Raw genomic sequence first — 53,997 nt, 5'->3', positions numbered from 1 at the left:
CCCGCAGGTTTACGAAGTTTCTGAAACTTAGCCAGACTTGGCTTAGTTTCAGAAATTTGGGTGAAGCGTAGCGGAGCCGTAAACCTTGCTGTTATGTGATGTGCTAGCTGGCTTTCAAATTAAGCAATCTACCTAATATTTTCTATTATATAATCGACCATTAGCTTATGAATATCTTCTTCATATTTATAAAATTCCATATCAAGTTCATTCCAAATTGGATTAGCTTTTTCTTCAATTTGTTCTAATACTTCTCTTCTTAATTCCATTTCTTCGGGAATATCTCTAGCCGGAAATACATCAATTGCTTTCTCTAAAATTCCTGAAAATTTTAAAGACCCAATTTCATTTAATGCTTTTAGTATTTCAAAAGTATAATCGCCAGCTGTATTAAAGAAAAATTGATTAAATCCACCATTGTTAACTTCATTTTCTAATTCCTCAATAAAGACTATATTCTTCTCATAACGAGATAAATTATTAGGATTAGTATAAAATACTGGACTTAATATCTGATAAATTTCAAATATTGCTCGCTCTCCAGACTTGTTATTTAAAATTTTTTTTATTTTTTCTCTTCTTGCTATCATAGAATACGCCTCCTTAAGCTAGCATTTCACATAACGTCTTGTAGTTCTGCTGTTTCAGCCGCTTAGGGCGACTGCCCTTTGCGGGTGGAATTGCCAGAACTATATTGTTGTACGAAGTCAGATGACCCTAGTCTCAGAGGGGCACACGGATGTGCCCTCCTTAAAAATATCATATCATATATCAATTCCTATGTTAACAGGCATATGGTCACTAAGAGATATCCAATCTTCATATTTTCCAATCGACACATCATTAATTTTATCTTTATCATAAAAACAATAGTCAATATGATATGATCTATCTTCTCTTTTATATAAATAAAAAGTAGGTTTTGATTCCATACCTTGAAACTCATCTTCTTTACAATGATAACAACTGTGCAAATTTAAACTTTCTAAATCTTTTACTACTGCTGAATGTGTTCTAATCTTATGATTTTTATCCCAACAACTATTACTGTTAAAATCTCCACATATCAATAGATTTTTCATTGCCTCCATTTTTTTGAAATGTATCTTTAAATACACATATATATCTTCTATATAGTTTCCACATCCCCATGTACCAATTAGGTTTAAATTGTCATTAATGGTACATGAAATAAACCATTCTAATCCATACGACTCCCATTCACAATTCTTTAAATTTATTCTATCTTTTGCAAACACACCCAATCCTTTGTTTTTGTGTCCAACCCATAAATAATTGCTCGCAAACTTACTATAACCTTCATCATTTACTGTTTCTGGGTTCTCGCATTCTTGAATAATAAATATATCAGCATTTAAATTTTTAACAGCACTGTACTTTTTTCTAAATGCACCATTGCAATTCCATGTTACTACTCGCAAACTGCTCATCACCTCAAATCTTAATAAACTCCAAAGACAATATTTAAAACCCGTGCATGGATGCACGGCAATCGTCTGATTTCGTACAACGTTTTGTATCTGCGGCGGCTTTTCGCCTTAGATAGCTCCTATCTTAGGCGAAAAACTGAGGGCAGGATGACCCTTGAGAATGCCCTTTACTCAGATATATGGATATATGAAGGCTGGGTGTCCCGCGAAGCCAGAGCCACACGGACGTGGCACCTTAAATATCTCCTTGCGTATTCTCTTTATACCATCCGTCATAATCAAAAAATAAATGATTTTTAAATAAATATCCATTTGCTATCTCATCAAGAGTCCATGCATGGGATGTATAATCATCAATAGCAACACCGTCAAATTTTGATAACAATGCCTTTAACAAGATTATTACTTCTTCAGTGCCAGAGTGTCTTCCAGAAATATCTATTTGTAAAATTAAGTCTAACTCTCTTTCTTGTAAGAGTGAAAGTAATAGTTGAGTTTCTTGTTCTTCTTCATTATATAAATCATTCATTAAGTACTTCTTATCATCAAATTCAATATATAAGACTACATCACCTTTTTTAAGATATACCCACTGTATGTTTTGGTTATTTGTACATATAGTATTAAGACATTCTACAATATTATTTCTATCTGCTTGATGAAAAAAAGCAAATACTGTTCTCATATTGCCCCCCTCTCTAAAAACCCTTCAAAGCAAAACCCTAGAAATCCGTGCCATGGATGGCACGGTTATTACATCCAGCTTTCATATATCGTTGAGTGTCTACAACGTGTCCGAAGCTTAGATAGCTCCTATCTTGCTGAGGACATGTGGTGCTTGACATTCTACATGTTCAATCTGCCGTGAAATACTACATGAATTTACTTACTGCACCCTTGTGAAGACACATTGATATATGATTCCAAGTGTCTTCAACGGCATACCCTCAAAAAATTATAGTTATTCTAAAATAATATTCAACAACTGTACACCAACATCCTATTTATAAATCAATACTCTGACTTTATAATAGACATTATTTTAATTGATTCATATTTTCCATTGGAATAGACAACTTCCCTTAAAATACCTTCTTCTTTAAACCCAGACAATTTATATATTTTCTGAGCCCTCTCATTATTTAATCTTACATCAAGCCAAAGTCTATTAAAATCATATTTTTCAAAAGCAAGCTTCTTTATTAAATACAAAGTCTCTTTGCCAAACCCTCTTCCTTTTTCTTCTATTGCTATTCTTTTTAATTCTAAAGCTTTATTTGGATTTCTAAGTCCAGCAATAATTAAATATCCAACTTCCTTTTTTCTCTGATAATCCTCAACAATTATATGTAAAATATCGTCATCATTCAATGCATCTTTATGTTCCGAACAAGTCCACTGTCCAACATATGGTTTATTATCTAAATTTGATTCTGTCTTTAATACATATTCTAAGTCTTCAACTTTTGTTTTTCTCAATCCAATTATATCATTATTTTGAATATAACAATTCAAGGTTATCCCCCTTTGCCTAAAAAACACCTATGCTTATTTATTCTCTTAGCTTAAGTATTTAAAAGAATTGCTCCAACGGCAATCTTTTAAACACTTGGTTTCATATATCGGTTTGCATTGCAGAAGCCTTTGAGCCCTAGTGCTCGCACTTGGCGAAAAGGTTTGGGACGAAGCGAAGCGTAGCCTGCAATGCGTTGATATATGATGTTTTCCTCCCCTACCTTTTTAATAGATTTTAAATTTCATTTTATTTGTGCAGTTAATTGCACTTTAATTACTTTAGATTTATGAATTCAGTTTGTTCAGTGCTTCCTCAATAATCAACTTAATATTTGGATCGCTATTAAGGGCAAGATTTCTTAAGCATGTTTCTAGATACTCTCCTGCTCTATAAAGAACAGAGCTTTCGGGAATTTCTATACCATGAACAGCATAATTTCGCAACCTACGTATTGAGTCTATCTCAAAGATTGTTGTATCATCAAATATCTTTAGTTCTACTAAGTCACGCTGGGAAAACATAAGACGTGACCCCTTAAAATCAGGTCTAATTTCCTTTACAATGTGTCTAATTGTAGATTCAAAAATTACCCACCTTGTAAGAAAGTAACCTAAAGCTGTATGATTTCGACTCATACTGTATGTATTATCTGTCTTAACACTATATGGATTCAATAATCCAACTTCATGTCTAGCTTGGTTATATTTATTATAAAGGTTTGAATCCCCAGCTAAAATCCGGTCAACAATCTGCTCTGTTACTGGTCTTTTCTCAGTATCAGGATCTAAATTTTCCAAATATTGTTCTATGCATTCTGGTCTATCCATATTAATTATCTGTAAAAATCTATAAAGTACATCTGCTCTTCCCATGGTTGGTTCCATGTTCTTCTTAAAAAGCTGTTTCATCGAATCATACAAATAAGCTGCTAATTCAAAATGGTTGTTAAACCTTTCACCTTGCTCTCCCACTCTTGCTTTAACAGCTTTCTGTAATCGTTCCAAAGCAATTTCCCCTGAGAGTACTAGTCCGTTAAGTTCATCTAAAATTGCATACTCTTCATCTGATAAGTTCCCACTTAATGGTTTATATATTAGATCATGTTCAACTTCAGCCCATGCATGCATTAAAACCGATGCAACCTGGATTTCTATAACTGCTTCTCTATACCTTTTATTTGATTCGTTTAAAGTATCATCTTTTAAACAGATTCTATAGTGCTTTGCCCAATAACCAGAAAATCTTTTATTATAAGGTTGATTAGATTGTTTTGATTGTTCAGGAAATAATTTCTTTTTCTTAACCTCAAAATTTTCTTCAATAAATTTATTTACTTCTTCACAATCACCTGGAAAATAGATTGCAATTCTAATACCTGCGAGATCAATAATATCGGTATATATATCTTCTACTCTTCTGTACTTTTTCTCATCATTACGTTTCTTTAATTTATAATATAATCTATCTGGTCTTTTTGCTCTATGAGTTACAATTGCTCTAATACCAATTCTCTGTAAGCCTGTTTCACATTGTTGCGCACAAATCCGCGCAGCTTCCTGAAAAAAGTCATATTCTTTAGTGTATCTTTCAATAAATTTATCAATTACTGACATACTGACCTCCTAAATCTACCACATTTTTATTATGTATAAATTGTAAACTAGTAAACTATCTAAATGAAATCTAACGCAAGCCCTTCCTGTGGTTTAAATAAAAAGGGGAGAAAAATTTCATATATCGTATTGTATCTGAGGTGGATTTCCGTCTTAGATAGCTCCTATCTTAGACGGGAATCTGCGGGCAGTACGACCCGTAAGAATGCCCTTTACTCAGATATATGGTTATAGGACGTATGACCCCTCAAGCAAGACTCAATAGCTTTTTGCACACTTTCCTTAAAGCTAATTTTCTGTCATATATTCTTTTATAGTCATAGTTCCCAGCATGAATGAATTTACTTCTCAATTCATAGCATTCTTCAAAAAACTGTAATGCCGTCTCTCCATTGTAGAAATCACTATCATCAAAATTTTCTTTCACTAGTGATTTACATTTTTCTAACACCGAAAGCTTTCCCAACATGCCGACAGAATTCTTTACGTATTCAATCACCTCTTCAGCCTCATTACTTTGTTCTGAAATTAGATCTATTATGTAATTCTTCTTTAAAACTTTCTTATTTATCTGCTTAATGAGTTGTCGATACTTATCCGGTTTATATACTACTTCTCCAACAAGAACTTCAATAGATGTAATTGCTAAGACAAACGCAACTCTAATATCAAGATTAGAGTTGCTAAGATTATAAATTTCCAATGCTAATAATTCTTTATCTGATTTTGGAGCACATTCTTCAACAACATCTTTATTGAACTCTTGTCCCAATTCTATATTTACTTCATGAGTAATAAATCTAAAATCATCTATAGGTGTTATAAGCTGGTATACATTATATCCTATAACCTCGTCATCAAAGCACTTTCCAATTAAATCTCGTGATAGGCAATGTATATTCTTTTTGCCATAATCGGTAGTTATAGCTGGATAATAACTCATTTCGTTGACATACGAACCGAATCCTTTATTATTGTAATAAATAGGAATATCCTTAGATATAAGAAAATTCCTTAAGTCTCTATATAATTGGGAAGCTAATTTTAGCGCATCTTCTTTCTCTTTTACAAACCTAATTTCAAAAACATATCTCATGCGATCAGAAAACTTCTTTGATTTAACAAAAATGCAGTATTCATCACATCTATCATAAATTGAGTTATTTTCTATGTTTAATTTATAGCCTTTATCCAAATATAATACTACTGTACCCAAAAACATAAAATCTCCCCTTTCTAGAAACCGAATATGTCCTATAACTTCTCTAACTACGAACCTATGTTCGCAGTTACTTCTTTTTATACATGGTATCTACGAACATAGGTTCGTGAATACCCATTATATTTTAACCTTCTCACTCATAATCATTAATTAATTTTTTATTTAGTATACTCCATATTTTATCAGATTTTTTCCTGTAATGTCTACTAATTTGATTAATTTTTTCAATATTATTCTTATAAATTTTATCAATCTTATTATTTTTATCCCATGTAGTATTAGCAGCAGTTAATATCAATCCTTGAGTTCTAATATATGAATTTTGACTCAATGTTTAAAGTTGCTTTAAACAATTGAGGAGTTGTCATCATGTTTGATAACAACTCCTCTTTGATGGTTATATGATTTCAAGTACCATTCTGCTAAGAAGTACACAGTCTGATGAATCAATCACGCCATCTTGATTTATATCTGCAGCCTCAAGACCCTTTCCTGTAAGATGTGAAATTTCAAGTATGTGCCTTGTTAGTGCGGCATAATCTGACGAGTCTATAATACCATCTCCATTAATATCACCTAACAAAACTTCTGGCTCTGTTGGCTCATCTGAGCCATCTGGTTTCCAAATTCTAAAATTACCACTACAGTGTAACAATCCAAGCATATAAAGCGTTCCATCATAATATCTCCATTGCCCAGTTGGTATTTCAACATCCCATAGAGCGTCAACAAAGTCCCATGTTTTAGTTGTTGTTGATGCTAGACCAGATACTGCGTTCATAGCAACTAAACCAGGGGAATAATCATCTCCAAGTTTTTGTCCATCTAAAGTATACTGGTTTCCATACTCGCCAATACCTTCATTATAAAAGAAATCCTGTATTCTGTCTGCAAAAGTATTTTGCCAAGGATCTTTTGCCCACCAAGCATAATCTAATGCAATGTTCGAAGCTACACGCCATGCATCAAATCTAAAATCTGCATGATCTCCTCCACCGTAAGTGCTTGGAGTTCCATCAAATTCTGAATAATCTGGTGCTAGTCCTGTTGTAGGGTGTGTTGCTTTTTGGAAAAAATCTCTGCTGACACTTGCAGCTTCACTCCAAAAAGAATTATTATTGTCTGCCCAAAGAGCCCACAATTCATAAAAAGCTGGCATATGATATGAGGGGTCTGTAAATTCAGCGGCAGTTCCTATAGGGCAAAACACAATTTGCTTGTGTTCTTTGTTAAACATGTTTACCCCTTGACCATCATCCTCTTGATGTAGCATTGCATCTAAAATAGCTTGTGCTTCAGCGTTATAGTTGAAAGTACCTGTTCCATCTCCCCAGCGATGGGAAGCAAAAAACAATGACATTGCAAAATACACTTCACCATCAGGAGCGGGTGTGTCATCCATTATATCACCTGTCGTACTAACTCTCCATGCAAAATATCCATCATACTGACCGCTAGAGTGTTTCATATGTTCTTTTGTCCACTTCCATAGCATGTCAAACTCTTCTTGTTTATCCATTTGAACGCAAATCATCATTCCATAGGACATACCTTCACTTCTGATATCATTATTACCCACATCTAAGATATATGCCTTATCATCTCCTACAGGATAAAAAACTCTTTCATTATCATCATCGCCATAAAATAATTGTTCAAAAGCCTCTTCAATTTTAGCATCAATTTCAGCTTGGCTTTTACCTAATTCAGCAAAAAGGTTACGGTATGTATTGGTTTGGTATGCACCTGATGTAGGAACTACTGGAGGGTCTTGGGCATGCACAAAACTAATTGGTACAAACCCTGCCATTAAACAAAAACAAACCAACAAACTTAATAATTTTTTCATAATTTCCACTTCTCCCTTACATAATATGTTTTTTTATTAAAAATACTTTCTTTATATTAGTAGATTTTAACTAATATAAAGAATTATATTTTTTTACTATCTTCTCTATTTTTTTGAATGAGGTCAGGTCTTTTTTCTAAGGTTCTCTTTAAAGACTCTTTTTTTCGCCACTCTTCTATATTTTTATGATGACCTGAAAGCAAAATATCAGGTACTTTCCTGCCTTTGAATTCATAAGGCCTTGTATACTGTGGATGTTCAAGTAAACCATCATAATGAGATTCATTTTGATATGCAGTTTCATGTGGCAATACACCTGGAACTAGTCTGCTGACTGAATCTATAAGGGTCATTGCTGGAATCTCTCCTCCAGTTAATACGTAATCGCCTATAGATATTTCTTCATCTACAATTTCTTCAATTATTCTCTCATCAATTCCTTCATAATGTCCACAAAGAAGAATGAGATGATTTTCTTTTGACAAGTCCATTACTTTTTTTTGATTTAAAACTTTTCCCTGAGGGCTTAAATAAATTAATTTTGGTTTGTATTTAAGATTTTTAATAATAGATAAATAGGCATCGTAAATAGGCTGAGCCATCATTACCATGCCACCTCCACCTCCGTAAGGGTAGTCATCTGCTTTTTTATGTTTGTTTTTAGAAAAGTCCCGTATGTTTATAGCGTTGATTTCAAGTACATTCTTTTGTTGTGCTTTTCCAATTATACTCTCTTTCATTACACAATCAAAAATATCTGGAAAAAGAGTTAAAATATCAAATTTCATCTTCAATCAATCCTTGGGGTAAACTTACGACTATTTTATTTTTTTCAATTGAAATATTTTTAACAACTGACTTTAATGCAGGTATCAATATTTCATTTTCGTCTTCATCCTTTACAATATAAACATCATTACTTCCAGTTTTTAAAACATCCTTTAATTTTCCAAGAACTTTTTCTGATTGATCAATCACATTCATGCCAATCAAATCACACATAAAATATGAACCTTCTGGAAGATTTACAGAATCCTTTCTGTCAATTATTATATATAAATCTTTAAACTTTTCGGCATCATTTAAATTATCGATTTCTTTAAATTTTAAATATACAAAGTTTTTATGATATTTTACATGCTCAATATAATATTTTTCCATATTCTCTGATATATTCGAAGAAATATAGACCCACTGTAATTTGTCAAATCTCTTTGGATTGTCAGTTAAGGGAATAATTTTAAGCTCTCCTCTTATACCACGTGTATTAATGATCTTTCCTATTTCCATAAATTTTATCATAATAATAAAACACCGCCATAAAATGTATTCATTTTAAAGTACTAATTTTCTTAGAAATTTAATCTTATGTTAAGACTCCACCCGAAGCCTTGATGTTTAGGTTTAGCCAAGCGAGTTCACTTTCTTCTGATAACATATTAATTGCAAGTAGATTTTTTTACTAGCATTATATGATAGATTGTTACTTTTATATAAAGATGTGGACAAGAAAAGTTACTTGTCCACATCTTTTATAAAAGCAATCTTTTAATATCAAATCAAGTTATCAGAATTTAAAAAACCCGAACTCTATTGTAATATTTCTACAGATACTCTTTTGTTTTCTTTTACAGCTGCTGCTTTTATAACTGTTCTGATTGCTTTTGCTATTCTACCTTGCTTGCCTATAACTTTACCCATATCATCTTTTGCTACCTTTAATTCAAGTATAATGGACTTTTCTCCTTCTACCTCATTAACGGATACATCTTCTGGGTAATCTACTAAAGCCTTAGCAACTGCTTCGAGAAGTTCCTTCATTATTCCTGCCTCCCGTGTTTTTTTACCCTTTTATTTATTAAGCCTCTTTAACATTTTTCAATAGAGATTTTACCTTATCTGTAGGCTGTGCTCCATTTTTAATCCATTTTTGAGCTTTTTCAGCATCAATTTTGACATCAACTGGATCAACCATAGGATTGTAAGTTCCTATTTCTTCAATAAATCTTCCATCTCTTGGGGATCTTGAATCAGCAACAACAACTCTATAAAAAGGATTTCTTTTTGCACCCATTCTCTTTAATCTTATCTTAACTGCCATTTTTTTTCACCTCCCGATACTTATTTGTTATTTGAATGGCATTCGGAATTTACCCAATCCCTTTTTGCCATGTTTACCACCTTTATTCATGTCAGACATTGACTTGAACATTTTTTTCATACCTTCAAAATCTTTTAACAGTCTGTTAACCTGTTGAACTGTAGTACCACTTCCCTTAGCAATTCTCTTTCTTCTGCTTCCATTAATAATGGATGGATCGGTTCTTTCTTTTTTTGTCATTGACTGTATCATTGCTTCAATATGAACCATTTTCTTTTCATCAAAATCAACATTTTTTAATGCCTTTGCATTGAGACCTGGAACCATTCCTAAAATTTGATTTAAAGGCCCCATTTTTTTTATTTGCTGCATTTGATCCAAAAAGTCATCCAGTGTAAATTGCTGTGTACGCATCTTTTTTTCCATTTCAAGAGCTTTTTTATCATCAAATGCATCCTGAGCCTTTTCAATAAGACTTAAAACATCTCCCATTCCAAGAATTCTAGATGCCATCCTGTCAGGGAAAAATGGTTCTATTTCACTTAGTTTCTCACCTAACCCCATATACTTTATAGGCTTTCCTGTAACTGCCTTTACAGATAAAGCAGCACCACCTCTTGTATCACCATCTAATTTTGTAAGGATTATGCCGTCAACCCCTAATCTCTCATTAAAGGTTTCTGCTACATTTACAGCATCCTGACCAGTCATTGAATCCACAACAAGTAAAATTTCCTGAGGTTTAACTGCTTGTTTTATATTGTGAAGCTCATCCATCAATTCTTCATTGATATGAAGCCTTCCGGCAGTATCTATTATAACTAAATCATGCTGATTTGCATTAGCATGGTCAATAGCTGCCTTTGCTATATCAACAGGATTTTTTTTGTCTCCCATTGAAAATACATCAATATCAAGCTGACCTCCAACAACTTCAAGCTGCTTTATAGCTGCCGGCCTGTATATATCACAGGCTGCTAAAAGAGGTTTTTTGCCTTGCTTTCTCAAAAGGCTAGAAAGTTTTCCTGTAGTAGTGGTTTTACCAGAACCCTGAAGTCCCACCATCATATAAACAGTTGGGGGTTTTGAAGAAAAAGTTACCTTGCTCTGACTTGAGCCCATAAGGTTAATCATTTCTTCATGTACAATTTTAATAACCTGTTGACCAGGAGTTAAACTTTCTAAAACATCTTGCCCAACTGATCTTTCAGATACCTTTCCAATAAAGTCCTTTACCACTTTAAAGTTAACATCTGCCTCTAAAAGTGCAAGTTTAATCTCTCGCATCATTTGTTTTACATCTTTTTCAGTAACTCTTCCTTTTCCTTTAAACTTCTTCATTGTTTCTTGAAGTTTATTGGACAATCCTTCAAAAACCATAATTTAAGACACCTCATCTTTGATATCCTTAACTTTCAATTATCTTGCTAATTTCTTCTTCTACTATTTTTAGAATAGAAATATCTTCTTCGCTCATATTACTTTTGTTTATATTTTTCAAGTATGTCAATATTTTTTCTTCTTTGTCTTTTTGTATTGCAAATCTATTCAAAAGGCCAAGTTTTTTCTCCATTTCATTTAATAATGCCTTGCACCTTTTTACATTATCATATACACCCTGCCTGCTTATATTGAGCTGTTGTGCAATTTCTCCTAAAGAGTAATCACTGTTAAAATGAAGATCCATTATTTCAAATTGTCTTTTAGTAAGCATCTGCCCATAAAAATCTAAGAGCATTGCCATTTCATAAATATTATCCATAATTTTATATTCACCTGTAAAGTAAAACACTTTACACCCAATTTTAGTGTAAATTCAGGAATTAGTCAAGAGCTTTTTAAAAAAAATTTTAAATTTTAGAAAGGATAAAATCTAAATACAAGGATACAATGTTTATATCAGTTATTGAATACAACATTCTTGCACCTACAACATCCTCAATTTCATTAAAAACTATCTTGCCTTTATCAAAAACAAAATCTATGCCAACCAATCCAAAATCAAACATTTCAATTATTTTATATATAATGCTTTTTTCTTTCTGTCCTAAATTATAAACTCTTACAGAGCCTCCTAAGCTGTAATTGCTTCTAAAATCAGAATTTGAAACTCTTAAAATAGAGGCAATTATTTTGTCTCCAAGTACATAAACTCTTAAATCTTTTCCTAAATCACTAGCTGGTTTTTGGATTATAATATTATTTTCAGGAAATGATTTTATAGCTTTTTCAAATTCATTTTGATTTTTAACCATAAAAACATTTTTTCCACCACAGCCAAAAGAGGATTTTATAATAGATGGGTATTTTATAGAATTACAACAGCCTTTATAGGCGAAGCTTGTATCCATAATTTCAATATTTGTATTAGAAACATACTGATAAGTTTTCTGTTTGTCATTGCATATAGAACTTACAAAACTATCATTAAAAACAGGCACTCCCATAAGCTCAAAATGCTTGGTTAAAAGAGGGTTAATAGTTCTAACAATAACAAATTGAGGCATACTGCACCTCTTGTTTTTATAAAAAAGAGTACATTTATTATCTACTATTCCAAATTCAATGTCTTCAACTAACATTAATTTAAGTCTTACATTTCTTTTTTTGCATTCTTCAAAGTATATATTAATATAGTTTATATTTCGTTCCATTCTACACTTATCATATACTAACCAAGCTTCCATTATTTTTTCCTACATTTCCTTTAAATTATTTAATTCCAACTTATTTTTTCTTCAATATGCTTTATAATGTGTTCTGCCACATTAATACCTGTACAATCAAATATATTTTTAAAGTGTGCATTTGAATTGACTTCACATAAGATAGGTTCATTTTTCTCGCCGATTAAAATATCAACTCCTGCAAAATCAAGTTTAAGATTATTGCACACTTTAACTGCAAGTTCAACCTGAGCATTATCAGGAATATATTTTTTCATTTTTCCGCCATTTGTTATATTGGCTCTAAAATCATTTTCATTAAACCTATACATTGCCGCTACCATTTTTCCACCAACAATATGTATTCTAATATCTCTTCCTGTGCTTGAATTTATAAATTTCTGAAAAAGAATTGGTTTTGTATCTAAAATTTTAAGTAAATTTATTAGTTTATCTTTATTCTCTGCCATATAAACTTGTAGCCCAAAAGAGCCAAAACACTCTTTTACTATAAGGGGAAAGCCTAACTTTTTTATTATCCTGTCAATAAACTCCTCATTTTTATAATCAATACTTCTGAAAATTTTAGGTCCTATAATGGTTTGGGGCATTTTTATTCCACTTTTAAGTAAATTAATATATGTCAGTGATTTATCATCACACATTTCAATGGCTGAAGCTGAATTAAAAAGCCTAAATCCTTTTTCCTCAAGAAACCTTGCAAGTCTTATATCTTTATCCCAAAATAAAATAAAATCTGGTCTATAGGAGCAATCATAACTATCATAATTTTCATATAAACCACACATTAATTCAACATTTGTTTTTTTTATTAAATTAATATTTTTTTTCTTTGTTGCATTTTGAAGCCATTCAAATATTTCTAAAAACTTATCACTTTTAATAAAATGATTTACAACAAGCCATCCAGTCATATATATATATTCTCCAACCGATAAAATAATATTTTGCATAAATTATTTTATCAGAATATAGCTGTATTTAAAAGAGTTATTTAGTTAAAAGCATGTCATGGCTGCTCTATGACTAAAGTCGCAAGAATATGTGAAGAGCTACTCAATAATAACTTTAAGCTCAGTTCCCTCTCTAATTTCACTGTTATCTAAATTGTTTATTTCCATTAGCCTATGTATGTATTCTCTTATATCACCTCTTTCATTATACTGGATTGCAATTTCCCACAAAGTATCTCCACTGTTTACCTTAATAATTTCATAACTATCATTTTTGTATCCATAAGTATTGGTCATTGAGATTATAGTGAATATAGATACTAACACAAAAGCAATAAAACAAACAAATCTTTTTTTGTTTTTTAAAAAATATTTCTTTTTCATAAACCACCATCTCCTAAAACAATTTCCTGTTAGAACGTATGTTCTTATAGGAAAATTATATCGAACATTAGTTCTTTTGTCAATGCTTTTTTCGAAATACCATCGAACATTAGTTTGATTTTTTCAAATAATATGATATAATACCCTTAAACAAATATTTTTAGAGGTGAAAAAATGGAAAATAAACTTACTAAAAAACAAAATGATATTCTTGATTTTTTAAATAAAGAAATAGAAACTAAAGGTTATCCACCTTCAGTAAGAGAAATATGCAGAGCTGTCGGATTTAAATCCACCTCAACAGTGCACAGTTACTTAGAGAAATTAAAACGTGAAGGGTATATAGTAAAAGATCCTTCAAAACCACGTGCACTAAAAGTTATAAAAAATAGTAAAGAAGAGAAACTTAAAGAATCTGATGAGATATATTCTAGAAAAGAACTTGTTGATGTTCCTATAGTTGGAAAGGTTACAGCTGGTCAACCTATATTAGCTGTTGAAAATATAGAAGATACTTTCCCTCTTCCTGTAGATTTTGTTCAAAATTCTTCATCATTTATGTTGAAGGTAAGAGGAGACAGCATGATAGAAGCTGGTATTTTTGATAATGACTATATATTGATAAAGCAACAGTCTATTGCAACAAATGGAGATATTGTTGTTGCACTTATTGAAGATGAAGCAACTGTAAAAACTTTTTATCGGGAAAAAGAACATGTGAGACTTCAACCTGAAAACAAATATTTAGACCCTATTATTGTAAAGGATAATTTATCAATTTTAGGCAAGGTTATAGGTGTCTTTAGAAAAATGTAAATTAAGAAGAGACACAAAAAGAGACTTCCTCTTAAATGGAAGCCTCTTTTTATTTACATGTCATAATTTAAAGGAACTACAAGATTTTTTTAATAGATTACCTTTTTTAATCTAAGTTTAGTAGCATATAAATTTTAAAAATAAATATACTTGTAAGTATTTATTTTGATTATTTTAAATTATTGTTCTGCCCTGGGGTCATTAAAAATTAGATTAACCAATTTCATTGGACTAATTGTAGATATAGCATGCTTGTAAATTAGTTGCTGTCTCCCTTCGCTATCTAAAACAACGGTAAAATTGTCAAATCCCTTTACCATTCCCTTTAATTGAAATCCATTGGTAAGATAGATTGTAACAGCAATATGTTCTTTCCTTACCTGATTTAAAAAGACATCTTGTAAATTAATATTATTCTTATTCACAAATAATCCTCCTCTTTTTCTCTCTTTATTTTCTTTCTTTCATATAAAACGATTAATTCTTTAAATAAAAATACATGCTACAACTTACATTCTACAAGATAATTCCACACCTTGCAATATGATATTTCATTTTTTCTAGAATTTCTTTTTCTCCCTTTATCTCATCTACATTAATCCAGCAAATATCTTTAAGTTTCTTAAACCAGGTAATCTGTCTTTTTGCATATCGTCTTGTGTCCCTTTTTAAGATATATAAAGATTCTTCTTTAGAAAGTTCCCCCTTTATATATGACATTATTTCCTTATAACCTAATCCTTGCATAGCAATAGTATCTTTATCATACCCCATTTCAATTAAATTTTTCACTTCCTCAACAAGCCCCTCCTTTATCATTATATCTACTCTTTTTTCTATATCTTCATAAAGCCTTTTTCTTTCTTTAGTAAGACCTATAACAATATAGTTATACTTTGGAGGGTTTTTTAATGATTCCTCCTGGTGTAAAGAAATTGGCTTGTTGGTGCAACTATAAACTTCAATAGCCCGTATTACCCTTTTAACATTATTTTTATGTATTTTTTCAGTAGCTTTTGGGTCAATGGCTTTTAATTTGTTATATATATATTCATTTCCATACTCTTTTGCCTCTTTTTCAAGCTTTCTTCTCAATTCCCAATCACAAACAGTATCGGCAAATTCAATGTTGTAAATAAGGGAATTTATATAAAGCCCTGTGCCACCACATACTATTGGGACTTTATCTTTTTTTAAAATTTCATCAATATATTTGTATGCTAATTGCTGATATTTTGCAACACTAAACTCTGTGTCAGGTGTTATTTCATTTATAAGATGGTGTTTTATTCCATCCATTTCTTCATTAGAAGGTTTAGCAGTTCCAATGTCCATGTACTTATACACCTGCATTGAGTCTGCTGACACTATCTCTCCTTGTATTTCTTTAGCAAGCCCTATTGAAGCTTTTGTTTTTCCTGAAGCTGTAGGACCAACAACGACTATTACATTATTCATATCCTTAAACTATCCTTTTAAACATCTTTTCCAATTCATGTTTTGTAATTTTAATAATTGTCGGCCTGCCGTGAGGACAGGTATATGGGTTTTTTATGTAAGAAAGCTCTTTTAAAATATTTGAAATTTCAATGTCATCAAGTCTTACATTAGCTTTGACAGCTGATTTACATGCCATTTTATAAAGTATTTCTTCTACAATGTAGACATCATCTTTTTTGTTCTCAGACATTAAAAAGTCTAAAATATCTAAAAATGCTTCTTTTATACCTTCCCTTTCACTACTTGAAGGAACCGACCTTAATATAATAGAATTATTACCAAAGTTTTCAATAATAAAACCTAATTTATTTAATGTTTCATTTTTATCATTTATAAAGCCTATCTCCTGATTTGTAAGTTCTAAAACAACAGGTTCTAATAAATATTGAGCTAAGTTTTCTCTTTTATAGTACTTTTCTTTTAACTTTTCAAACATTATTCTTTCATGGGCAGCATGCTGATCAATTAAAATCAGGTTTTCGCCATTTTGGAGTATAATATATGTTGAAAAAATTTGTCCTATGATTTTTGAATTAGAAAGCATACTCCCTTTATTAGTTTCATCTTTTTTATTATGCTCTTCATTTTTATTATTTTCAAGGTTTTTATATGATATTTTTTCTTTTTTAATTTCTTCCTTTATTTTTTTAGATACTTCAGGTTTATTAACATTAGTTATATCTTCTTTAAATTTTTTATCTATTTGTATTTTCTCTGTTTCAACAGGTTTTTCCTCTTTTTTTAGCATATTATCTAAAGATTTTTTAACAATAGTTTTATTTTCTAAAGATTCACTTTTTGTAACGTCTTTTTTTATAGGTTCTAAAGGTTCATTTTGTATATTTTCAGATACACTGATGTTAGAACTTACATTATCATTTTGAACAGTTTTAATTCCCTGCTGGATATAGTCAATCTCTTTCTTACTCTCTTCATACTTAAAAGCATTTCTTTTTTTGTCCTCAATCTTTATATTTTTCATAAGAGACTTACTTAAAAGTGCATTATTTACAGCATGATATACCGCTCTGAATATATCCTGTTCTTTTGTAAATCTCACTTCCATCTTTGTAGGATGAACATTTACATCAACTAAAACAGGATTAATTTTTATATTTAAAACAACAAAAGCAAATTTATTTTTCATAAGGCTGGTTTTATAAGCCTCATCAATGGCTGCCGAGATAACTTTATTTTTTATATACCTTCCGTTAATATAGATAGACTGCCACTTTCTAGTTGATCTAGCTATAGAAGGCTTTCCAGCATATCCTGATATCTCAAACATTTCATCTTTATAAGAAACTTTTATACACTCTTTTGCTGTTTCCTTTCCATATAGACTAAATATTGTACTAATAAGGTCATTATTTCCCGGTGTACGCAAAACTGTCTTTTTGTTGTTTATAAGTTTAAATGATATATGAGGATTACCTAATGCTATTCTATTTACCATATCTGAAATATATCCTGCTTCGGTAGAATCTTTTTTTAAAAATTTAAACCTTGCAGGTGTATTAAAAAACAAGTCCTTTACGATAAAGGTTGTTCCAACAGGGCAGCCTGTCTGGCTTATATCTTCTAACACTCCACCTCTTATCTTAACATGATTTCCAAATGATTTATCCTTTGTTCTAGACGTAAGATCTACAAAAGATACAGAGGCTATACTTGCTAATGCCTCACCTCTAAACCCTAAAGTTGAAATAGCTTCTAAATCGTTAGAACTTCTAATCTTGCTTGTGGCATGTCTTTCAAAGGCAATTTGAACATCATCTTCCTGCATTCCACAGCCATTGTCAACCACTTTAATTTGAGCTACTCCACCTTTTTGAATTTCTATTGATATATTTGAGCTTTTTGCATCAATTGAATTTTCTACAAGCTCTTTTACAACCGATGCAGGTTTTTCTACAACTTCACCAGCGGCTATTTGATTTGATGTATTTTCATCAAGTATTACAATTTGTCCCATAAACAAAACCTTTCCTATTTATATAATCAACCACAATTCTTTACTTTTTTTTGAAGGTTGTATAGTACATTTAATGCATCTAATGGGGTAAGTGTGCTGATATCCATATCTTTTAAGTCGATTAAAACTTCATTACTACTTCTTTGAGCAGTATTAAATGAGAAAACATCAATTTGACCACCAATAGGTTTTTTGCCTTTTTTTGTTCTGGATTCTTTTTTATTTATATCTGCACTTTCTAGTTCTTTTAGTATTTCTTTTGCTCTGTTTACGACAGGAAGAGGTACTCCAGCAAGCTTTGCAACTTGAATTCCATAGCTGTCATCAGCTCCTCCTCTTTCGATTTTTCTTAAAAAGATAATGTCATCCCCATCTTCTTCAACAGCAATACAGTAGTTTTTTATACCATCCATGCTATTTTCTAGTTCTGTAAGTTCGTGGTAATGAGTTGCAAAAAGCGTTCGTGCCCCAAGTTTTTCTTTATTGGCTGTAAATTCAATAACAGACCACGCAATGCTGAGACCATCGTATGTACTGGTTCCTCTTCCGATTTCATCTAAAATCAAAAGGCTTTTGCAGGTTGCATTATTTAATATATTTGCAACCTCTGTCATTTCAACCATAAAGGTACTTTGTCCTGATGCCAAATCATCTGAGGCTCCTACCCTAGTAAATACTCTGTCAACAACTCCAATTTTAGCACTTTCAGCTGGTACAAAACTACCTATTTGTGCCATAAGAACAATTAATGCAACCTGTCTCATATATGTTGATTTACCAGACATATTAGGTCCTGTAATGATTGAAATTAAATTATCTTCTTTGTCAAGATATGTATCATTAGGTACAAATTCACCTTCATCAATCATTTTTTCAACTACAGGGTGGCGTCCATCAGTAATATCTATATCATTATCAGTTGTAACTTTAGGCATAGAATAGTCTTCCCTGTCTGCAACTTCTGCTAAAGCACATAAAACATCAATATTTGAAAGTGCCTTTGCTGTTGATTTTATTCTATTTATCTGTTCACATACTTGTTCTCTGATTTTAGTAAATAAATTGTATTCAACTTCAATAAGTCTCTCCTGAGCCCCTAAAACAGTATCCTCAATCTTTTTTAATTCATCTGTTATATACCTTTCACAGTTTGAAAGGGTTTGTTTTCTCACATATTCCATAGGAACCTGAGAATAATATGATTTAGTAACTTCTATGTAATATCCAAATACCTTGTTATATCCAATTTTTAGATTTTTAATACCTGTTTTTTGTCGCTCTGAGCTTTCAAGAGATGCAATCCAGTTCTTGCCTTCTGTTGATGCTTTTCTGTATTTATCTACATCTTCATTAAAGCCCTCTTTAATAATTCCACCTTCTTTTACCGAAACAGGTGGTTCATCAATAATTGCTCTTTCTAAAAAGTCACATACATCTAAAAGAGCATCCAGCTCGTCATGATATTTAATGTTAAGACTTTCATTAAGATCATTTAAAAGTTGTTTAATATAGGGTATTTGAGCTATTGAATTCTTAATTGCAATTAAGTCTCTACAGTTTGCACTACCTAAAATAACTTTCCCCATAAGTCTTTCGATATCATAAACTCTCTTTAAAAGCTCTCTTATTTCCATCCTTATCATAAAGCTTTCTTTTAACTCATTTACACTGTTTAGTCTGTCTTTTATATCATATACATTGATTAGCGGTTGTTCAATCCATTTTCTTAAAGTTCTTCCTCCCATAGATGTCATTGTCCTATCTAAAACCCAAAGGAGAGAACCTTTTCTAGTTTTTTCTCTCATGGTTTCAGTAAGTTCTAGATTTCTCCTAGTTGAAATATCTAAAACCATATATTCTTCTATTTCGTAAGTACTAAAACTTTGAATATGGCTTAAATTTATTTTTTGTGTTTGTTCAAGATACTCTAAAAGAGCACCTGAAGCATTTATATATAAATTGAAATCATTTATTTCAAATTCATAATCTGTAAAATAACTCTTTAATTTATCACTTGAAAAATCCTTAGAAAAATATCTATCATCAATTGAAGAGATATACACATTAAATCTGTCCTTTATAGATTTAACCAAGTTCTTATCCTCTTCAAATTCCATATTCACTACAATTTCAGAAGGAGAAAATTTTGCTATTTCATCTAAAAGCTTTCCTAAAGTATTCCCTAATGTTATTGAAGTAGACACAAATTCCCCTGTAGAAAGATCAGTTAATGCCAATCCAAAATAATTTTTTACCTTGTATATGGACATTAAATAATTGTTTTTCTTTTCTTCAAGCATTGATGATTCAGTTATTGTTCCAGGCGTAACAACCCTTACCACATCTCTTTTCACTATTCCCTTAACCTGTGATGGGTCTTCTACCTGTTCACAAATAGCTACTTTATAGCCTTTATTTATTAATTTAGCAATATAGGAATCAGCGGAATGAAAAGGAACCCCACACATGTGAGCCTTTTCATCTAATCCGCATTCCCTGCTGGTTAGAGTTATTTCAAGTTCCCTAGATGCTGTCTTAGCATCTTCAAAAAACATTTCATAGAAATCCCCTAATCTGAAAAAAAGGATGCAATCTTTATACTGTTCCTTAATTTCAATATATTGCTGCATCATAGGTGTCAGTGCTGCCATTTTATCTTACCTCTCTCTATAATTTGTCACATCGATGTCATTATTTAGTCATTGCATAAGTAATAAATTTACCCGCAACCTCCACCACATGAACCACATTTTTCTTGTGAACATGGGTCATCACCTGTAATGGAGTATACCAAGACATCATTTACCTTTTTTATAAGGTTGTCAAGCTTATCTTTTGACTCAAGATAATTTCTGGTTATGTCACAATTACTAACTTCGTCAAATTTAACTACTAGTTTTTCCTTTATTTGATCCAATATTTCCTTTTCTGCGTCTTCATGAGCAGCTCTTACCATCTCAGTCTGCAAAGTTTGATACTCTCGTAAAATAGCCCTTGCTTTGTGGTCTCTTTCAAGATCTGCTTCCCATTTTTTAAAGCTACTCATTTGTTCTGATGTCCCTATCATTGTTCCAAGCTCTTTTGCTTTTGATAAGATTTCCACATTAATCACCCTTTTTAATTAATTTATTTTGTTGCGTTGCTATGTTGTAAAAGACATTGAACACAAAATTTCAGCTTGTACATTACATCATTTTATCATAAAACAACTTAAAAATTAATATTTAAATCAAGAAAATTCACTATTAATAATGAATTTTCTTGTCCTATTGTTTTTTAAGCTATTAAAATCTGAAAAAAAGTTTTCTACTTTTTAGTGGTGTATAAAAATTTTGTGTATATGTAGTATTCCCTGTAGAGTCTAAATAAACACCTACGCCTAAGTATTTGAAATCATCAAGAATAGCTTCTCTATGTCCTTTTTTTGAATTCATCCATGCTTCGTGAGCAAATATTCCACACATTTGTCCTGCTGCAATGTTTTCACCTGCATAACTAAAACTGATTTCGCCATTTTTTAATCTGTCAAAAGGGCTTTCCTCTTTTAAATTTTTATGAGCAAAAAAATTGTTTAATGCCATATCTTTACTGTGCTCTCTTGCAACATTAGCTGCTCTTTCATCTAGTACAAAAGAAGGTTTATCATGTCTTTTTCTTACTGCATTTGCAAGGTCAAATATTTGTCGTTCATAGCTTTTGGTCAATTCCTTTGAAGGTTCGCCATAAAACCCAACTAGAGAATTTTCAGTTTCATAGTCAATAAGCATAAAGGATGTTACTTTTTCGTCATTATGTATATCATAAAAAATTGTAGTATAATATCTATTTTTAATATTATATACTTCATATTCAACTTTATCATTGTCTTTATTCTCTTTTGAAAGCAAAAATTGTGTATTGTTTTTTAAGTAATATTGCAAAGGGCTGCCAAAAGTTTTAGATACCTTTGGTTTAGATGTAGCAAAGCCTATATTTTCGTTTAGTTTATAGTACTTAGAGTTAGAATAAAGGCCTACTACGGTATCATCTTCTATTCCTATCATAAGATATTTTTCTAAATCAGAATTATATATATACCAATCAAATCCATATTTACTCAAATCTACTCTGTCAGGTATACCAAAAAGAAACTCAATATACTCTAAAGGTGAACCAATGAGAAATTCCATATTGTCCTGATATTTTTCACTTAAATATTCAATACTCATTGATTCATTATATGAATAAGGATAATTGTCTACATCTATCCTCACTGTTCTATTATTTTCATCCCAAGATACCTTAGCACCTAAAGTTTCTGAAATAAACCTTATAGGAACCAAAGTTCTCCCATTTATTATTTTAGCTGGAACATCAAGTTTAACCAATTCTTCATTTACATAGGCGTTTAAACTGTCAACAATTAAGTAAATTCTTGTGTTTTCTTTTAAAACAAGAACTGTCTTTGTTTCTTCAAACCACGAAACCTTTGCATCTAGTGATTCAAAGACCCCTCTTACAGGAACCATAGTCCTGCCATTTACGATAATAGGGCTTACATCAAATTCTATCATCGAGTCATTGACAGTAACATTTATTTCTCCATCACCATGTACTTCAAATATTGTGATGGAAGAAAAGCACAATATTAAAGCAGTAATAGCTGAAATCAATATTTTCATAAGTATATCCTCTCATGTTAAATAAACTATTTCTAAGACATTGCTTAATAAGACATTGCTTAAACAGTATACTTCTTATTTTATCAACATATTAGACATTTTAATCAAAATCTTTTGTTTTTCTTATATATAGTATCGTTTAGTTTGTTAATTTTCTCAATAGAAAATTCTAAATTTTTCTTTTTGAGAACTGTTTAATAGCTTAAATAATAGTATTTGGGAGTATTATTAATTTTTTTATATTATACAATTTTGCCATCTAAAGACCAGGTTCTTATATTATCTATTAATACATTTTTTATTTTACAAATGTCTTTATCACTTGCCTCAAAATTAACTATTTTATTTCCTCTTGTTCTACCTGTATATATGTCATTGTTTGTTTTACTCTTTCCCTCAACGAGAACCTCTAATTTTTTTCCTAAAAAGGGTTCATTAATCTCTTTACTTATTGAATTTTGAAGATTCAAAAGTCTTTCAAATCTTTCTTTTTTTACTTTATCTAAAACTTGATTTTCATATTTAGCAGCAGGTGTACCTGTTCTTTTTGAATACAAAAATGTATATGCAGAATCAAAGCGAACCTTTTTTATGATGTCTAAAGTATCTTCAAAATCATCATCAGTTTCACCTGGAAATCCCACTATAATGTCTGTTGTTAGTGAGATGTCTGGTATGTTTTCTTTTACTTTCATAACAAGTTCTAAATATTCTTCCTTTGTATATCCTCTATTCATCTCTTTTAAAACCTTTGTACTTCCAGCTTGAAAAGGAAGATGAAGGTGTTCGCAAACTTTATTTAGATCCCTCATTGCATATATAAGCTCATCAGATAAATCTTTAGGGTGAGATGTTAAAAATCTAATCCTTTCAATTCCTGAGATTTTATCTAATTGATGTAAAAGCTGTGCAAAGCTTGATTTGTGAGGTAAATCCTTGCCATATGAGTTTACATTTTGCCCAAGAAGTGTTATCTCCTTAAACTCTTGACGTCCTAATGTCATTACCTCTTTCTCAATCTCTTTAATCTCCCTGCTTCTCTCTCTTCCACGTACATAGGGAACAATACAATATGAACAAAAATTATTACATCCATACATAATTGTAGTCCATGCTTTAACTCCGTCTTTTCTTTCAACAGGAACATTTTCTACAATCTTACCATCTGTATCCCATACATCAATAAGTGTTTTGTTGTTATTAAAAGATTTGAAAAGAAGCTCTGGGAATTTATACAAATTATGAGTTCCGAAAATCAAGTCAACATGTCTATACGTCTTATTGATATGACTAACTACATTCTCCTGTTGCATCATGCATCCACATATAGCTATTACAAGTTCTGGATTCTCTTCTTTGAGCTTTTTTAAAGCTCCTAAATGTCCATATACCTTCTGTTCTGCATGTTCTCTAACACAACAAGTATTGAATATTATCAGACTAGAGTCATTTACATCATCAGATTCAATATATCCCATATTAGAAAGCATACCTGCCAGTTTTTCAGAATCGTGCTCATTCATTTGACACCCAAATGTATTTAAATAGTATTTTTTCATCTCTCCATCATGCTTATCTGTAACTAGTTGTATAAATTCCTTTTGTTTTTCCATATCTTTTGTTGAAACACACTTGCTTTTTCTTTCCAAAATTTTTCCTCCTTCTATCTCATATCAGATATTCTATATTTAGAAATTTTATCATATTTTAAGATTCCACCTCATAGAAGGTGGAATTCTTATTATAAGCTTTATGTAAAATAGAATTTCCACATAAAGCTCTATATATTTAACTAAATTGAAAGCAAGCTTACTTTAATCCATAAATATTTTTTTCTATACAAAGCTTTGCCCTTTCACTTTCTTTGGTTTCAGAAGAGAGTGCCTTTTCTAAAAAGTCAGGGTTTTTTATTAAAAAGTTTTTCATTGATTCTTTTGGGTTATCTAGATATTTTTCTAGCATTTTGAATTGCTCATCATTGATAATGCCCATTGACAAAACTTTTTTGAAAAAATCAATATCTATGTCTATCATTGATAAGGATTTAATTCCGTTGCGCTGTAAAAGTTCTTCGCCCCCCTGTTTTCTATCAACAACTACAACACTCCAGTTAATTTTTCCTCCCTTATCTTTAATAGCAGGTATCCAAGCTCTTTCATAGCTTGAGGCTTCAGTTATAAGATCTGCTATATGTAATACTTTTCCGTTGTTTAAACTTTCTAAGTTTTCAGTTTTTCCATCATATGATACAACAGTATCTAAATCCTTGTATATTGCTATGTGAGGCTTTTTAAGGATTTTTGATATAGGAAGAGAAAAAAACCAATCTCTTCTTTCTCCACCTGATATATAGTCAATATCATTTATATCTATATTATCTTTTATAAATAAGCATAACTTATCAATTAGACCACGGTAAACATCATCAGTTTTATAATTATTATATGTTTCACTTAAAAGTTTTTGAGGACATGACAATTTGTTGTCCTTTTCCTTATTTATATAGTTTAATAAATCAGTAGCTTTTTCTTCGCTACCATATAAAAAATGGGTGTTTATATAATAAGGTCCAATTGTTCCCGATGTATACCAAAAAGGCTTATCATGAGAACTAATTCTAATTGCAAATGTTTTAAATAGCCAGTTTAAAAGCTCATTATTATTTTCTTTCATTGTTACTCCTCCAATGTAAATATTTTTTTATTCTCCTATTATAATACTCAAGCTCTTATAGTACAAGTATAGAATGTCTTTTGAAAAATATAGTGTCAATGTATATCATAGTAAAGAAATTAATCCTTAGATTGCACCTAATACTACGATATGGTATAATATAATTATAGTGATGTAGCTAATCAGAGCCAATTAAAAATATAAATCTTATGTATATTATATATAATTGTGATGAAATGTAAACCTTATTTTTATTTTTTAAATCTTAAAAGTGCTATATAATGTAACAGTTTTATTTTCCATATGTTTGCATTATAAAAACTCATTAAGTTCTATATAAAATAATAGTTTTGTGTTTGGGAGGGAAATATTATGAATAAAAGCGATAGACTAATGACATGTAATAGGGACTGGACAGGAGTTACTATTCTAACAAAAAAGGGTAGGCATGTTTTTGTAAACCACTCACAGATAGAGGAGATTAGGTTGGGCTATTTTACTGTGTCAAAAATATTTTCTAAAAAAGTAACAGAAAAAATAGAAATTCGTGTTAAAGGAGTAAAATCTCCTGTAATAATTACAAAGCCTATGGATTGGGATCGTTTTGACCAATACAAAAGAGAGATTTCTAAATTTGCTTCAGATAACAAAATTCCACTTATTGACATCGAATAGGTATAGTATCATGCTTATGTAAATTCGTTTAACTAAAGCTAAACTTAGAGGCTTCATGGAGACTAAGCGCCACCTTTTATAAGGTGGAGTTTTAAGGTGCTTAATTTATATCTGATTTAAATTTTAAGTAGTTATCAATCATAGCAATCATTTCTTCTCTTGTTGAAGTATTATCTAAAAATAAATCTCCATTATAGCCACTTATTATTCCACAATCATATACCTTTATAATGTAATTTGAGGTGTTGGCATCTAAATTAGAAAAATTACTCATATCAAGAATTGTTGACACATGCTTTTCTTTATTAATGGTAAAATCATCACCTATTACATTAGAGAGGACAAGTATAGATTCTAAACGGCTTATTGTATCCTTTCTATCACTGTGCCATGAAAAATCAATAAATCCTTTATTTATTGCCTCTTCAATATATGTTTTGGACCAATATTTCTGATTTTCATCAGGAATAACTCCTTTTATTTTCATCAAAAGGCTTATGAATTCTTCTTTTGTGGCCTCGTTACGGGGCTTAAAAGAACCATCACCATAACCTTTAATATACCCTTTTTTAAAAAAGAAATTTATTTGTTCTTTAGACCATCTAAATCTTATATCATAAAAGCTTTCTTGCAAATCTATTGAGTTTTGAGTAAATCCATAGTCAAAAAGTTGTTTTATTTCTTCAAACATATTTGTTCTGTTTCCATTTCTCATAACTACACATATTAACTCTGCTCCTTCATCATTTCTAGCAGAAAATACACCTGTATTAAGGGCTGCTTTTGTATAACCTGTTTTAACGCCATTTACTGTGTAGAGAAGCTTATTATAGTTTATATCTCGTAAAAAGTGGTTTGTTGTCTTTATATGCCTTGCCCCTCTCCTATTAGTGGCAGGTACAACAAACTCACTTTTTGAAACTATATCTCTAAATGTTTGATTAGACATAGCGTAACGTGTTATAGTGGCTAAATCTCTAGCTGTTGTTTTGTTATCAGGATAACCATCTTCAACATCAAGACCAATAGGGTTGGAAAAGTTAGTGTTTTTTGCACCAATTCGTCGTGCTTTTTCATTCATTAAATTTTTAAAATCACTTATATTTCCTGCTATGTTTTCCGCAATAATGTTTGCAGCATCATTTGCAGATACAAGCATCAAAAGGTGTAAAAGATCATTTAAATATATCTCTTCTCCAGCCTGTATACTGGCATTAGAACCACCTAATCCTATTTCTCTTACTGACAAATGACTTGCAATATATGGTTTTGAAAAATCCCCAAGTTCGATTGCCAGTATTGCCGTCATAATTTTTGATACACTTGCAGGATGCAATTTTATATCAGAATTCTTTTCACAAATAACTGTATCAGAATTTGCATCGATAAGTATAAAAGCTGTAGAGTTTGGGGCGATATTATGATTTGCTGAATATGAAGAAAAAGAAGGTATTATAAAAGATATGCATAAAACAAGTATTAAGAATTTTGATTTTAACATGGCACTTTATCCTCCTGATATATATATTTATTCTATCGGCATTTCTTTTTTCAAATATTATAATATCAGGTTTTTAAGGGTGCATGTTATTTATGTGAATGAAAATATGGAAGAAACATTGTTCGTCACATTTAATATATACACCCGGTTTTTAAGGCAAGTTTTTAAATTAGACAAAGTGAACTCGTTTAGCTAAAGCTAAACCATCGAGACTTCAGGTGGAGTCTTAGAATAAAATAAAAGTGAGAGAGCAATTTGCTCCCTCACTTTTATTTTATCAGTAATGCTACCTAAGTGGAAGCTCTTGAATGGTATCAAGAAGATATCTTTGTAATATAACACAATCTGTAGAATCTATTACTCCATCTGAATTTAAATCAGCTACAGCAAGTTTATTATCTACAGGTATATCAGATATATCTAATATATATCTGCTTAATAAAACATAGTCTGTAGAGTCAATTATACCATCTCCATTTATATCTCCAACCAACACTGATGAATCATCATCTTCATCATCTATGCTTTTCTCAGTGAAAACAGGTGATATAGTCATATTATTTTGAGGATTAAATGTTATTGTTTCAGATTCCTGATTAACTCCACTTACTCCTTCCCATCTTTCAAACTCATAGCCTTCCTCTGGTACTGCTGTAACAGTTATAGGAACACCATCAAAGTAAACTCCGCTCCAGCTGCTTGAATCGTAAACTCCTGGAGTGCTTTCATTTATGTCAATTGAATTTACCCTTACAAAACCTCTTGATCTGTCAGTGCTAACATTTATAGTTGCCTCTCCATTAACATCGTTTCCAAAGTTGTGTTGTACATGTTGTCTCACATATGGCACACGATTGTCAGCAAAGTTTCTAAGTATATTTACTTCTTGATCCCAGTTTTGAATTCTATAATTCCATCTAGCGTTATGTTCATCTATTGCATAAGAAATATTTCCACTTAATTCATCAATAACATTATTAACTCTCTCAGGAGTGAATGCAGTATTTAAGTGGTCAGAAAGACGATTTATAAAATCAAATCTAAATTCTTGATTATGAAGCAAGTTATCAAATAAAGCAACTGAATCAGGCCATGTAGCTGATATACCACCAAATCCGCCATCAGAAGAAGTAGCGTGACTTATCATATCAGTATCTACATCTCCACCATATGAAAGATCAAAACCAAAATCAGTATCTTTTATAGCAAATCTCCATCTACCGTCTAATGCATAAGGTGCATCAGGTTCATAGGAACCACTTTCAGTGTTATATCTCCATATAACCTTGTTGTTTCCAGGCCAGTCTGTGTCTGATAAGTAAATCCGAGAAGTATAATGATCTAAAAATGTCTCTATGTCAATTCTTTCCTTTATTGTTTCATAGGGCTCAGATCTACTCATATCATTTGTTTCAACATAGCGTATAACGTTATTTACATAGTCATCTAAATCAGCCTGACTTCCTGAATCTATTTCAAACTCTTGAGTTACTTTTACATCAAGCATAGCAACTCTATCGTTGTCGATATCAGGAAAATGTGATTGAACATATCTGTGGCAAAAACGCTCTCTTATGTTAGCTATTCCCCAGAATTCCCCGTTAATAAACACTACAGACTGTCTTAGTGCCTGAAGGTCATGTGACATATGCATCATAAGAGTTTGCATCAGACCATCTCTTATCATTGTTTCCATCCAGTCATTACCTGAATTCCTAAGTATAAGTCTTTTGTGACGATCCATTTGTTCCCCAGTGCCTGTTTGTTCATATCCAGGGAAAAACTCATACTCAAACCAGTGCTGATCATCATAATCTCTTCTAGCGTATAAACGAAGAGTTTTTTGCTGAAAGTTTCTTGTAAAGCCTCCATGTACTCTTGCACCAGCATTTTGAGCCAAACCAAGTGTGCCATCTTCTTCGAAGAGCTCTACATGTACTGGTCTTTCCCATTCTCTACCTCTGTTTTCAGCATTATGTCCCCTAAATATACCTGTTTCCTCATGAAAAAAACTATCAGCATCAGTGGTTACAGAAATTACTGGAAGTCTATATCTGCTGCTCATATTTGGATCAACAAAATATGTATGTGTAATTATATCACTTTTTGTCCCATCTGATGCAACTGCAACTGCCCTTACAGGTGTACTTTTAAATACAAGTCCATCTGGTTCTCTCCATGGATCAGGATTAAAGTCCATAAAACCTCCGCCGCCGAAGTCACCTCCGCCGCCGAAGTCCCAATCGTCGTCGTTCATGGTACTTACATCGTTATCTGTGTTAAATGCACCAAAATCGCCGCCGAAGTCCCAGTCTCCGCCACCGAAGTCCCAGTCTCCTCCGCCGAAGTCGCCTCCGCCACCACCGTGACCTGGTGGTTGATATTCTATCATTGAAAATACATTTGGATCTTGTGATCTATCTGTTATTTGTATACCATTGCTATACTCATTAGTACTTGAAGAACCAGGTGATGGTTCAGAACCATCTGTTGTATAATAAATGGTATAGTTTAAGTTGTTTGGAGCAACCATAGATGCTATTTCTAAAGTAAAAGGACTTGAATAAAAGCCTCCTTCGTGAGAAAACACAGGATCCATAATTTCTGTCTGACCATAAACTTGCACATCAAACATATACCCCATCATAGAAAATAAAAGCATAGCAGAAATTACCAAACCCGAAACTATTTTTTTCATCATAAAACCTCCCATCAAAAATTTAAAAGTACTTTAAAAAATTATAATATTAAAAACTATTTACACCATAAATTTAATAAGTTGGTGCCAATTTTTTAATGGCTAAGAAAGTGAATTGCTTTCTGGCATCAAAAAAGTCTACTGAAAGGCTGTACTTTAAAGGATTACCCTAGCCTTATTTTTATATATTAAAACAATTTTCATACATATTACAAGAATTCAATACCTTAGTTTTATATCCCTCCTTTATTATAAAGTTTTATAAAAAAAGTCTTGTTTAACCATAAATCAACTCCTTTTGTAATACATATTACAAGATGGGATGACAATATAATCAAGGTCTATTAATATATTTAATATTGCCATAAAAACTTCCCCTATTTTATGTTTCGAAACAAATAAAATTTTATGGTCATATAATGAAATTTTTTTATTTAGAAATATTTATGTTAGTTTAAAATAGTAACTAGCATTTGCCAAATGAACTCTTTTGTCACTCTTCAGTATAGAAATGGGTTTATGTGCTAAAGGTGAAAACAATATCCATTGAATAAAATGCACCTTAAGAAGTATTATAATCTTAGGTTTTAAGTCAAAGTCTTTACATTTCAAACCTTTTTAATTTGCTCTAAGCCTTAAATTAGATAAAATAAAAGTGAGAGTGCAATTTGCTCTCTCACTTTTATTTTATCAGTAATACTACCTAAGTGGAAGCTCCTGAATAGTATCAAGAAGATATCTTTGTAATATAACACAATCTGTAGAATCTATTACTCCATCTGAATTTAAATCAGCTACAGCAAGTTTATTATCTACAGGTATATCAGATATATCTAATATATATCTGCTTAATAAAACATAGTCTGTAGAGTCAATTATACCATCTCCATTTATATCTCCAACCAACACTGATGAATCATCATCTTCATCATCATCTATGCTTTTCTCAGTAAAAACAGGTGATATAGTCATATTATTTTGAGGATTAAATGTTATTGTTTCAGATTCCTGATTAACTCCACTTACTCCTTCCCATCTTTCAAACTCATAGCCTTCCTCTGGTACTGCTGTAACAGTTATAGGAACACCATCAAAGTAAACTCCACTCCAGCTACTTGAATCGTAAACTCCTGGAGTGCTTTCATTTATGTCAATTGAATTTACCCTTACAAAACCTCTTGATCTGTCAGTGCTAACATTTATAGTTGCCTCTCCATTAACATCGTTTCCAAAGTTGTGTTGTACATGTTGTCTCACATGTGGCACACGATTGTCAGCAAAGTTTCTAAGTATACTTATTTCCTCATTCCAGTTTTGAATTATATGGTTCCATCTAGCATTATGTTCATCTATTGCATAAGAAATATTTCCACTTAATTCATCAATAACATTATTAGCTCTCTCAGGAGTGAAGGCAGTATTTAAGTGGTCAGAAAGACGATTTATAAAGTCAAATCTAAATTCTTGATTGTGAAGCAAGTTATCAAATAAAGCAGCTGAATCAGGCCATGTAGCTGATGAATGACCAAATCCTCCATCAGTAGAAGTAGCGTGACGTATCATATCAGTATCTACGTCTCCACCATATGAAAGATCAAAACCAAAATCAGTATCTTTTATAGCAAATCTCCATCTACCGTCTAATGCATAAGGTGCATCAGGTTCATAGGAACCACTTTCAGTATTATATCTCCATATAACTTTGTTGTTTCCATGCCAGTCTGTGTTTGATAAGTAAATCTGAGAAGTATAATGATCTAAAAATGTCTCTATATCAATTCTTTCCTTTATTGTTTCATAAGGCTCAGATCTACTCATATCATTTCTTTCAACATAGCGTATAACGTTATTTACGTAGTCATCTAAATCAGCCTGACTTCCTGAATCTATTTCAAACTCTTGAGTTGGTTTTACATCAAGCATAGCAACTCTATCGTTGTCGATATCAGGAAAATGTGATTGAACATATCTGTGGCAAAAACGCTCTCTTATGTTAGCTATTCCCCAGAATTCCCCATTAATAAACACTACAGACTGTCTTAGTCCCTGAAGGTCATGTGACATATGCATCATAAGAGTTTGCATCAGACCATCTCTTATCATTGACTCCTTCCAGTCATTCCCTGAATTCCTAAGTATAAGTCTTTTATGACGATCCATTTGTTCCCCAGTGCCTGTTTGTTCATATCCGGGGAAAAACTCGTACTCAAACCAGTGCTGATCATCATAATCTCTTCTAGCGTATAAACGAAGAGTTTTTTGCTGGAAGTTCCTTGTATGTCCGCCATGTACTCTTGCACCAGCATTTTGAGCCAAACCAAGTGTGCCATCTTCTTCGAAGAGCTCTACATGTACTGGTCTTTCCCATTCTATACCTCTGCTTTCAACATTATGTCCCATAAATATACCTGTTTCCTCATGAAAAAAACTATCAGCATCAGTGGTTACAGAAATTACTGGAAGTCTATATCTGCTGCTCATATTTGGATCAACAAAATATGTATGTGTAATTATATCACTTGTTGTTCCATCTGATGCAACTGCAACTGCCCTTACAGGTGTACTTTTAAATACAAGTCCATCTGGTTCTCTCCATGCATCAGGATTAAAACCTCCGCCACCGAAGCCCCAGTCTCCTCCGCCACCATCATAACCTGGTGGTTGATATTCTATCATTGAAAATACATTTGGATCTTGTGATCTATCTGTTATTTGTATACCATTGCTATACTCATTAGTACTTGAAGAACCTGGTGATGGTTCAGAACCATCTGTTGTATAATAAATGGTATAGTTTAAGTTGTTTGGAGCAACCATAGATGCTATTTCTAAAGTAAATGGACTTGAATAAAAGCCCCCCTCGTGAGAAAATACAGGATTCATAATTTCTGTCTGACCATAAACTTTCACATCAAACATATACCCCATCATAGAAAATAAAAGCATAGCAGAAATCACTAAACCTGAAACTATTTTTTTCATCATAAAACCTCCCAATAAAAGTTTAAAAAGTATTTAAAAAAATTATAATATTATGATTTTTTTGATTTAATTTGTCGGTGTGAACAATATTAAAATTTATTTATACCATATATAATAAGTAGTTGCTACTTTTTACATATAAAACAATTTTCATACATTATAAGACTTTAGTTCAACATTTTAGTTTTATACCCCTCCCTTTGTAAAGTTTTATATTTTATAAAAAGTCTTAATCAATCATAAATCAACTCCTTCTATAGTATGTACGTTTAGGTCTTAGGATATGGCAACAATATAATTAAGCTATATAAATATACTTAGTATTGCCATAAAAACTCCCAGTATCATAGCCTTCGAAAAAAATAAAAATTTTTAGTCATATAATAGAATGTTTTATCGAAAAGTATTAACTAACATTTACTAAATGAACTTCTTTTCAATCTTCAGTATAAGAATTTTTAAAAAGAACTTAGTTTTTATAAATTACCCTAGGCTATTTTAGGTGTATCGTGATATAATAATATACAAAGACCACTTATATAGCAAATTTATTTATGTTAAATTTGAATTTCTTAAAACAATCATATTAAATTTAAATTTCATTTTTTGAAATAATATAATGTTTAAGTACTAAAATTTCGATATATAATATTATTCATAGGGTATTAACAATATATAAATATATACGCAGGGGGTTTAAAATGGAAAAAGCATATAAGAAAAGATCAAAAGTTATAGTACCAGTGTTTGCAGCTAATTCATCTTCAAGTTTTACCCGATTAAACGATGTAATTAAGATTCTTTTGACAGTATTTCCTAAAGAGGTTTTTAAAGAAATTGATAAATCAGAGGTGGTTTTACAAAATAAAAATTTCGATTCACACCTTCGAATGGTCTCTTTGAAAACTGCGTTAAATTTTTTAACAAAAAGGGATTATGCAGGCAATCTTGAGGACTTGGCATATATTTTACATTTTTTAAAAGATATTGGCGTAACGGATGTTGCAGAACTTCCATTTACTCAAAAACATCAGAGTACCGCAAGCCCTTTTTCTTCATCGTCATTTGGATTAGAGCTTGATTATCTGGTTTTAGAACTAGTTCCTGAAGTTCAAGAGGATGATGAACTTTTGTCTATGATTCCTAAAAGACCTGTTTCTTATGAAAAGGATTTGAGCTGTGACTTTGAAATACATCGCGAAGCACGAAAAGCAATTCTTTCTAGAGCATCTAGAAAATTTATGAATAAAATCCTTTCTGATTCTCAATCTGAAAGGATTAAAGCCTATAAAAAATATGTTAGTAAGTACGACGAAAAATTAGAAAGAAATGCTATTTTCACGATTGTTCAATCTAAAGTTTTAAATACTTATATGGATTCCGAACCTGATTTCAGGACATGGCCTAAAAAATACCAAAGCCCACATAGTGAAGATGTTAAAAGATTGGCATTACTTTATGCTGAAGAAATCGATGCTTACAAATACAGTCAATTCTGTATACATGAACAGCAGCTATTGATAAAAAAATTGTACAATGAGCTTGGACTAAAACGAGAAGTTAATATTGCTTTTGGAATTGACCCATCTGCTAGTGGAGATGTTTGGGCACTTCAAGGAAAAGCTTTTAATATTGAATATGAACTTGGAACAGACAATGGTCAGAATTGGCGTATTCCACCTTATAATACAAAAAGTAAAGCTTATTATGAGTTGATGAATGAGCGAATTAAGTACCTTTCTCAATATATTGATATTTTATTTTTAGATCATATGTGTGGTTATGCAACCCAGTATATTATGAAAAAAGGTGTTGCTGATGATCCTGGAAGATATGAAATTGATCCTTCCAACAGAGCAAAAAAAATTAAAAATGTCAAAAAAATTATTGAAATTGCTCTAAAACATGGACTTGAAGTAGGAGGAGAAACTCTTGGAGATGCACCACGCCAAAGTGCTGTTGAGGAAGCTATAAGAAAAATGAAAAAATCAGGGCATCCAATTCCAGAAATGTATGTAGCTCCCCATAAAAGTATAGGTGGTCAGTATGATAATCACCAAAAGCTGCCTCAAAATACAGAGTTGTTTTTATCTACCCATGACCTTCCCACTATTATTCAAATACTTTGTGGAAAGAGAGGCGATATTGATTTAAATGATTTTAGATATCCAGAGCACAAGATAGCCAATTTTTTAAGTCAGCAGTTTGGAATTCTCACAACACCGAACCAAACCCCACTAAATCCTGAGGACATTACTTCTCAAATGGGCATTGCCATGATGGAAATTTTCATGACATCTTCTGCTCAAACTGTAACTATTCCAATTCAGGATATTTTTGCTCTATTATTTCCACAAGAGGTAGGAATAAAAGAGTATTTTAATATTAATATTGCTGGTACTTCATGTGGGATTGAAAATGAAAATAAAAACTTTAGTAGAATTTTACCTCCTGTTCAAAAATTTGAACCATTTAAAGAACAGCTCCGAAATATTTTTAACAGAGAGCAGCAACCATTTGATTATCCGGAAAGATTAGTTGAACATGGTATGTTTTTCACATGGATTGCATATATAACACCTGGGAGAAAACTCATATATCAAAATCCTAAAAACAAACAATGGCAATTGTTTAAACATAGGGAAAATGGTGTTCCCGTTTTAGAAATGGTTATTTCAAACCTTACTGATAAAAAACAAATTGGTACTGTTGAGTTACCAAAAGAGTTTAGGAAAGTGATAAAATCAAAAAAGAGGTATAAACTTTTAGATATTGCACATTCAGGCCTTGGTGAAAAATCTTATTATAGAATCGGGAAAGAAATGTTAGAACATATTTATATTGAGCTTTTAAAAGAAACAGACCATCATTTTATAGTATATGAATTGTCCTAGTGTACAGTGAGTTGATTTTGCTAGGTCTAAAAATATAATCTTCAGATGGAGTTTCTATTTCATCATCTGAAGATTATGTAGCAGTTTTACTTTTGCTGATAGCTACTCAATAGTTATACTTCGCAAAAACTCTCCTATAAATTTCCAATACTCTTCTCTTCCACTAACTGAATTATGACCCTCACCGTCTATTTCCTTTATATTTACAGTTCCTCCCCACTTTTTTGCAAGCTTTCTTGAATGGCGAGGTGGTATTATCTGATCCTCTGATGCAATAATAATACCTAGAGGTTCTGCTATTTTAGGTGCTCGTTCTATTGAATTAAACTTATGCCTTGCAATCAGGCTTATTGGAAACATGGGAAATTGTTCCTTACCAACACTAACTAAACTATCAAATGGTGAAATAAGTATAACCCCATTTACATCTCTTTTATCAGCCAAATATGTAGCAACACCTGTTCCAATACTTCTTCCAATCACTACTATTTTTGAGTATTTAACATTTTGTCTGTTTAAAAAGTAATCATATATTTCAAGTGCATCACTATAGAAATTTTTTTCACTAGGTTTACCTTCACTTAATCCATAGCCTCTATAGTTCATAAGAGCCACTGACCAATCTTCATATCTTTGAACCTTATCAGTCATATAAGAGATTTCTTCTGCATTACCTCCAAAATATATAAGCAGCTTAGGCTTTTCAATGTCTATATTATTTACAAACCATCCATGAAGATTTGTACCATCTTTAGCCTTATAATTTATTTCTTCAACATTTTCGTTTATTCTATTTGTATAGTTTATTGTTTCTTCTGTTATGCCCTGGGGCATAAATATTAATTTATCCTGAAATATATAAAGTGCAATACAACCTATAATTAGACCAATTAGTACGCTTGTCGATATTCTTAGAATAGACATTGATAATTTTCTGATTTTTTTGTTTTTATTGATAACAGTATTTTCGCTCTTCATTTTTCACCTCTAAAGCTATGGTAAAAACTTTATTATAAATATCTATTATTCACAGTTCATCAACTATATCTAAAACGTACCTGCTTAACAAAACATAATCGTTGGTATCTATTACTCCATCTCTATTTACATCTGCTGCATTTATACCATCAGGATTAGGGAATTCGCTGATGATTTCTAACAAGTATCTTCCTAACAGCACACAATCAGTAGAATCAACTAAATTATCACCATTTAAATCTCCGTATAATATATCCTGATTTAAATATCTTTCTTTTGCAGGGTTTGTTCCATTTAACATATCTCCACCTAATGAAGGCCAATCCATGGATTTATAAAAAGAAGGTTTTGTTTCATGATAATATGACTTGGGTATGGTCTGTTCATCAATATTTTCATCCCACACAATCGAGCCGTTAATATAATTTCCATGTCTTAAAAGTGTAGATGGGTCTATGGTATGTGGAAAACGCCTGTCAGTGTCCCACAATATATCATCATTTAGAAGTTCATTTCCAATAAAGTTTTGATAATTTGAAGAGTCCTCTACCCTAATGGTTTCGGTCTCTACTCTGTTTCGCAAAAATGTATTTCCAGGTCCTGAAGGTCCCCAGAAATCTGACACAGTTATCTTCTGAACTATATTACCTTCAAAGAGATTTGCATAGGGGTAATGTCCATGAAGTGAAATATCTGCTGGTATCCAATTCCCTCCCCCGCTTTGATAAGGCTCAATTGAATAGTTATATCCAAATACATTTCCGTTTGCCCCAAGCTGAACCATCATAGAATGTCTTAAATGCTTAAAAATGTTGTTTTCTATAAGACAATTTGTTGTATGAAAACCAAGTTGAACTCCATAACCATATCCTCCCGATCCCCAATAAGTTGCATCGTCAAAAAAACTATCCCTAATTTCAATGCGATATCCTGTATTTACATAAACATGACATTTTCTTGCCAGCATACTATGAACATTCCTTATCCAGCAATTAGCGGCATTTTTAAAGTAAAATATGCTTGTACTGCTTCTATCAACACGTTCCACCGAAAAGTCCTCAAATCCAACATATTCTGCAAACCCTTGGGTTCTTATTACTGGGTTTAAATGTTTACTATAATTGTGTCTTAATGGTTCATCTATTATTACTGTATTTTCTTCAACCGAAACCACCTTTGCAATCTGTCCAACTGCTTCACTTGCCCATCCTGTATTCCAGTCGGTTAGAGTGTACATAACATCTGAATTGTTATCTTCCTGTATTTCTACATATTGTCCTTTCTCAAAAAGCTCTGGGTTTTCAACCTCTAAATGGTTAGAGCCCTTTGTATGTCCTTTGGTAATGTTTGTCCACGTTCCTCTTCTGTAAGTTATTATTTCAAAAGCATTTTGGCTGTGGTCAATTAAAAGCTGAGTTCTGTTTGGTCCTTCACCTCGAAGAACAACAGGTTTGCTAAAAGAAAGTTTTGACTTTATAAGATATTTTCCTTCTGGAATAAAAATTGCTCCTCCATCAGACACTGATGAAATAGCAGCATTAAAAGCCTCATAATCATCTGTAATACCGTCACCCTTAGCTCCAAAGTCCAATACGTTTACTGTATTTGGTATATCAGGTATACCACCTTCTATTCCAGCATTCCATATATATTGATCTACTTCATTCATGCCCACCACCAAGTTTGTTCCAGTTAGTAAAAAACTAATTAATAGAATAAATAAACACTTCTTCATATTTAATACCTCCTTCAATACTTCTTAATAATATTATATTATATATAGACTCAAGTTACAATCAAGACTAGACGAGAAAGTGTATATAGTGCATGTGAAGAACAATAGGATTTTTTAATTTATATATACAGTGGTTCCTTGTGGCACATAGCTGTAAAACCATTCACTATCTTCTAAAGAGAGCCTAATGCACCCTGCTGATGCTCTCTTTCCCAGTGTGTCATCAATGATGTTTTGATTCATGTCCATTGTTATAGAATGAAAGAGGTACTCCCCATGGAATCTTACCCAGTGTTTTGCTCCACCACCAAGGCGATGAGAGTAAAACCATGTACCTCTTTCTTGTATTTTGTATAATCCCCTTACAGTAGGTGATTCATTTTTTCCTGTTGAGCAAAGCATAGTTTTTTTTAGGTTCCAATTTCCTTCAGAACCTAGAAAAACATGAGTTAACTGTCTTTCTATATCTACCCATACAAGGTAGTAACTATTACTTGAAAACTCACTATGGTTTACAAAAAACTCTATTTCCTCTTTCGTCATTTCATGAGTATTTATTTCTGAATCTTTTGGTATATCTAAGAAATTACCCCTTACCCATCCTGTTTTATCTTCTGATTTAACTTTATACCATTCTGTACTAAAATCTTTTAAGATTTCTACCACTTTTCCTTTTGGAAATGTTCCAAGCAATATATTTCCACGATATTGGTAATAGTTAGCGTCTTCAATAACTTCTGCATTTACTTTAGACGTATTAACTAAAGATAATATTCTTTCTTCTTCATTATATGTATTAGTTATTAGTTCATCTTGTATGGTGTCTATTTGTTCTTCATATATACTTGATACATATAAATTATAATTTTTGTTTGCATTTGCAGCTTCTAATATTTTATCTGTAGAAATAATCATACTTATGTGATTTTTACCCAATCCCTTGACGAGTCCATAATTGTATAAAATTTTAGTAAATTCCCATGAAGACACTTTAACTTCATCAATGGATTTAAATATATCCATATAATTGGTATCAGATTTCTTTAGCCCGTGTGCCTCAACATTTAAAACAAACAATTGAGATATAATTAAAAAACATATAAAACTATTTTTCAATACTGTCTTCACAACAAGTCCCCCACTATAATTATTTTACATATAATTCTATACTATTTTTTATTTTTTTACAATCAATTTATATATAATTTTATATTTTTTATTTATTGTCAATTGTTTTACATCTGCCCTTTTCTCTTTTTTTAGATTTTAAAGATAATTGTTTTCTTTTAATTCTATAATTGCATTCTTTACAGCAAATTTTATAATAAAATATAATATTATAGCTGGGATAGCAAGATATATTGGAATTAATAATAAAGAAAGAAGATTAAGCATTTTTATCACTCCTTTTAAAGTTAATATTTAAGCTACATTTTATCATAATTTTTAATTTTTGTGTTAATTTAAATAATTATATTTTCATGTGCCATAACAGCAAAGCTACTTACCCATAAACCTGTTGTCGATTCTATGGAACAGTAGCAAAAAAATGCCAACAGAGCTTGTTTTAATCCTGGTAGTTTTAAAAGTTCTTTTTTTTGAAAATTTATATTGATATTATGATAAAAGTATACAATAAAATCAAGTGATTTCAAAGATATTGATTTTATTACATTGTTTAATTAAAAAAAGTGGTATAATTTAATATAGATTAATATTTTTGTTGGGGGAGTGAAATATATTCTAAAAAAAATGTGTGTAATGCTGTTAACTGTGTCAATGATTTTGTCAAATATGTCTGTTTTGGGCTTTGGAATGTCTGGACAATCTCAATCACTAGAGAATATTTACCAAAGAAAGATTACAATTGGGGACTTGAATTTTGATGGTACAATCAATTCATCTGACTATGCAATGTTATGTAGAATTGTACTAAATGACGAAACAATTAAGAAATCAGATGCTAAACGATTTATAGCTACAGATATAAATGGAGATGATTATTTTGATTCATTAGATATTACTTTGATGCGTCGTTATATACTTGGTATAATTGATGATTTTCCTGTTGATAATGTTAAATATCTGCTGGGAGATTTAACAGGCAATGGAAATCTATACAGATGAAGATATAAAAATTCTTAAAGATATCATAGAAGAAGGAACAGAGGACATTCCTAAACTGCTTAGACTTGTTGCTGATATCAATGAAGATGGAGTAATTGATGAAGATGATTTAATTTTACTTAAGGAAATTGTTAGCATAGATCTTATAATCGAAAAGGAAAATTGGTACACAGAGGGAGTTAGAGGTGAAGACCTTGAAATTGAAAGTGTGGCAAAACTTTTCCTTTGGCATCTGTTCGTATTGCAAAGGCATAAATATAGTTTTTACCCTCAGACTTAACAGAAAAGCTAAAACCTCGTATGGATTTACCTTTTTCATAGTCTTCTGAATGTGAACTTAACATAGCGGCAGGATTACTAATTATTTTTAACATCCCTTTCTTTTCAACCAAGCTTATGTTGATTGCACCCATAGTGTCTTTTGCATATTTGTCTGCACCTGTTTTTCTAAGGAGTCGATCGTACACAACAAGTTCATCTTTTTCAGGCATAAAGTCAAATACTAATTCTATAGAATCACCTAAATCCACGTACGGTAATTCTTCAATATTTTTGTTTTTGACCAGTTCCACAAAATTCGTAAGGTTAGCAGCACTTGCAGATTCTTCGGATTGTGCACCAATAACTGAAATTGGCTGTCCGTTTATTGAAACGTCCACTTTTGGAGGTTCCGAATTAGCTTGGTTACTCATTGTACATCCAGAAATAGTAAGTACCCCACAAAATAACAAACATAAGAACACTCTTCTCTTCATGGTGAATCCTCCCAGTATAATTTTATCTAATAATTTCATAACACTAAAATATAGGTGTTATTATTCGCACCAATACATGTCAAAATTTTACCATTTTTTATAATATATTTTATCAAACTTTTCCTGTACTTGCAAGAAAAACGACATCTGTGTAAAACTTTCTTTATTTTACTGCAAAACCGATAATTCAAAATTAGGTTCAGTAGATATATCTTTAAACTTCCTCCGGCTCCATATTTTCATCAAACAAGTCTTGTATAAAATTGTAATCTATACTTTCTGAGCTATCTCGATAAAAAAATGGGTCTTTTCGTATAGTATCATTTGAGTTTATTATTAATTCCCTATACACACTACCGTCAATTTTATAGATGGTTGTTCTATACGAATATCCCATATACCCTATAGAAATCTTTTCTTTTTTCAACCTCACCATATTAAGATTTTTGATAATATGCTCAATATCTGTAGTATTTGTTACTGTAATTGAATTGCCTGTATTACCGTCAAAAATTTTTATCATAGATACCTCTGAAGGTTCAATGTCAATGATTGAACTTGGTGTGTTCCACCAAATCAAACTTCCAATAATAATTATTATTAATATTATGAAAACCCTAACAATTTTTTCTTCTTCATTTATATTCACCTCCAATAAAGATACAATCATATCATGTTTGTTCTATAAGAGCCTTTAATTAAATACCTTAGTTGCTTCAATAAATCTTTTCATTTTCAAATTTATAAATATCTTATAAAATCACAAGCAATTCTATTTATATACCTTATCTATTTTATTAATATCAATATGCTCTAGACTATTTCCCCCTGCAACTCCAAGAATCATAGGGGTTAAAATATCGTAGCATTTCAACTGTTCACACATTATTTTATTTAAAGTTTGCAACTGGTATACTGAATCCAAATTCAGGTGTTTTTCTCCTTTCAAAACACACCATATCTATATCTAAATTTTTAGTTTTTAAAGCATTTGCAACTTCTTCCTAACTTAAATTGTGATTTCTATTCTATTACCATCTGGGTCACTTATAATACTTTCAAAATAACCATCACCCGTAGTTCTAGGTTCACTTAATATTCCATATCCATCTTCTCGTAATCGTTCTGTTAATGATATCACTTTTGATTTACTCCCTACTGATACAGCTAAATGAGCTAACCCAATATAATTCTTACCTTCACTTTCACAACTCTCTAAAACAGTTGGATTTTGCATTATTTCTATACGACATCCTTCGGAAAAGGATAAAAAATATGATTCAAACTTAGTACATTTATTGGTGTACTTTTGGTTTAGCACCGAAATACGTAACATAAAATTCCTTAAGTTCTTCTAAATTATTCGTCCATATAGCTATATGTTCAAGTTTCATATAATACTCCTTAAAAATATTATTATTATGTAAGGCTAATAATGATTATAAACACAGTTGGTTATTAATCATATATTGTATTAACACAGTTTTATCAAATTCTCATCTTAGTTCACCACAAAAAACCGTTTTTGCCTGACCGCCTAAAAAAACTCTATTTTTATCAATTTTAATTCTTAATATTCCACTTCTTTTTGATGCTTGATAGGCCTTCATTTGAGTTTTACCTAATTTCCTTTTCCAGTATGGTGCCAAACAACAGTGAGCTGATCCTGTAACTGGATCCTCGTTGACCCCATAAGCAGGAGCAAAAAATCTTGATACAAAATCAAATTTATTACTATCAGATACACTTGTAACAATGATTCCTCTTGTGTCAAGTTTTTTCAGCGCCTCATTATCAGGTCTTAAATTTCTTAGAACATCTTCATTTTCTACTTCAACTATGTAGTCCATTTTATTTTTACCTGTATATTTAGGTACTACTTTTAGACCCTCAATAATTTCATTTGGTGTAGTTACTTGCTCATCTTCTTCAATTGGAAAATCCAACTCTATCAAATCTCCTATTTTATTTGCCTTTAATACTCCACTCTTTGTATAGAAGACTGCTTCTTCTAGTAATTGAAGTTCACCAGTTTCCCACAATATGTGTGCAGATGCAAGTGTAGCATGACCACACAAATCAACTTCTTTTTCTGGAGTAAACCACCTTAAATCAAAGCCGTCAAGTTTCCTTTTAATAAAAGCTGTTTCAGATAAATTCATTTCACTTGCCATATTTTGCATCCAACTATCATTTTCATTAGTTATATAATAACATACACCTGCTGGATTTCCTTTAAATCTTTCATTTGTAAACGCGTCAACTTGAAATATTTTCATTTAAGTCCTCCTAGTATCATTCTTTATCTTATTTTAAGACTCCACCTATAAGGTGGAGTTCCTCTTATAAATCCTTCACACTCAAAAAAACCTTAGACTTACTTTTTAAAAACTTTTATACTATCCCATGATTTTGCATCATTATATGTATTTTCACCCTTACCTTTATAAGCTATCTATACTATTTATAGTAAAAATACTTCCCTTCAATTCTAACTACTGCCCCACCTCCAAATAATACTCTTTCAAATCTATTATTATCTTTATACGTTTTAAGTTTAACAATAGTATATCTTTCTTTTTCACCACATTGTTCAATTGATATGATTTTTCCATCCCAATTTTTATGCTTTAACAAGTAATAACCAAAGGCTGAATTTCCTGATCCAGTAGCTGGATCCTCCAAATATCCAAATGTAGGTGCAAACACTCTAGTTCTATAAGCGTTTTTTAAATTCGCAACTTCTGCACAAAACACTTCAATAATATCAATTTTATTTTTAACACAGAATTCTTTTAACTCTTCTAGTTTTGGTTTTAAATTTAATATTGTCCCTAAAGATTTTATTGATACAATAAGAGTTTCTAAACCAGCATTTACAATCTCCGGTTCATTATCTATGTCTGAAATTTTAGTTTTTAAAGCATTTGCAACTTCTTCTTTAGATACTTTTTTTGAATTAAATTCTGGTATAGGTGACATTATAAAAACCGCATCTTCATCTTCAATCCTATTTTGAACAACCAAGTTTCCCTTGTTTGTAACAATATTAACTTCAGATTTCTTAATTAACTCATTGTCGTTTTTTATAATATCATACATAATTGCAATAGTTGCATGTCCACAAAATTCTACTTCCTTTTCAGATGAAAAATACCTCAATTTATATGTACTCTTATCAACTTGAAAAACATATCCTACCTCATTTACATATCCTTTTAACTCTTGTGCTATTTTTAGCATTTCCTTATCAGTAATGTCATTAATTGAATCTAATTTTATATACCCTGCTGGATTTCCATCGGAATTTCTTGTAGCAAATGCATCAATCTTTTTGAAATTAAATATTTTCATAGCCTTCTCCTTCTCAATCTAGTCTTTTTCTTGCATACTATCTTAGGTAATAGAAAAATCCAAGCTTGCTCACAACTTATTTTCTATCTTAAGTTGAACGGTTAAGTTAATGTCAACTCTATATATCAATATACTCTAGACCATTTCTCCCTGTAATTCCAAGAATTGTATGGGTTAAAAGATTCTAGTATTTTAACTGCTCACACATTATTTTATTTAAAGTTTGACCTATATAGTTCTCCGTGTGTACTTCGCCTAACTGTTTCCAGTTTCGATGCAACACTTGATATGGATGGTTTACTAAACCTTCTCCAACACGGAAATTCATTATGTCAAAAGTAATAGCCTTTGCCTAGCGTACTAACGTCTCTGCAATTCTCGATGTGATCCACCTCTGAAAATATTTCCGACTATCTCAATAACAGCTCGTCGCGAATTCCTTCAAAGCTCTGTCAAAGCAAGGGGCATAATGGAGATTGACATGTTATAGGATGTCATTTTCATGTATATTAAATACTTTTACAGTAATTTATTTAGATTATCTTAAGTATTTCAACTCCCTACTTTCGAAAGCTGGCATTGTACCCTCAAGTATTCGAACAATTTCCTTATTAATGTTAGGATTTTCAATTGATCCTGAAATGCATTTAAATTTATGATTGTGCTTTTTATCAATGTCAACATAAATAATTTGCTCAGCATCTGCTACTACAGCCAAATTCGGATTATGTGTCACCATAATAGTCTGTCTTTTGGACTTAGCTTTTTTAATAAATGGAACTAGAATATTAAATATACTTTGATTATCAAGATTATCTTCAGGCTGATCAATGATTAAAGGCATTTTACTTCTGTCTAATAGTAAATAGAATACTAGGAGTAGCGCTCCTTTTTCACCTGGCGAGATTTCATTGAGGGACTTAGTGTCTAATTTTAATGAATAACTCGGTACAATATAGTCTAAAGTATATAAAAAGTTATAGAATTTATTGTGCTTACCTTTAAGAATTTGACTTGATATATCTCTCTTAACTAAATTTTGATTTTCGCGTTTATCTATTTCTAAGTGTTCAACTATAGATTCAAGATTGCACTTTATATCATCAAAATCTTTAATGTCTATATTAAAAATGTCTGTTAATATTTCTTTGTTATTTCCTCTAAAACTTCCTTTTTTCGAACCATCTATATAATCAAAAAAGTCAATGAAAAAACTTTCTTTAATTTTATACCCTGCATCTAAGCTTATTTTGAACTCATTTAAATTATCATTATTTCCTTCAATGAATTTGTCAATAGCCACCTTTATTTTGTTATAAATCTCAATAATATTTTCCTTTTGCATAAAGATTTTTTCGCACTTGCTTAAACGATTAAGTCGTTCTTTGTCAATGTCCATTTGTAGTCCATTTTCAATATAGTCAATCTCATTCTCAAGGTATTTGATTGTATTAGTAGAATCTTTAGATCCTATAACTTCTTTCTTTTTAATCTCCCAATTTTTTAATTCTACTAAGTACTGTTGATACAATCGGTTTGGCTCAGCAAGTTTTTGAGAGATTTCTTTAACTCGTTTTTCTAATAATAGTTTTTTGAAATATAAACTATTTTCATATAGTTCTTCTTGTTGATTTAAATCTGCTGATTCTACTTTAATTAATAGGGGTTCAATTTCAAGAAGTCTATTCTCAATCAAAGCAATTGTATGATCTAAATCCATTCTATTTAACTTAAAGTTCACTACATTTGTAATTTCTATGCCTAAGTTAGAAAACTGCTCCTGATTATTTTTAACAAAATTCTCAACGTATTGTTCCAAACTTGTTAACTTATCTTCAGCAGATACAACTTCTAATTTCTCCTTAACTAAACCTGTTTTTTCTTTAGTAATATTCTCAATATCATTAATAACTTTAGACAACTCTTTATTAAGCTCATCTAATTTGCTATTATTCTCTTCATCTTTTGAGCTTACAGATGGAGGAAGCACATTACTTGGCTTTTTAATAGAATTTAATATTGCATTTTGCTCCTTCAATTTACTTTTTAAAGATTCCAAGTAATCACTTTCAGCTTTCTTTTCAAGCTCTATTATTTTGGTATTAATACTATTAATTTCAATAGATAATTTTGAGATGTTATCATTAATTGTGGCGGTTTTCTTATTCATTAAGTCATCAAAATCTATATAAATATCTCCTTCATTTATGTGTGAGAAAATAACATTATTTATTTCTTTTTCAAAACTTTCATCCAAGTTATTTGTGATCTTCTCAAAAAAACTCTGAGGAATATATTTAACAAGTTCAACACTATTATTGTCAACATCATCATTCAGACCTTTGGTTATTTCTGGTAGATTCTTTCTCGTTAAACATGCAGTAAAATTTTTGGCTTTTTTTCCCTTTTCTTTTCTGAATTTATTGTTATTTAGGAAATTGAAAAACTGATGGTTTTTGCTATTACCAAGTAGACCAATTATATCAGCTACAGCACTTTTGCCTTTTCCTTTATTCCCAATAATAGCTACAAGTTCTTTATTAAGTGGTATAATTATATCTTTAAACCAAATGCCATCTTTCCCATCGTACTCCTTAATATTATTAATAGATATTTTCTCGATAAAGCACTCTGGTTCTCGCCTCAATCTATCGAACAGAGGTGGCTCAACACCAATATATACTCTATGTTCTGGTTCGTACAAAACCTGTTTCAATCCATTAAAGTTTGTATCAGCTTTAATCCAAGTAAATCTGTCTTTATCAGGTTTACAAATTTTATCTAATGAATGCGCATCTGAACCATGTATGCATGCTTTCAAATTTCCGCATTCTTTTATTACCAGTTCTTTTGATGTTTTATTACCTACAAAAAATTCACGATCATTTGGATTTCCTGAAAAAATCATGTCTGCCTTAAAATATATATTCCTTCTTCCCGCTTGCATACCATTCTGTTGTTGCAATCCAGATACACCATCTTGATTACTATTAGCAACAACTGTTATAGCATTATTTCTAAGTAAATCATTTTTTCCCAATATCTCATTTATGCTATCTACATTAACCTTGAATTGAGTTATTCCTTCAACATATGCCGTTCTTTTATCTAGTTTTTCATTATTCGTGAAATCTCTGCCTAGTCTAACGAGTTCTGATTTTAAACATGAATATTTGTTACCACCCATTCCAAACTCAAGTTTTGAGAAAAATAATGAATCAATATTTTTTATAATGTCAGGAGAAAAGATTACGTGATAGTTAATTGCTTTTGCTTTACATGTCGCTGGCATAAGTCTTAATTCAACATTCGGTAATAGTAGTTCAATGTTCTGAAGTCTACCCTTATTTTTATATTCCATCATCTTTAAATAACCATCAATTGAGAAGTAATCAGTGATTCCTAAAACTTTGATATCTTCTAATTTCTCAATTTCATCTATGTAATTTTTCCATTTCTCATCAAGATTTTTACCTTTAAATTGATTATTCAAAGCAGTTTCAGGAGAGTGAATATGCAAGTCCCACTTTCGCCATTCTGAACCTTTTAAACTCATAGTTAATTCCTTCCTTCCTTTCAACAATGTTTATAATTGCTAATTATCTAAATAAATTATGTAATCAAGCTAACTAATGAAATTTATATCTCATAACGTCGTCAGTCACGACTGCTTTGAGCCTTAGTACGACTGCTCTTGGCAAAAAGCTGTGGTACAAAATTACTTCTTTGGCTTTTCTCTTCGCACCCTTGCGTGACTGGGTTTATTTGGCAAGATTAATTGTCCCGTTATTCAGAGGATCACAGGACGTGCGACCCTTTCTAAAAAACGAAGTAACGCCTTTCTTTTACACTACAACTCCAAAATAGATATTATATCTCTCTTAATCCTTTTAAAGCATTCATTTCTAAAATCTGATACAAGACTGCTTTCTGTTAAACATTTTGATAGTATCCTTATATACTACTTACATAATTTCATAAATTAAAACGCACTTCTTTTCCTCTTATATCAAATTACGTATATATAATTCTATTTTAAATAACTGCTCTCCATGGAATATCTTCATATTTCACGCCATCACATCTAATACCTCTTATTTTCTCTTTATTTTCTAAATCTTCTAGTACATTATATATATCCAGTATTTCTATTCCATATTTATCAACATCATATTCTTTGTTCAGTATTTTATATATTTCATGTGTACTAATGCCTTTATTATTATTGTTTCGTATTAGCTTAAAAACCAGTCTTTTATAGTCTATATTACTTTGAATTATAGTCCTAGAATCTTGTTGAATTTCTTTGCTAATTAATTCATTGATTTTTTTTAGATATTCGTTTCTTCTTTTTTCCCAAATATTTATATTTAATGGAGCAATGCCTAATATTTTTTCTATTTCATTTTTAAGTTCATTAATATCTTCATTGACATTGATTTCTAATCCCTGTTTTCCAACTATTACTCCTTCAATATCTTTAAATTTAAATGGTGGAACTATAATAGGAATATGTTTATTTGTCTTAACCCAAGCGGCTCCCATTTCACACAAACATATTTTACTATGATAAAACCTTTCTGAAAGAACAAATAATACCAGAGAATTTTCATTAAGTGTATTTTTTATATATTCTAAAAAATCTTCTCCTAAAGGTACGCCATATCCCTTAACTGACGAACAAAATATAATATCATCATTTACTTTCATATCTGTAAGTAGCCTTACCAAACACTCAGCATAATCTTTGTCAATGGATGAATGACTAATAAATATTCGCTCTATCATTTGATTCTCTCCCTTATTGTTATTTTCAATTTGTAATTTTTCTCTCCCCGTAAAAAACAAATTAACCTCATATCTAAAATTAGATCCTAAATCTTTTTCATCTGACAAAGAACACTTATTATATAGAAATAATTCAACTATTTCCGATTTGATTTTTCTATATATATATCATAATTGTCTCTTGTAGACACTTGAACTTTATAATCTTTTTCATCTATTTGTTTATACCACAACCACGATTTTCCACCTTTTATCCCCCAAGGCAAAAAATTAAGTTTATAATTAAGTGCAATTCTTTCTAATTCTTGTTTCATACAAATACCCCCCTTTTAAAGTATCTATTTTGTCAAACCTTCAAGTTCACCATCTTGAAAACCAAAGCCAAAATATTCGAGTTACAGAGTTTGACATTCCAACACATTCTTTTGAGTTTCCACAAAGTTAAATATAAATTTCAGTTTTACGCCAGCATATCAAACAAAATATAAACTCAGGCTGATAGAAAACCAGCAATATTTGCAACCTCAATCGACCATACTGTTTCAATTAATGTAAATTTTTCTAGTTCCATGTGCATCCGCTCCCTATGTTTTCTAATTAATTGCTTGTTTTTGTACCAACCTAATTTAAATGTAACTATAAAAATTACTGGTACGAGGAGGCAAAGTATTGTGGTCAATTGACCTACCATACCTGCTTTTTCCAACAACCTAGATTTACATCTTTTTCATATAAAATACATAAAGCAATTGTTTGATTTTATTAAAAAATTATAATGTTTCTACAATAGATACTACAACGTATTTCCCTAGCAATACCGACGCGGGACGCATCGGTTAGCAATTAATTTCATCAAATGCCTTCACATTAACGACATCAATGAGCAATATCCGCAGAGCCTTTCTTCTTGGCAGCACTTGTCGCCCGGTGAGACGGTGTATCAGCAACACCCCTTAAGCACGCTCAAAGTGTGAAAATATTGTTAGGTGAAGTTCATTATTCTTACCCACTTTTTAACCTATATGCAATAAATACAGGTTTTTGAATATTATTAAAAGTAGCAAAGAATCTTGAATATGTATTTCCTAGGTTAAATTTAATATAATCTTCATTCCATTTTGTTATTTTTTCAAGTACCTTGTTCCATGACAACTTTGGAGATTTATTTAGAATATTGAGAAGATGAGAATCATCTATTAATTGAACCTCATCAACAAGTGTTCTCGTCTCAATTTCACCATCAATAAATTCATATGTCACTAAAGTTTGATGAGTATTATTTTTAATTATGAACCATTGAATTTGAGCTCCAAAACCTATATCTTTTATTCTTGTAGCAAGAGGACTACCACATATGGCTGAAACATTATTCTTCCCTAACTCATAAGCTTGCTCAAATAGCGATTGTCTAAAAGTAACTTCAATAAAATTTGAATTAGGTGAATCTGTCTTTGGTCTTCTGGCAAATAACGCTACCAATTTTATATCACTTAAATAATTTAATGAAGATAATAAGGTATCATCTCTTTTTCGTTGAAAGAAAAACGGATAATAAAATTCAAATTTATCTTTAAAAGTTTTATATAATTCATGAATTAATAAATACTCCATAGATCTCACATTGGAAAATCCTGTTGTCATTTATTTCCACTCCCAAAAATGAATTTTACCTAACTAAATATTCACAAACTTATGTTCGAAAATACCTATCTATCCCCCAAACCTCATACTACCTTCATCTTAAAAATATAACTTTAAACTCAATATTTTACATAATATATTTTATCAAAATTTACCTATGTATGTCAACCAAATTAAAACATTTATATACAAAATTCTTTATTTTACAACATAAAAAAAGAATACGCTTGAGATATTCTATGTTTTGAAAGTTTTCGATATATTTATAAAGCAACTAAACTCCCAAAAGTATTTTACCTAAAACCAATCTAGTGAGCAAATAAACCTTTTCGTATCTTTTCTATTCTTAAATATTATCACCTTTTTACAATTGTCAATTTATAATAATTTTTTATAAATTAACTTCTTTCGTTTAAATAGATATTTGATTACATATGATATGAATTCACAATTAAGTTTTTCATAACAGCCTGATAATATATCTAGCCTTTTATATTTCATATAGATAAATCGCCTTTTTATTATTTCCCAAAGACAAATCTTATCTCATTCTACTAAACTTTTTCTTTAATTTTAATGAATCATTTAAATGCACAACTTGATGTCTAGTCAGTGGCATAAGTATTAACCCTGCAATATTCTTTTTTCCCCAAAAATCCAATAACCATTTTGAATCCTCGACATCTAAGACTCCATCCTCATCAAAAATACGTTGTAGTCTATCTTTCTGAACTTTTTTTCTCATATCAGTTGGCTCTAGGTTTAGAATAATATTTCGTGTTCTTCTTCCTACCGCCATTCTATAATTTCGCAGTTCTTCCAAATTGATTTTTAGGCTAAAGTCTATTATTTCATTTTTAGTCATTGCATTTCCAGTATCACTTACTTTAATATTAAGTTTAGCAGACCAATCCTTACAATTAAATTCTTGAATTTCATCAGCAATTAAAAGGTTTACTGTCAGATCTTCTATTCTTGTAATATACCAAATATTCCATGCAATAGTTACATCTTTTAGTGTCGGCATTGTAACAAAAGCTTTAATGTCTAAGCCATCCCAAAGTTGATCTTCTAATGTTTGTATGTCTCTGCTAGACACATCACATGAATGTACAATAGAATGTAAATCTAGTATTATATCAATTGCTTTACTAAACTTGTCTTCTTTTAGTATTATATTTCTTAAAAGTTTCTGTTTTGGATTCCAATGTTCACTTACACTAAACATATCGACCTACCTTTTCAAATTCATTCTGCTTCATAGCAGTACAACTCCAAGAACAACACCGCAGTTTCTCTAGGGATAAAGGATAATATTTCACGATCATTTTCATCAATGCCATAAAATTTGGGATCCCTTCTAAATCTGTTTTCTTCTAAATGCTTTAATAGTTTATGTATTGTAAAACTCCAGCTCTTTAAAGGTCTTCTAACAGTTTCAACAATTCGAATAACTTCATTAACATTTCCAGCTTCTAAAACCACCTTATTTCCAGCCATCATCTTTCCCCTATATATGTTAATTAATAAACATTTTTACAAAGATACGCTCTATCAAATTTCGTCCCATTAGCAGCATGTCTTGTTATAATGTTATTAAATTAATTATTTATTTTTATCCCGTTCTCTTACATAATCCCAGTATTCTGAAGGAGTTTTTTCTTTCTCGACTACATCTAATTCACCAATCTGAGCTATTGCTTTTATTTTATCATTTATAATTTGTTGAAAGCAGTTAGGTACATGATCTTTATAATACCTATGAAAGGCAACACATTCTTGACATTTTCCATGCCATTCACATTTAGTCTTTGGACATGAACATTTTAAGTTTTTAGGATCTTTCAAAATTGATCTAATTTCTTGAACAACATTATAAAATTCTTCTTTTGACTTCATTTAATCCCCCACTCCTTTATACATTTTTGGCAATCACATAATCAACTTTCACCACGGATGTCAGAAAAACTGACTATTTAGATTCATAAGCAAAATCTTAATTAACAGTTTCTAATAGCTTGCTTGGCAGATTATTATACAGTTCTAGAGTATCATCATATTGATTAAGCCTATCTATTACACTTTTATCTGGATTAGAAAATATAGTCCATATATCTTCCTCTCTTTTTTCTTTCCTAACATGAAAGGCTAACCTTTCATGTTCTATGGAAAACTGTGCATCAATACATCCTATGTTTCCTCTAGCATCTAATCTAATCCATCTTCCTATATCTCTAATAAAAACTGCATTTAGTCCATGTAATATAATGTATGGGGCTGTGTCATCATTAAGGAGTAACTTTTGATAGCAAAGCCCTGTTGGAATTCCAAGAAATCTTAACATGGCAGCAAGCAAATGAGATTTTGCATAACAGATTCCTTGTCTATATTTTAATACCTCTGAAGCTTTACATGTCACTATTTTACCATCAATATCAGCAGAGTGTTTAATATCATCTCTTACAAAC

General features: G+C 31.0%; 51 protein-coding genes. 5 read left to right on the top strand and 46 right to left on the bottom strand.

Annotation, left to right across the window (positions count from 1 at the left end; genetic code table 11):
• Positions 1-128: 128 nt before the first annotated feature.
• The 17 genes from RBH29_RS11380 to yneA all read right to left on the bottom strand — a co-directional run bounded on the left by RBH29_RS11380 (position 129) and on the right by yneA (position 13,776).
• A complete protein-coding gene (locus tag RBH29_RS11380; protein WP_306696948.1) occupies positions 129-590 on the bottom strand; it encodes a DMP19 family protein in 462 nt (153 codons plus the stop codon).
• A gap of 174 nt (positions 591-764) precedes the next feature.
• Positions 765-1,442: an endonuclease/exonuclease/phosphatase family protein gene (locus RBH29_RS11375; protein ID WP_306696947.1), complete on the bottom strand. Its 678-nt coding sequence runs from the start codon at positions 1,440-1,442 to the stop codon at positions 765-767.
• 244 nt (positions 1,443-1,686) lie between these two features.
• On the bottom strand, positions 1,687-2,136 hold the full coding sequence (locus RBH29_RS11370) for a hypothetical protein (protein ID WP_306696946.1): 450 nt from the start codon (positions 2,134-2,136) through the stop codon (positions 1,687-1,689).
• A 326-nt stretch (positions 2,137-2,462) separates the two neighbouring features.
• Complete coding sequence (locus RBH29_RS11365) at positions 2,463-2,966, bottom strand: GNAT family N-acetyltransferase (RefSeq protein ID WP_306696945.1); 504 nt, start codon at positions 2,964-2,966, stop codon at positions 2,463-2,465.
• Between the two features lie 285 nt (positions 2,967-3,251).
• Positions 3,252-4,580 (bottom strand): RelA/SpoT domain-containing protein, encoded by a 1,329-nt coding sequence (locus RBH29_RS11360; RefSeq protein WP_306696944.1) that lies wholly within the window; start codon positions 4,578-4,580, stop codon positions 3,252-3,254.
• Positions 4,581-4,827: 247 nt separating this feature from the next.
• On the bottom strand, positions 4,828-5,802 hold the full coding sequence (locus RBH29_RS11355; protein WP_306696943.1) for a hypothetical protein: 975 nt from the start codon (positions 5,800-5,802) through the stop codon (positions 4,828-4,830).
• Between the two features lie 133 nt (positions 5,803-5,935).
• Positions 5,936-6,133 (bottom strand): hypothetical protein, encoded by a 198-nt coding sequence (locus RBH29_RS11350; protein ID WP_306696942.1) that lies wholly within the window; start codon positions 6,131-6,133, stop codon positions 5,936-5,938.
• Positions 6,134-6,199: 66 nt separating this feature from the next.
• Positions 6,200-7,651: a glycosyl hydrolase family 8 gene (locus RBH29_RS11345; RefSeq protein WP_306696941.1), complete on the bottom strand. Its 1,452-nt coding sequence runs from the start codon at positions 7,649-7,651 to the stop codon at positions 6,200-6,202.
• Between the two features lie 83 nt (positions 7,652-7,734).
• Positions 7,735-8,439, bottom strand: a complete 705-nt coding sequence (gene trmD / locus RBH29_RS11340) for a tRNA (guanosine(37)-N1)-methyltransferase TrmD (protein ID WP_306696940.1) — start codon at positions 8,437-8,439, stop codon at positions 7,735-7,737.
• Entirely contained in the window at positions 8,429-8,941 is a 513-nt protein-coding gene (gene rimM, locus RBH29_RS11335; RefSeq protein WP_459076776.1) for a ribosome maturation factor RimM, read from the bottom strand. Before rimM ends, trmD begins: the two co-directional genes overlap by 11 nt.
• Before the next feature lie 300 nt (positions 8,942-9,241).
• Positions 9,242-9,472, bottom strand: a complete 231-nt coding sequence (locus RBH29_RS11330) for a KH domain-containing protein (protein ID WP_306696938.1) — start codon at positions 9,470-9,472, stop codon at positions 9,242-9,244.
• A 37-nt stretch (positions 9,473-9,509) separates the two neighbouring features.
• The gene (gene rpsP / locus RBH29_RS11325; RefSeq protein WP_306696937.1) at positions 9,510-9,752 is read right to left on the bottom strand and encodes a 30S ribosomal protein S16; all 243 of its coding nucleotides are present in this window, start codon (positions 9,750-9,752) and stop codon (positions 9,510-9,512) included.
• Between the two features lie 27 nt (positions 9,753-9,779).
• Complete coding sequence (gene ffh, locus RBH29_RS11320) at positions 9,780-11,132, bottom strand: signal recognition particle protein (RefSeq protein WP_306696936.1); 1,353 nt, start codon at positions 11,130-11,132, stop codon at positions 9,780-9,782.
• A 28-nt stretch (positions 11,133-11,160) separates the two neighbouring features.
• Positions 11,161-11,514: a YlxM family DNA-binding protein gene (ylxM, locus tag RBH29_RS11315; RefSeq protein ID WP_306696935.1), complete on the bottom strand. Its 354-nt coding sequence runs from the start codon at positions 11,512-11,514 to the stop codon at positions 11,161-11,163.
• Between the two features lie 88 nt (positions 11,515-11,602).
• Positions 11,603-12,439: an ATP-grasp domain-containing protein gene (locus tag RBH29_RS11310; RefSeq protein ID WP_306696934.1), complete on the bottom strand. Its 837-nt coding sequence runs from the start codon at positions 12,437-12,439 to the stop codon at positions 11,603-11,605.
• Positions 12,440-12,468: 29 nt separating this feature from the next.
• Entirely contained in the window at positions 12,469-13,392 is a 924-nt protein-coding gene (locus RBH29_RS11305) for an ATP-grasp domain-containing protein (protein ID WP_306696933.1), read from the bottom strand.
• A 99-nt stretch (positions 13,393-13,491) separates the two neighbouring features.
• The gene (gene yneA / locus RBH29_RS11300) at positions 13,492-13,776 is read right to left on the bottom strand and encodes a cell division suppressor protein YneA (RefSeq protein ID WP_306696932.1); all 285 of its coding nucleotides are present in this window, start codon (positions 13,774-13,776) and stop codon (positions 13,492-13,494) included.
• A gap of 174 nt (positions 13,777-13,950) precedes the next feature.
• Here yneA and lexA point away from each other — a divergent pair, with 174 nt between their 5' ends.
• The gene (lexA, locus tag RBH29_RS11295) at positions 13,951-14,592 is read left to right on the top strand and encodes a transcriptional repressor LexA (protein WP_306696931.1); all 642 of its coding nucleotides are present in this window, start codon (positions 13,951-13,953) and stop codon (positions 14,590-14,592) included.
• A 179-nt stretch (positions 14,593-14,771) separates the two neighbouring features.
• On the opposite strand, the gene hfq is transcribed toward lexA, so the two are convergent.
• From hfq to RBH29_RS11255, 8 genes are all read right to left on the bottom strand, one after another.
• Positions 14,772-15,017, bottom strand: coding sequence for an RNA chaperone Hfq (hfq, locus tag RBH29_RS11290; protein ID WP_306696930.1), 246 nt, complete (start codon positions 15,015-15,017; stop codon positions 14,772-14,774).
• Between the two features lie 91 nt (positions 15,018-15,108).
• Positions 15,109-16,050 (bottom strand): tRNA (adenosine(37)-N6)-dimethylallyltransferase MiaA, encoded by a 942-nt coding sequence (gene miaA, locus RBH29_RS11285; protein ID WP_306696929.1) that lies wholly within the window; start codon positions 16,048-16,050, stop codon positions 15,109-15,111.
• A gap of 4 nt (positions 16,051-16,054) precedes the next feature.
• Positions 16,055-18,067, bottom strand: coding sequence for a DNA mismatch repair endonuclease MutL (gene mutL, locus RBH29_RS11280; RefSeq protein ID WP_306696928.1), 2,013 nt, complete (start codon positions 18,065-18,067; stop codon positions 16,055-16,057).
• A 26-nt stretch (positions 18,068-18,093) separates the two neighbouring features.
• Positions 18,094-20,718, bottom strand: a complete 2,625-nt coding sequence (gene mutS / locus RBH29_RS11275) for a DNA mismatch repair protein MutS (RefSeq protein WP_306696927.1) — start codon at positions 20,716-20,718, stop codon at positions 18,094-18,096.
• 68 nt (positions 20,719-20,786) lie between these two features.
• Positions 20,787-21,170, bottom strand: coding sequence for a YlbF/YmcA family competence regulator (locus RBH29_RS11270; protein ID WP_306696926.1), 384 nt, complete (start codon positions 21,168-21,170; stop codon positions 20,787-20,789).
• A 181-nt stretch (positions 21,171-21,351) separates the two neighbouring features.
• Positions 21,352-22,728 (bottom strand): stalk domain-containing protein, encoded by a 1,377-nt coding sequence (locus RBH29_RS11265; protein WP_306696925.1) that lies wholly within the window; start codon positions 22,726-22,728, stop codon positions 21,352-21,354.
• Between the two features lie 242 nt (positions 22,729-22,970).
• Positions 22,971-24,287, bottom strand: coding sequence for a tRNA (N6-isopentenyl adenosine(37)-C2)-methylthiotransferase MiaB (miaB, locus tag RBH29_RS11260; RefSeq protein WP_459076777.1), 1,317 nt, complete (start codon positions 24,285-24,287; stop codon positions 22,971-22,973).
• Positions 24,288-24,537: 250 nt separating this feature from the next.
• The gene (locus tag RBH29_RS11255; RefSeq protein ID WP_306696924.1) at positions 24,538-25,401 is read right to left on the bottom strand and encodes an orotate phosphoribosyltransferase; all 864 of its coding nucleotides are present in this window, start codon (positions 25,399-25,401) and stop codon (positions 24,538-24,540) included.
• Between the two features lie 372 nt (positions 25,402-25,773).
• On the opposite strand from RBH29_RS11255, the gene RBH29_RS11250 reads away from it, so the two are divergent.
• Positions 25,774-26,076: a hypothetical protein gene (locus RBH29_RS11250; RefSeq protein WP_306696923.1), complete on the top strand. Its 303-nt coding sequence runs from the start codon at positions 25,774-25,776 to the stop codon at positions 26,074-26,076.
• Between the two features lie 100 nt (positions 26,077-26,176).
• Here RBH29_RS11250 and RBH29_RS11245 read toward each other — a convergent pair whose 3' ends face one another.
• The 3 genes from RBH29_RS11245 to RBH29_RS11235 form a co-directional block, all read right to left on the bottom strand.
• Entirely contained in the window at positions 26,177-27,577 is a 1,401-nt protein-coding gene (locus tag RBH29_RS11245; RefSeq protein ID WP_306696922.1) for an S-layer homology domain-containing protein, read from the bottom strand.
• A gap of 286 nt (positions 27,578-27,863) precedes the next feature.
• Positions 27,864-30,275, bottom strand: coding sequence for a CotH kinase family protein (locus RBH29_RS11240; protein ID WP_306696921.1), 2,412 nt, complete (start codon positions 30,273-30,275; stop codon positions 27,864-27,866).
• A gap of 699 nt (positions 30,276-30,974) precedes the next feature.
• Positions 30,975-33,257, bottom strand: a complete 2,283-nt coding sequence (locus RBH29_RS11235; protein ID WP_306696920.1) for a CotH kinase family protein — start codon at positions 33,255-33,257, stop codon at positions 30,975-30,977.
• Positions 33,258-33,958: 701 nt separating this feature from the next.
• Between RBH29_RS11235 and RBH29_RS11230 the strand changes: the two genes are divergently transcribed.
• Positions 33,959-36,151, top strand: a complete 2,193-nt coding sequence (locus RBH29_RS11230) for a 4-alpha-glucanotransferase (RefSeq protein ID WP_306696919.1) — start codon at positions 33,959-33,961, stop codon at positions 36,149-36,151.
• A gap of 102 nt (positions 36,152-36,253) precedes the next feature.
• Here the strand turns inward: RBH29_RS11230 and RBH29_RS11225 are convergent, their stop codons facing one another.
• The 3 genes from RBH29_RS11225 to RBH29_RS11215 form a co-directional block, all read right to left on the bottom strand.
• A complete protein-coding gene (locus RBH29_RS11225; RefSeq protein WP_306696918.1) occupies positions 36,254-37,129 on the bottom strand; it encodes an alpha/beta hydrolase in 876 nt (291 codons plus the stop codon).
• A 49-nt stretch (positions 37,130-37,178) separates the two neighbouring features.
• Entirely contained in the window at positions 37,179-38,864 is a 1,686-nt protein-coding gene (locus RBH29_RS11220) for a glycosyl hydrolase family 28-related protein (protein WP_306696917.1), read from the bottom strand.
• 114 nt (positions 38,865-38,978) lie between these two features.
• On the bottom strand, positions 38,979-39,992 hold the full coding sequence (locus RBH29_RS11215; RefSeq protein WP_306696916.1) for a L,D-transpeptidase family protein: 1,014 nt from the start codon (positions 39,990-39,992) through the stop codon (positions 38,979-38,981).
• A 603-nt stretch (positions 39,993-40,595) separates the two neighbouring features.
• On the opposite strand from RBH29_RS11215, the gene RBH29_RS11210 reads away from it, so the two are divergent.
• Both RBH29_RS11210 and RBH29_RS11205 read left to right on the top strand, forming a co-directional pair.
• Positions 40,596-40,991 carry a dockerin type I domain-containing protein gene (locus RBH29_RS11210; protein ID WP_306696915.1) on the top strand — a complete coding sequence of 132 codons (396 nt, stop codon included), beginning with the start codon at positions 40,596-40,598 and terminating at the stop codon, positions 40,989-40,991.
• The gene (locus tag RBH29_RS11205; protein WP_306696914.1) at positions 40,972-41,271 is read left to right on the top strand and encodes a hypothetical protein; all 300 of its coding nucleotides are present in this window, start codon (positions 40,972-40,974) and stop codon (positions 41,269-41,271) included. The genes RBH29_RS11210 and RBH29_RS11205 overlap by 20 nt, the downstream gene beginning before the upstream one ends.
• Here RBH29_RS11205 and RBH29_RS11200 read toward each other — a convergent pair.
• The 15 genes from RBH29_RS11200 to RBH29_RS11130 all read right to left on the bottom strand — a co-directional run.
• Positions 41,171-41,746, bottom strand: a complete 576-nt coding sequence (locus RBH29_RS11200; RefSeq protein WP_306696913.1) for a hypothetical protein — start codon at positions 41,744-41,746, stop codon at positions 41,171-41,173. The two genes, RBH29_RS11205 and RBH29_RS11200, sit on opposite strands and share 101 nt — an antisense overlap.
• Before the next feature lie 214 nt (positions 41,747-41,960).
• Positions 41,961-42,416, bottom strand: coding sequence for a hypothetical protein (locus tag RBH29_RS11195; RefSeq protein WP_306696912.1), 456 nt, complete (start codon positions 42,414-42,416; stop codon positions 41,961-41,963).
• A 102-nt stretch (positions 42,417-42,518) separates the two neighbouring features.
• Positions 42,519-42,671 carry a hypothetical protein gene (locus tag RBH29_RS11190; RefSeq protein WP_306696911.1) on the bottom strand — a complete coding sequence of 51 codons (153 nt, stop codon included), beginning with the start codon at positions 42,669-42,671 and terminating at the stop codon, positions 42,519-42,521.
• An 84-nt stretch (positions 42,672-42,755) separates the two neighbouring features.
• Positions 42,756-42,983 carry a VOC family protein gene (locus tag RBH29_RS17860; protein WP_373463328.1) on the bottom strand — a complete coding sequence of 76 codons (228 nt, stop codon included), beginning with the start codon at positions 42,981-42,983 and terminating at the stop codon, positions 42,756-42,758.
• 259 nt (positions 42,984-43,242) lie between these two features.
• Complete coding sequence (locus tag RBH29_RS11180; RefSeq protein ID WP_306696910.1) at positions 43,243-44,025, bottom strand: PhzF family phenazine biosynthesis protein; 783 nt, start codon at positions 44,023-44,025, stop codon at positions 43,243-43,245.
• A 181-nt stretch (positions 44,026-44,206) separates the two neighbouring features.
• Complete coding sequence (locus tag RBH29_RS11175; protein ID WP_306696909.1) at positions 44,207-45,100, bottom strand: PhzF family phenazine biosynthesis protein; 894 nt, start codon at positions 45,098-45,100, stop codon at positions 44,207-44,209.
• 538 nt (positions 45,101-45,638) lie between these two features.
• The gene (locus RBH29_RS11170) at positions 45,639-48,656 is read right to left on the bottom strand and encodes a TrlF family AAA-like ATPase (protein ID WP_306696908.1); all 3,018 of its coding nucleotides are present in this window, start codon (positions 48,654-48,656) and stop codon (positions 45,639-45,641) included.
• Positions 48,657-49,135: 479 nt separating this feature from the next.
• The gene (locus RBH29_RS11165; protein ID WP_306696907.1) at positions 49,136-49,888 is read right to left on the bottom strand and encodes a toll/interleukin-1 receptor domain-containing protein; all 753 of its coding nucleotides are present in this window, start codon (positions 49,886-49,888) and stop codon (positions 49,136-49,138) included.
• A 137-nt stretch (positions 49,889-50,025) separates the two neighbouring features.
• Positions 50,026-50,202, bottom strand: coding sequence for a hypothetical protein (locus RBH29_RS11160; protein WP_306696906.1), 177 nt, complete (start codon positions 50,200-50,202; stop codon positions 50,026-50,028).
• A 176-nt stretch (positions 50,203-50,378) separates the two neighbouring features.
• Positions 50,379-50,594, bottom strand: coding sequence for a hypothetical protein (locus RBH29_RS11155; RefSeq protein ID WP_306696905.1), 216 nt, complete (start codon positions 50,592-50,594; stop codon positions 50,379-50,381).
• 296 nt (positions 50,595-50,890) lie between these two features.
• The gene (locus RBH29_RS11150) at positions 50,891-51,529 is read right to left on the bottom strand and encodes a hypothetical protein (protein WP_306696904.1); all 639 of its coding nucleotides are present in this window, start codon (positions 51,527-51,529) and stop codon (positions 50,891-50,893) included.
• Between the two features lie 541 nt (positions 51,530-52,070).
• Entirely contained in the window at positions 52,071-52,757 is a 687-nt protein-coding gene (locus RBH29_RS11145) for a DinB family protein (protein ID WP_306696903.1), read from the bottom strand.
• A 20-nt stretch (positions 52,758-52,777) separates the two neighbouring features.
• On the bottom strand, positions 52,778-53,029 hold the full coding sequence (locus RBH29_RS11140; protein ID WP_306696902.1) for a hypothetical protein: 252 nt from the start codon (positions 53,027-53,029) through the stop codon (positions 52,778-52,780).
• Positions 53,030-53,134: 105 nt separating this feature from the next.
• Complete coding sequence (locus RBH29_RS11135) at positions 53,135-53,428, bottom strand: hypothetical protein (RefSeq protein ID WP_306696901.1); 294 nt, start codon at positions 53,426-53,428, stop codon at positions 53,135-53,137.
• Between the two features lie 97 nt (positions 53,429-53,525).
• Positions 53,526-53,997 (bottom strand): transglutaminase-like domain-containing protein (locus tag RBH29_RS11130; protein ID WP_306696900.1); only part of this gene is annotated, 472 nt, incomplete at its 5' end.

Origin of the sequence: Herbivorax alkaliphila (assembly GCF_030848475.1) — a bacterium.
GTDB lineage: Bacteria > Bacillota > Clostridia > Acetivibrionales > Acetivibrionaceae > Herbivorax.
Note: the sequence above shows the minus strand (reverse complement) of the source record. Positions and strands in the feature narration are given on the sequence as shown.

Bases quoted from the DNA above. Each gene is read 5' to 3' on its own strand.
- RBH29_RS11200 (WP_306696913.1), bottom strand. From the start codon at position 41,746: ATGAAGAGAAGAGTGTTCTTATGTTTGTTATTTTGTGGGGTACTTACT.
- RBH29_RS11165 (WP_306696907.1), bottom strand. From the start codon at position 49,888: ATGATAGAGCGAATATTTATTAGTCATTCATCCATTGACAAAGATTAT.
- rpsP (WP_306696937.1), bottom strand. From the start codon at position 9,752: ATGGCAGTTAAGATAAGATTAAAGAGAATGGGTGCAAAAAGAAATCCT.
- RBH29_RS11245 (WP_306696922.1), bottom strand. From the start codon at position 27,577: ATGTTAAAATCAAAATTCTTAATACTTGTTTTATGCATATCTTTTATA.
- miaA (WP_306696929.1), bottom strand. From the start codon at position 16,050: ATGAATAATGTAATAGTCGTTGTTGGTCCTACAGCTTCAGGAAAAACA.
- RBH29_RS11220 (WP_306696917.1), bottom strand. From the start codon at position 38,864: ATGAAGAAGTGTTTATTTATTCTATTAATTAGTTTTTTACTAACTGGA.
- miaB (WP_459076777.1), bottom strand. From the start codon at position 24,287: ATGAAAAAATACTATTTAAATACATTTGGGTGTCAAATGAATGAGCAC.
- mutL (WP_306696928.1), bottom strand. From the start codon at position 18,067: ATGGGACAAATTGTAATACTTGATGAAAATACATCAAATCAAATAGCC.
- RBH29_RS11230 (WP_306696919.1), top strand. From the start codon at position 33,959: ATGGAAAAAGCATATAAGAAAAGATCAAAAGTTATAGTACCAGTGTTT.
- RBH29_RS11145 (WP_306696903.1), bottom strand. From the start codon at position 52,757: ATGTTTAGTGTAAGTGAACATTGGAATCCAAAACAGAAACTTTTAAGA.
- RBH29_RS11330 (WP_306696938.1), bottom strand. From the start codon at position 9,472: ATGAAGGAACTTCTCGAAGCAGTTGCTAAGGCTTTAGTAGATTACCCA.
- RBH29_RS11135 (WP_306696901.1), bottom strand. From the start codon at position 53,428: ATGAAGTCAAAAGAAGAATTTTATAATGTTGTTCAAGAAATTAGATCA.
- RBH29_RS17860 (WP_373463328.1), bottom strand. From the start codon at position 42,983: ATGCAAAATCCAACTGTTTTAGAGAGTTGTGAAAGTGAAGGTAAGAAT.
- RBH29_RS11305 (WP_306696933.1), bottom strand. From the start codon at position 13,392: ATGCAAAATATTATTTTATCGGTTGGAGAATATATATATATGACTGGA.
- RBH29_RS11180 (WP_306696910.1), bottom strand. From the start codon at position 44,025: ATGAAAATATTTCAAGTTGACGCGTTTACAAATGAAAGATTTAAAGGA.
- trmD (WP_306696940.1), bottom strand. From the start codon at position 8,439: ATGAAATTTGATATTTTAACTCTTTTTCCAGATATTTTTGATTGTGTA.
- RBH29_RS11225 (WP_306696918.1), bottom strand. From the start codon at position 37,129: ATGAAGAGCGAAAATACTGTTATCAATAAAAACAAAAAAATCAGAAAA.
- rimM (WP_459076776.1), bottom strand. From the start codon at position 8,941: ATGGAAATAGGAAAGATCATTAATACACGTGGTATAAGAGGAGAGCTT.
- RBH29_RS11195 (WP_306696912.1), bottom strand. From the start codon at position 42,416: ATGATTGTATCTTTATTGGAGGTGAATATAAATGAAGAAGAAAAAATT.
- lexA (WP_306696931.1), top strand. From the start codon at position 13,951: ATGGAAAATAAACTTACTAAAAAACAAAATGATATTCTTGATTTTTTA.
- RBH29_RS11150 (WP_306696904.1), bottom strand. From the start codon at position 51,529: ATGACAACAGGATTTTCCAATGTGAGATCTATGGAGTATTTATTAATT.
- RBH29_RS11310 (WP_306696934.1), bottom strand. From the start codon at position 12,439: ATGGAAGCTTGGTTAGTATATGATAAGTGTAGAATGGAACGAAATATA.
- RBH29_RS11380 (WP_306696948.1), bottom strand. From the start codon at position 590: ATGATAGCAAGAAGAGAAAAAATAAAAAAAATTTTAAATAACAAGTCT.
- RBH29_RS11250 (WP_306696923.1), top strand. From the start codon at position 25,774: ATGAATAAAAGCGATAGACTAATGACATGTAATAGGGACTGGACAGGA.
- RBH29_RS11160 (WP_306696906.1), bottom strand. From the start codon at position 50,202: ATGAAACAAGAATTAGAAAGAATTGCACTTAATTATAAACTTAATTTT.
- RBH29_RS11240 (WP_306696921.1), bottom strand. From the start codon at position 30,275: ATGAAAAAAATAGTTTCGGGTTTGGTAATTTCTGCTATGCTTTTATTT.
- yneA (WP_306696932.1), bottom strand. From the start codon at position 13,776: ATGAAAAAGAAATATTTTTTAAAAAACAAAAAAAGATTTGTTTGTTTT.
- RBH29_RS11255 (WP_306696924.1), bottom strand. From the start codon at position 25,401: ATGAAAGAAAATAATAATGAGCTTTTAAACTGGCTATTTAAAACATTT.
- mutS (WP_306696927.1), bottom strand. From the start codon at position 20,718: ATGGCAGCACTGACACCTATGATGCAGCAATATATTGAAATTAAGGAA.
- RBH29_RS11175 (WP_306696909.1), bottom strand. From the start codon at position 45,100: ATGAAAATATTTAATTTCAAAAAGATTGATGCATTTGCTACAAGAAAT.
- RBH29_RS11170 (WP_306696908.1), bottom strand. From the start codon at position 48,656: ATGAGTTTAAAAGGTTCAGAATGGCGAAAGTGGGACTTGCATATTCAC.
- RBH29_RS11355 (WP_306696943.1), bottom strand. From the start codon at position 5,802: ATGTTTTTGGGTACAGTAGTATTATATTTGGATAAAGGCTATAAATTA.
- RBH29_RS11345 (WP_306696941.1), bottom strand. From the start codon at position 7,651: ATGAAAAAATTATTAAGTTTGTTGGTTTGTTTTTGTTTAATGGCAGGG.
- ylxM (WP_306696935.1), bottom strand. From the start codon at position 11,514: ATGGATAATATTTATGAAATGGCAATGCTCTTAGATTTTTATGGGCAG.
- RBH29_RS11370 (WP_306696946.1), bottom strand. From the start codon at position 2,136: ATGAGAACAGTATTTGCTTTTTTTCATCAAGCAGATAGAAATAATATT.
- RBH29_RS11265 (WP_306696925.1), bottom strand. From the start codon at position 22,728: ATGAAAATATTGATTTCAGCTATTACTGCTTTAATATTGTGCTTTTCT.
- ffh (WP_306696936.1), bottom strand. From the start codon at position 11,132: ATGGTTTTTGAAGGATTGTCCAATAAACTTCAAGAAACAATGAAGAAG.
- RBH29_RS11360 (WP_306696944.1), bottom strand. From the start codon at position 4,580: ATGTCAGTAATTGATAAATTTATTGAAAGATACACTAAAGAATATGAC.
- RBH29_RS11235 (WP_306696920.1), bottom strand. From the start codon at position 33,257: ATGAAAAAAATAGTTTCAGGTTTAGTGATTTCTGCTATGCTTTTATTT.
- RBH29_RS11140 (WP_306696902.1), bottom strand. From the start codon at position 53,029: ATGGCTGGAAATAAGGTGGTTTTAGAAGCTGGAAATGTTAATGAAGTT.
- RBH29_RS11205 (WP_306696914.1), top strand. From the start codon at position 40,972: ATGGAAATCTATACAGATGAAGATATAAAAATTCTTAAAGATATCATA.